The 57,671-nt window shown below is 41.7% G+C and carries 40 protein-coding genes (2 of these 40 cut by a window edge); 30 read left to right on the top strand and 10 right to left on the bottom strand.

The window, feature by feature from the left end; all coding sequences use genetic code 11:
* Positions 1-1,901, bottom strand: the 5' portion of a protein-coding gene (locus tag B9A58_RS05565) for a hybrid sensor histidine kinase/response regulator transcription factor (RefSeq protein WP_084371420.1). It extends 2,440 nt beyond the left edge of the window; only the first 1,901 of its 4,341 coding nucleotides appear in the window; it begins with the start codon at positions 1,899-1,901; its stop codon lies off the left edge, out of view.
* Between the two features lie 307 nt (positions 1,902-2,208).
* Between B9A58_RS05565 and B9A58_RS05560 the strand changes: the two genes are divergently transcribed.
* The 10 genes from B9A58_RS05560 to B9A58_RS05520 all read left to right on the top strand — a co-directional run bounded on the left by B9A58_RS05560 (position 2,209) and on the right by B9A58_RS05520 (position 23,902).
* A complete protein-coding gene (locus tag B9A58_RS05560; RefSeq protein WP_084371419.1) occupies positions 2,209-3,183 on the top strand; it encodes a PKD domain-containing protein in 975 nt (324 codons plus the stop codon).
* Between the two features lie 79 nt (positions 3,184-3,262).
* The gene (locus B9A58_RS05555; protein WP_176214680.1) at positions 3,263-6,229 is read left to right on the top strand and encodes a SusC/RagA family TonB-linked outer membrane protein; all 2,967 of its coding nucleotides are present in this window, start codon (positions 3,263-3,265) and stop codon (positions 6,227-6,229) included.
* A gap of 16 nt (positions 6,230-6,245) precedes the next feature.
* Entirely contained in the window at positions 6,246-7,853 is a 1,608-nt protein-coding gene (locus tag B9A58_RS05550; RefSeq protein ID WP_084371417.1) for a RagB/SusD family nutrient uptake outer membrane protein, read from the top strand.
* A gap of 236 nt (positions 7,854-8,089) precedes the next feature.
* Complete coding sequence (locus B9A58_RS05545; RefSeq protein WP_084371416.1) at positions 8,090-9,310, top strand: glycoside hydrolase family 99 protein; 1,221 nt, start codon at positions 8,090-8,092, stop codon at positions 9,308-9,310.
* Positions 9,310-11,406: a glycoside hydrolase family 97 protein gene (locus tag B9A58_RS05540; protein WP_221407816.1), complete on the top strand. Its 2,097-nt coding sequence runs from the start codon at positions 9,310-9,312 to the stop codon at positions 11,404-11,406. Before B9A58_RS05545 ends, B9A58_RS05540 begins: the two co-directional genes overlap by 1 nt.
* Before the next feature lie 207 nt (positions 11,407-11,613).
* Positions 11,614-19,233, top strand: a complete 7,620-nt coding sequence (locus B9A58_RS05535; RefSeq protein WP_176214679.1) for an Ig-like domain-containing protein — start codon at positions 11,614-11,616, stop codon at positions 19,231-19,233.
* 223 nt (positions 19,234-19,456) lie between these two features.
* A complete protein-coding gene (locus B9A58_RS05530) occupies positions 19,457-21,328 on the top strand; it encodes a carbamoyltransferase family protein (RefSeq protein WP_084371414.1) in 1,872 nt (623 codons plus the stop codon).
* Between the two features lie 7 nt (positions 21,329-21,335).
* A complete protein-coding gene (locus B9A58_RS05525; RefSeq protein WP_084371413.1) occupies positions 21,336-23,378 on the top strand; it encodes a GDSL-type esterase/lipase family protein in 2,043 nt (680 codons plus the stop codon).
* An 11-nt stretch (positions 23,379-23,389) separates the two neighbouring features.
* Positions 23,390-23,539, top strand: a complete 150-nt coding sequence (locus B9A58_RS20320; RefSeq protein WP_176214678.1) for a DUF5989 family protein — start codon at positions 23,390-23,392, stop codon at positions 23,537-23,539.
* A gap of 6 nt (positions 23,540-23,545) precedes the next feature.
* Positions 23,546-23,902 carry an SxtJ family membrane protein gene (locus B9A58_RS05520; RefSeq protein WP_084371412.1) on the top strand — a complete coding sequence of 119 codons (357 nt, stop codon included), beginning with the start codon at positions 23,546-23,548 and terminating at the stop codon, positions 23,900-23,902.
* 402 nt (positions 23,903-24,304) lie between these two features.
* Here B9A58_RS05520 and B9A58_RS05515 read toward each other — a convergent pair whose 3' ends face one another.
* Positions 24,305-26,248 carry a tetratricopeptide repeat protein gene (locus B9A58_RS05515; protein WP_084371411.1) on the bottom strand — a complete coding sequence of 648 codons (1,944 nt, stop codon included), beginning with the start codon at positions 26,246-26,248 and terminating at the stop codon, positions 24,305-24,307.
* Positions 26,249-26,472: 224 nt separating this feature from the next.
* Here B9A58_RS05515 and B9A58_RS05510 point away from each other — a divergent pair, with 224 nt between their 5' ends.
* Positions 26,473-26,838 (top strand): DUF2200 domain-containing protein, encoded by a 366-nt coding sequence (locus tag B9A58_RS05510; RefSeq protein WP_084371410.1) that lies wholly within the window; start codon positions 26,473-26,475, stop codon positions 26,836-26,838.
* 25 nt (positions 26,839-26,863) lie between these two features.
* Here B9A58_RS05510 and B9A58_RS05505 read toward each other — a convergent pair whose 3' ends face one another.
* From B9A58_RS05505 to B9A58_RS05495, 3 genes are all read right to left on the bottom strand, one after another.
* Positions 26,864-30,229: a choice-of-anchor tandem repeat GloVer-containing protein gene (locus B9A58_RS05505; protein ID WP_176214677.1), complete on the bottom strand. Its 3,366-nt coding sequence runs from the start codon at positions 30,227-30,229 to the stop codon at positions 26,864-26,866.
* Positions 30,230-30,530: 301 nt separating this feature from the next.
* Positions 30,531-31,271, bottom strand: a complete 741-nt coding sequence (locus tag B9A58_RS05500; RefSeq protein WP_084371408.1) for a LytR/AlgR family response regulator transcription factor — start codon at positions 31,269-31,271, stop codon at positions 30,531-30,533.
* The gene (locus B9A58_RS05495; RefSeq protein WP_221407815.1) at positions 31,252-32,352 is read right to left on the bottom strand and encodes a sensor histidine kinase; all 1,101 of its coding nucleotides are present in this window, start codon (positions 32,350-32,352) and stop codon (positions 31,252-31,254) included. The genes B9A58_RS05500 and B9A58_RS05495 overlap by 20 nt, the downstream gene beginning before the upstream one ends.
* A 91-nt stretch (positions 32,353-32,443) precedes the next feature.
* Here B9A58_RS05495 and B9A58_RS05490 point away from each other — a divergent pair, with 91 nt between their 5' ends.
* The 3 genes from B9A58_RS05490 (at position 32,444) to B9A58_RS05480 (ending at position 34,949) form a co-directional block, all read left to right on the top strand.
* The gene (locus B9A58_RS05490; protein WP_245826994.1) at positions 32,444-32,842 is read left to right on the top strand and encodes a DUF1761 domain-containing protein; all 399 of its coding nucleotides are present in this window, start codon (positions 32,444-32,446) and stop codon (positions 32,840-32,842) included.
* A complete protein-coding gene (locus tag B9A58_RS05485) occupies positions 32,833-33,801 on the top strand; it encodes an alpha/beta hydrolase fold domain-containing protein (protein ID WP_084371405.1) in 969 nt (322 codons plus the stop codon). The genes B9A58_RS05490 and B9A58_RS05485 overlap by 10 nt, the downstream gene beginning before the upstream one ends.
* A 398-nt stretch (positions 33,802-34,199) precedes the next feature.
* Positions 34,200-34,949 carry a GIN domain-containing protein gene (locus B9A58_RS05480; RefSeq protein ID WP_084371404.1) on the top strand — a complete coding sequence of 250 codons (750 nt, stop codon included), beginning with the start codon at positions 34,200-34,202 and terminating at the stop codon, positions 34,947-34,949.
* A 215-nt stretch (positions 34,950-35,164) separates the two neighbouring features.
* Here the strand turns inward: B9A58_RS05480 and B9A58_RS05475 are convergent, their stop codons facing one another.
* Positions 35,165-35,380: a hypothetical protein gene (locus B9A58_RS05475; RefSeq protein WP_084371403.1), complete on the bottom strand. Its 216-nt coding sequence runs from the start codon at positions 35,378-35,380 to the stop codon at positions 35,165-35,167.
* A 97-nt stretch (positions 35,381-35,477) separates the two neighbouring features.
* Between B9A58_RS05475 and B9A58_RS05470 the strand changes: the two genes are divergently transcribed.
* Positions 35,478-36,029 carry an REP-associated tyrosine transposase gene (locus B9A58_RS05470; protein ID WP_084371402.1) on the top strand — a complete coding sequence of 184 codons (552 nt, stop codon included), beginning with the start codon at positions 35,478-35,480 and terminating at the stop codon, positions 36,027-36,029.
* Positions 36,030-36,170: 141 nt separating this feature from the next.
* Here B9A58_RS05470 and B9A58_RS05465 read toward each other — a convergent pair whose 3' ends face one another.
* Together B9A58_RS05465 and B9A58_RS05460 are read right to left on the bottom strand one after the other, a co-directional pair.
* Positions 36,171-36,926: an HNH endonuclease signature motif containing protein gene (locus B9A58_RS05465; protein ID WP_084371401.1), complete on the bottom strand. Its 756-nt coding sequence runs from the start codon at positions 36,924-36,926 to the stop codon at positions 36,171-36,173.
* A gap of 130 nt (positions 36,927-37,056) precedes the next feature.
* Positions 37,057-37,791, bottom strand: a complete 735-nt coding sequence (locus B9A58_RS05460) for a DUF4145 domain-containing protein (RefSeq protein WP_084371400.1) — start codon at positions 37,789-37,791, stop codon at positions 37,057-37,059.
* Positions 37,792-38,428: 637 nt separating this feature from the next.
* Between B9A58_RS05460 and B9A58_RS05455 the strand changes: the two genes are divergently transcribed.
* The 14 genes from B9A58_RS05455 to ftsZ all read left to right on the top strand — a co-directional run bounded on the left by B9A58_RS05455 (position 38,429) and on the right by ftsZ (position 55,030).
* Positions 38,429-39,070 (top strand): hypothetical protein, encoded by a 642-nt coding sequence (locus B9A58_RS05455; RefSeq protein WP_084371399.1) that lies wholly within the window; start codon positions 38,429-38,431, stop codon positions 39,068-39,070.
* A 602-nt stretch (positions 39,071-39,672) separates the two neighbouring features.
* Positions 39,673-40,116: a division/cell wall cluster transcriptional repressor MraZ gene (mraZ, locus tag B9A58_RS05450; protein ID WP_084371398.1), complete on the top strand. Its 444-nt coding sequence runs from the start codon at positions 39,673-39,675 to the stop codon at positions 40,114-40,116.
* Positions 40,113-41,021 carry a 16S rRNA (cytosine(1402)-N(4))-methyltransferase RsmH gene (rsmH, locus tag B9A58_RS05445; protein ID WP_084371397.1) on the top strand — a complete coding sequence of 303 codons (909 nt, stop codon included), beginning with the start codon at positions 40,113-40,115 and terminating at the stop codon, positions 41,019-41,021. Before mraZ ends, rsmH begins: the two co-directional genes overlap by 4 nt.
* A gap of 2 nt (positions 41,022-41,023) precedes the next feature.
* Complete coding sequence (locus tag B9A58_RS05440; protein WP_084371396.1) at positions 41,024-41,395, top strand: FtsL-like putative cell division protein; 372 nt, start codon at positions 41,024-41,026, stop codon at positions 41,393-41,395.
* The gene (locus B9A58_RS05435) at positions 41,392-43,488 is read left to right on the top strand and encodes a penicillin-binding protein (protein ID WP_084371395.1); all 2,097 of its coding nucleotides are present in this window, start codon (positions 41,392-41,394) and stop codon (positions 43,486-43,488) included. Before B9A58_RS05440 ends, B9A58_RS05435 begins: the two co-directional genes overlap by 4 nt.
* Positions 43,485-44,951, top strand: a complete 1,467-nt coding sequence (locus B9A58_RS05430; RefSeq protein WP_084371394.1) for a UDP-N-acetylmuramoyl-L-alanyl-D-glutamate--2,6-diaminopimelate ligase — start codon at positions 43,485-43,487, stop codon at positions 44,949-44,951. Before B9A58_RS05435 ends, B9A58_RS05430 begins: the two co-directional genes overlap by 4 nt.
* A gap of 3 nt (positions 44,952-44,954) precedes the next feature.
* Positions 44,955-46,169: a phospho-N-acetylmuramoyl-pentapeptide-transferase gene (gene mraY, locus B9A58_RS05425; RefSeq protein ID WP_084371393.1), complete on the top strand. Its 1,215-nt coding sequence runs from the start codon at positions 44,955-44,957 to the stop codon at positions 46,167-46,169.
* Complete coding sequence (murD, locus tag B9A58_RS05420; RefSeq protein ID WP_245826993.1) at positions 46,170-47,546, top strand: UDP-N-acetylmuramoyl-L-alanine--D-glutamate ligase; 1,377 nt, start codon at positions 46,170-46,172, stop codon at positions 47,544-47,546. It abuts the gene before it with no gap.
* Positions 47,543-48,706 (top strand): FtsW/RodA/SpoVE family cell cycle protein, encoded by a 1,164-nt coding sequence (locus B9A58_RS05415; protein WP_084371391.1) that lies wholly within the window; start codon positions 47,543-47,545, stop codon positions 48,704-48,706. The genes murD and B9A58_RS05415 overlap by 4 nt, the downstream gene beginning before the upstream one ends.
* Entirely contained in the window at positions 48,707-49,816 is a 1,110-nt protein-coding gene (gene murG, locus B9A58_RS05410; RefSeq protein WP_084371390.1) for an undecaprenyldiphospho-muramoylpentapeptide beta-N-acetylglucosaminyltransferase, read from the top strand.
* Entirely contained in the window at positions 49,813-51,195 is a 1,383-nt protein-coding gene (gene murC, locus B9A58_RS05405; protein ID WP_084371389.1) for a UDP-N-acetylmuramate--L-alanine ligase, read from the top strand. Before murG ends, murC begins: the two co-directional genes overlap by 4 nt.
* Complete coding sequence (locus B9A58_RS05400) at positions 51,192-51,956, top strand: cell division protein FtsQ/DivIB (RefSeq protein WP_084371388.1); 765 nt, start codon at positions 51,192-51,194, stop codon at positions 51,954-51,956. The genes murC and B9A58_RS05400 overlap by 4 nt, the downstream gene beginning before the upstream one ends.
* Positions 51,957-51,964: 8 nt before the next feature.
* Positions 51,965-53,275: a cell division protein FtsA gene (gene ftsA / locus B9A58_RS05395; protein WP_084372021.1), complete on the top strand. Its 1,311-nt coding sequence runs from the start codon at positions 51,965-51,967 to the stop codon at positions 53,273-53,275.
* Between the two features lie 210 nt (positions 53,276-53,485).
* Positions 53,486-55,030: a cell division protein FtsZ gene (gene ftsZ / locus B9A58_RS05390; protein WP_084371387.1), complete on the top strand. Its 1,545-nt coding sequence runs from the start codon at positions 53,486-53,488 to the stop codon at positions 55,028-55,030.
* 54 nt (positions 55,031-55,084) lie between these two features.
* Here ftsZ and B9A58_RS05385 read toward each other — a convergent pair whose 3' ends face one another.
* Both B9A58_RS05385 and B9A58_RS05380 read right to left on the bottom strand, forming a co-directional pair.
* Positions 55,085-55,606, bottom strand: coding sequence for an NADPH-dependent FMN reductase (locus B9A58_RS05385; RefSeq protein WP_084371386.1), 522 nt, complete (start codon positions 55,604-55,606; stop codon positions 55,085-55,087).
* Positions 55,607-56,158: 552 nt separating this feature from the next.
* Positions 56,159-56,902, bottom strand: a complete 744-nt coding sequence (locus B9A58_RS05380) for a hypothetical protein (RefSeq protein ID WP_084371385.1) — start codon at positions 56,900-56,902, stop codon at positions 56,159-56,161.
* Positions 56,903-57,288: 386 nt separating this feature from the next.
* On the opposite strand from B9A58_RS05380, the gene B9A58_RS05375 reads away from it, so the two are divergent.
* On the top strand, positions 57,289-57,671 hold the 5' portion of the coding sequence (locus tag B9A58_RS05375; protein WP_221407814.1) for a hypothetical protein. It continues 145 nt past the right edge of the window; 383 of the gene's 528 nt are visible here — the first part of the coding sequence; the start codon lies at positions 57,289-57,291; the stop codon falls past the right edge of the window.

The raw sequence follows: 57,671 nt of genomic DNA, 5'->3' as shown, positions 1-57,671 counted from the left end.
TGTTGCACTGCTGCTTCCATTTTGACCAATCCGCCCATTGTACTTACCCATAAGTTTCTGAATTGATCCTCCAGTATTCCGGTTATACTATTATTAGGGAGTCCACTAGTTTTGTTAAACTCTTTGTATTTGATGGACTTCAGGTCAAAAAAGAATAACCCCTCACGTGTACCTACCCAAATATTACCACGGCTGTCTTCCAATGAGGCAATGGGCGTATTTAAGATCATCCCGAAGGATTTGTCCAGTCGGGAAAAGGTAGAAGTCTCGGAGTCAAACACATCCAAAGTTTTTCCATTCTGAATATAGAATTTGCCATTCGCCCCTTCAAAAATATGAGAAATGAAATTATCAGTAAGACTGGCTGCATTACCTGGCACATGCTTGAAATTATTAAATGTACGTGTGATAGGATTGTATTGACTAATGCCTCCATTCATAGTACCCGCCCAGACTATTCCATTTTTTGCAATACAAATGGAGCTGACGTCTGAGTCGCTTATGCTGTTGGGGTCTTCAGGATCGGGAATAAAATGCTGGAATCGATTGGCCCCTTTGGGTAAATAATCTAATCCACCATCAAATGTGCCCACCCATAAGTTTTGTTCATCATCAAATTCTAAGGCCAATACAGCATTGCTCATTAGGCTTCCTTCGTCCAGATTATCATGTGTGAGTTGCTCAACTTGTTTGGTTTTGGGATTGACTATGTTGATCCCACCGCCATCGGTACCTACATAGATCAAGCCATCTGATGCCTCTGCAATGGACAAAATGCTATTGTTGTTCAATTCATCCTGATCCTGTTTGAAATGCGCAAAAGGTTTGTTCCATCTACTGAAAAAATTCAAACCACCTCCATAGGATCCAATCCAGGTTATCCCGGATTCGGCATCAGAGTAGATGGAATGTATCGAGTTACTGTTAATCCCATTTAACTCCCCCACACGTGGAAGATAAACTGCCAGACTGTGGTCAACAATATTAAGTACATTGAGCCCCCCACCTTCTGTACCAATGAATAGATGTCCATCTCGATCTCCAGTCATGCAGAGTACACTGTTGTGGCTAAGTTTGGTGTGGTTTAGGGTTTCCTCTTCAATCCGCGTAAATGTTTCCTGCTCAGGATGAAAAAGATTGACACTTCCACCCCAGGTTCCTACCCAGATGTTTGAAGCAGCATCCTGATAAATGGAAGTGACATAAGGATGACTAAGGCTGGAGCGATCGCTAGGGTTATGAGAGAAACCAACAAAACGTCCGGTTTCGGCATCGATTTTATAAAGGCCACTGTCAGTACCTACCCATATATTGTCATCCCGATCTTCGTATATGCAGGCTACAATACCACGAATAAATTTCGGCCTGTCCTTGACAAGCATATAATATGGATTGAAATGGTCATTTTCATAATCGTATAGGTCGAGACCTCGGGCAGTGCCTACCCATAATCTTCCTTTCGAATCTTGAGTGATGGCATGTATGCGATCATCACTGATACTGTTGAGCTTTTTTGGGGCATTTCTGTAGGAGACGAAGGTTTCCGTCAGTGGATCGTAACGATTGAGTCCACCGCTATAGGTGCCAATCCACATGTTGCCCTGCTGATCTGATTCTATCGCCTGAATAAAATTGTCACTAATTGTATTGGGGGAGTTTTTGATATTCTTAAATACCTTGAATTCATTCCCGTCATAACGATTGAGCCCGTTGACCGTCCCAACCCATAGATAACCCTGATTATCTTTCTCTATGCATTTGGCCCAGCCATGACTTAGACCTTCTGATACGCCGATATGCGAAAACCTACTGATCTGAGCTTCTGTATTCAAGTAGCATAAGAACAATAAGAGTGTTGGCCATGCAATGCCAACCTTCGAGCGGGAGCCAATTTTTCTCATGTATGTTGCCGGTTACTTGCCTATTTGGTTGGTTAGGTAATAGGACTAAACTTCAATAAACATACAAAAAGTAAGTGTCATATTAAAATTTGAGCTATCAAGGCGCAAACAAATACCTGTCTTTAAAGGCCTATTTTGATGTGTACTGACAGGATTGTCCCAAAATTCCACTTATTGATCACGTATTTCCACCTCTTCAGCTTTCGCAAATCATAACATTGTTTCAGCATTTCGGTCGGGTGATTAACTCACTCCCGTCACCGATCGAATACCAAAACAAAAATTATATAACTAAACATCTATTATTATGAATTTAAAACAATTACCAGGTTATGCAGTGGCGCTAATGCTTTTAGCCTTTACTGTAGTGAGTTGTAGTGACGATGACAATGGCGACGGAACGGAAACTCCCGAACCCATCATTGCGTCATTCAGTTATGCCATTGAGGATTATGACGTTGCCTTTACCAATGAAACGCTTAACGCAGATGATTACAGTTGGGATTTTGGTGATGGCGAGTCTTCATCTGAAGAGAGCCCTTCTCACACCTATGCTGAAGCCGGTGAATACACCGTAGTACTGACGGCCAGTAATTCAGTAGAAGATAAAACAGCCGAAGAAACGATTGTTATAGAAGAAGTTGGTCAGGATCCTATGACCCTCTTAACTGGTGGAAGCAGCAAGACTTGGGTTTTGGCTCCACAAAAAAATGCCGTAAGCTTCGGCAACCCAGCTGGGGTATGGTATGATGGTCTTTCACTTGAAGATACTGCCGTTGAGCTTTGGTGGGGCAATCTCGCTGATCAGGTAGAGGGTAGGTCCTGTCTGTTCGATAACGAATTCACATTTACTTCCGAGGGAGCATTTACTAGAGAGACCAATGGATCGCTTTGGAAGGAATGGAAGGTCTTCGACGAAGTCAGTGGCGAGGGCTGTACTGCCGATGGAGAAGATTTGATTACAAGAATGGAAAATGATGTAACTGCTTGGAGAGACGGTAGTTTTACTTTTGAGCTAGAGACATGGTCTGGTGAGGATACTATCTTTACCTACACTCTCGCTACTGCAGGAGCTGGAGGTTATATCGGTCATTATACTTCAGGGGTTGAGTTCTCTGATTATGACGTGCATGACGAACATAACTATGGCATCCTTTCTATTGCTGAAGATAAAGTAGAACTTATCTCTTGGGGATGGGGCGGTGATGCAATCGATAATGAGATTGATCCAAATACATCTGATAGATGGTACAAAGTGGTACTTGTTCCAAAATCTGAGTAAGGTACTTTCCACACTTACCCACCAAGGGTAAGTGTGGATTTCCGAAAAAAACTATTTGACTTTTTAAACAAGCATGTACATGAGAGACAAGTTTACGCTAAATGAACTTCTCCTAGTGGCTCTTCTGATGTTGGTTTTTTTTAGTGCTCAGGCACAAGAAAAAAGCGTATCGGGACAAGTAACAGGTGAACAAGGTGAAACACTCCCCGGAGTAAGTATCCTGGTAGAAGGGACTACATCTGGCACAGTAACTGATTTTGAAGGAAAGTATTCCCTGTCCCTAATAGAAGGACAAAATATATTGGTTTTCAGTTCGCTGGGTTATAAATCTCAAACCATAGAAATAGGCAGTCGCACAGTGATCAACTTAGCTATGGAAGAAGATATCGAGCAATTGGAAGAAATTGTAGTTATAGGCTATGGCACTCAGCAAAAAAAGGATATTACGGGAGCCATGACTGCCTTAGGAGAGGAAAGTTTCAATAAGGGCGTGGTGTCCAATCCACTAGAAATGATCCAAGGACGAGCTACTGGAGTGCAAATCACACAATCGAGCGGAGCGCCAGGAGCTGCTATATCTGTGAAAATCAGAGGTAATGGTTCGATCAGAAGTAGCAATGATCCATTATATGTAGTGGATGGAGTGCCCCTTTCTGGAGCGGATGTGTCTCCTGCGGGCACTACAGCTGGGGACTTAGGCGGAACCCAGGCCAAAAATCCGCTGAACTTTTTAAACCCAAATGATATTGAAAGCATTGACATTTTGAAGGATGCTTCGGCCACAGCGATTTACGGATCACGTGGAGCAAACGGTGTAGTTATGATTACTACTAAAAGAGGAAAAGCAGGAAGTGCATCAATTAATTATTCTGGGTACGCCAGCCTTTCACAAGTAAGAAAGAAAATAGACGTTCTTTCTGCAAAAGATTGGAGAAGTGCAAGGACACAATTGGCCGCTCAGACAGGCAATTTGAGTTATTTGGAGCACGACTATGGGGCGAGCACAGACTGGCAGGATCAGATATTCAGACCAGCCATTTCTCAAAATCACGGAGTCTCCATATCAGGGGGATCACAAGCCGGCAACTATCGAGCATCTGTTGGGTACATGGATCAGCAAGGGATCATTGAGTCTTCATCTATGAAGAGGATTTCGGCCAGAATCAACTTGAATCAAACATTAATTGAGGATCGATTAAATGTAGGTTTAAATCTGACTGTCTCAAACATAAAGGATCGCAATGCACCCATTGGAGATGGCGGTGGGTTTGGTGGAGATGTGATTTACAACGCCCTGACTGCTAATCCGACATGGCCCGTAAAAAATAACGACGGCTCCTACTATCAGTTTTCTGACACCGAGAGAAACCCTACGGCTATGATTGACCTCATCAATGATCGAACCAAAACCGATCGCGTATTGGGAAACATCACTACCGATTTCAAAATTATTGAAGGGCTTAATTTCCATGTCAATCTGGGAGTAGATAAAACTACCTCAGATCGAGCGATCAACTTTGACAAGGAACTGCTTTTTATGTTGAAAGGCTATGGAGAGATTAGACACAATGAGTCTATCAACTACCTAATGGAAGACTATCTTCAATATGATAAAATAATAGGCGATCATCAATTTTCCATCATGGGTGGTTATTCCTATCAGTATTTCGAAACTTCCTGGCATAGCATGGTGGCACAGGGTTTTGTTACTTCTGCTACCCTTCCCACAGATAATATTGGTTCTACTGACGGTAGTATCATACCAAGTGTGTATTCTGGTGGAACTTTGAGCGAGTTACAATCTTTTTATGGACGAGCGAACTACAACTATAAAGACAAATATTTGGCAACTGCTTCAATTAGGATGGACGGTTCATCAAGATTTGGTCCAGATAATCGCTATGGGTATTTTCCATCAGCAGCGTTGGGTTGGAGAATGTCAGAAGAAGGTTTTTTGGCTGGCAATGGAGTAATTAATAATCTGAAGTTAAGAGTTGGTTATGGAGAAACGGGTAACCAAGAGATTCCTGATTATATCTATGATTTGATCTATGAGAAAGATAATACGACTGGAGGGGTTATAATCAAACAAGTCAAGAACGGAGAGATTCAGTGGGAGTCCACTAGACAGATCAATGTGGGACTAGATTTTGGCCTTTGGGGAGATAGGATTTCAGGGACACTAGATTATTTCAATAGAAAAACAACAGATCTGCTATACTACACGCCTCTGCCAGATCCTACTATTGTACCATTTGGTTGGCAAAACATTGACGCGGTACTGATCAACAAAGGAATAGAAGCTTCGGTCTCTGTCAATTGGTTGAAAAGCTCAGCATGGGATTGGTCCACCACGGTCAATTTTACCATGATCGACAATATAATGGAAGATTTTACGGCTGACAATATTTTAACCGGGCAGCTCAATGGACCTGGATTAACTGCAACACCAGTTCAGGTACTCGAAAACGGCTACCCTTCTCAAACTTTTAAATTGAGAGAGTTTTTAGGCTATGACAGTGAAGGGATTTCCATCTACGCCAACGATGGAGAATTGGCTTATGTAGGTAACCCGTATTCAGATTTTGACTTTAGCATCAACAATGCGGTAAAGTACAAGGCTTTTGATTTTAGCATTTTTATTGATGCCAAAAAAGGAAACTTGGTTTACAACAATACCGCCAATGCCTTGTTCAATAAATCTTCGCTGGGTCAGGCCAAAAACATCACTTATGATGAGCTGAATGCACCAAGGAGTCTGAGCGATGCAGGTACGCCGTCTACTAAATATTTGGAAGACGCCTCTTTCATTCGGTTATCCAATGTCACCTTCGGATGGAATATCCCTAACGAGAAAATTACCTGGATGAATAGCCCGAGAGTATATGTGACAGGACAAAATCTATTTGTAATCACAGACTACAGCGGATACGACCCTGAGGTTAATACCAATAAGGCACTGGAAGGTATTCCTTCGGCAGGTATAGACTACACCTCCTATCCACGACCAACGACTTTGTTGATTGGGTTTAGTGTTAATTTTTAATTAGACGCCTACAACTATGATAAGAACAAATAAAAATATAGCGACAGTTTTGGCTATGGTAGCGCTGTTTTCATGTACCGATTTAGAACCTAAAATTATAAATTTTACTAAAGGGAATGAATACCTGGCTGAATCCGCTGAGGCACTAAGAGAAGACCCTACTTTAACAACTGGTTTTATAGAACCGATTTATACACCATTGTATCAATGGAATGGTGAGCGAAATATATATGCGTTAACTGAATCTTCAACTGATGAAATGGTGACTCCCACCAGAGGGACCGATTGGTACGATAACGGCATCTGGATTGCGATGCACCAGCATACCTGGACCGCAGAAAATTCTATCGTTGCCAATGGATGGAACGATATTTCTCAGGGGGTAGCAAGATGCTATGAGGTATTTACCAATTTGGTCAATATGTCGGCAGACGATATCAATTTCCGAGAAGACCTGAAGCCCTATTTGGCGGAGGTCAGGACGATGCGAGCCTACTATATGTGGCAATACATAGATATGTTTGGTGTTCTTCCATTTTTGAATGATCAGCTTTTTCCAGATGTGATGAATCGTGTAGATGGCACAAATTATATTATCAATGAATTGGAAGAATCTATTCCGGATATGTTTGGCAAAGAAGATGGTGTAGAGGTGGGCAAAGCGGTGAAACAAACAGCTCAGGCTTTGTTGGCCAAGGTATATCTGAATCGCGCCATTTATGAAGGTCGGTCGGTTACAGATGCTGATATGGATCAAGTAATTGCCAATTGCGATGCAGTAATCAACTCAGGTCAATATAGCCTTGGTGCCGACTATTTCGATCTCTTCGAAAACAACAACGACAATAGCTCGGAAACCATCTTGGCGCTACTCAATAGTGGAGAAGTGGGTAGAGGGTTCGATTCACAGGCGCATACATTTATGAGCTTACATTACAATCAATCAGTAAACAATGGCCAACCATGGAATGGTATGTGCGTACCGCCAGAGTTCTTCTATGCCTGGGATACGGATGGGAATAACAGCAACGGTATTCAGACCACAGATACTCGATTCCAAGATGATCGTTATCTGGACGCAACGGGATTGCATTTGGGATTCTTGTATGGACAGCAGGTGGACAGCGATGGCGTAGACCTAGAAGATAGAATTGGCAATCCGCTGATTTTCAATCCTGATTTGGATGACATAACTAAGGCAAAAGAAGCGGATGGGGTGAGAGTAGTGAAATGGGCACCCGATCAGGACGCAGCTATTCCCCAGTGGATGGACAACGATGTGGCGCTGCTGCGATATGCCGATGTGATACTGATGAAAGCTGAAGCCCTTTGGCGTAAAGGAAGCGATGGTGCAGCCCTGACTTTAATCAATCAGGTGAAAACCCAAAGAGGGGCGAATAATATCAGCTCTATCAGCTCGGATGGAAGTGAAATTTTGGCCGAAAGAGGTTACGAATTGTACTGGGAAGGCCATAGACGTACCGACTTAATTCGGTTTGGCAAGTTCACCAGTGGTACTTGGTGGGCCAAAGAAGCAAGTGGAGATTTTAGAAATGTTTATCCTATTCCTGTCACTGCATTGTCAGCCAATGATAAACTGGAACAAAACCCAGGTTACAATTAGGAGAGATTTAATAAAAATGTTCAACCGAATGTCGGGCAAATTTAAGCCAGACGCTTGGGTTGGTATGAATAGAAATATAGAGTTTGATTGATGTGCTCAGGTACATATTAAAGAAGTAATAGTCGTGGGGGCTATTACACCAGAGTGTCTAGCATTTTTGACAATTATGTCTCTGCCTGATCATCAGATTAACATTCAAAAATCTGATACTCTGGCTTTAAAAAAATTATATAAAAATGAATCATATTTTACAATTAGGGCTCACGTTATTGATACTATCATCCTGCAAAGAAGATAACAGTCCCGAACTGGTGTTGCCGTCTGGTGGTATAGAAGAGTTGTCTGCCAAGTCTGTTTCCAAGAGTAACAAGATGCCCGTTTATTTGCACTACATGCCCTGGTTTGAAGCACCTGGAGATTTTTCTGAAGGTTGGGGCATCCATTGGAAGATGTCTACTAAAGACCCCAATGTGATAGGCGATGACGATAAAAGGCAGATTGCATCACACTATTATCCGCTGATTGGACCCTACGACTCGCGAGACCCAGATGTGATCAATTATCACATGCTTTTGATGAAATATGCAGGAGTAGATGGAGTATTGATTAATTGGTATGGGGTTGAGGGAACGAACAGCGATATTCATTCTTTACTCGAAAGCTCAAATGCCATTATAGATCACACTGAATCCACCGGAATGGAGTTTGCAGTGGTCATGGAAGATCGATTTGCCGAAAGCAAAGAAGACACCAAGATCAATGTGACCTATCTCAATTCAAACTATTACAACCATAAACAATACATCGAATTTGATAATCGACCATTGACACTACTTTTTGGTCCGATTACATTTCAAGCTTCTACTACTTGGACTGAGATTTTAGGGGCGTCCTCAGCCAATGAATTGTTTCTACCACTATGGTATAATACAGGCAAGGTGGGTGAGGAAAATGCCGCAGGAGAGTATGCATGGGTGTACCGAGATGGCGTGAGCGGTTTGACCAATTTTTATAATTCTACTACTGCATTAGAGATCAGGGGCGGGGGTGCCTATCCCGGTTTCAACGATTATTATGTAGAAGGTGGCTGGGGAGATCAGATTGGCTGGGAATTAGAAGTTTCTGCTCAAACGCTGGAAGAAACACTGGATTTGGCAACACAAAACAGTGATAAACTGGATTTTTTGCAACTGATCACCTGGAACGATTTCGGGGAGGGCACTTGCATAGAACCGACATTGGAATTTGAGTTTCAGTTCTTAGAAAAAATACAAAAATATACAGGAGTAGCCTACGGCGTAGAAGAGTTGCAACTCATCTATGACTGGTATTTGCTTAGCAAAAACCCCGCTTACAGTTCGGATAAAGAGGCTCTCGACGATTTAAAACAAGCATTTTACTATTTGGTTGCCTTAAAAGTAGATGAGGCAGAAAAACTTATATCGAATTACAAGTAATGAATATCATAGGAATAAAAACATCAGGAAGCACGAAACTACTCTTACTTGTAGGTTTGATTATTGGATTTACGGCTTGTGACAATCAAGAACAGGCTATGAATCATCAGGAAATTGTGCGTTCACCTGACGGACAACTCGAACTGCTGTTTTCATTGGAAAACGGTGTGCCTCATTACGCACTGAATTTAGCTGAACAAAAAATCGTAAGCCCGTCTAGACTTGGTTTTGAGTTTCAGAAAATGAAACCTCTGGCAGATCATTTACAGATTAGAGAGATCAAGAGATCATCTGTAGATGACGAATGGGAAACAGTGTGGGGAGAAAGAAGGGTGGTGAGAAATGCCTATACGCAACTTGAAGTTTCGTTAGTCGAAGAGGAGGGAGATAAGAGATATTTCACACTTTTTTTTAGGGTATTTGATGATGGTTTGGGCTTTCGATATGCCATACCTGAACAGGACGCCATTGATAGTGTAAGAATTATGAATGAACTCACAGCGTTCAATTTTACAGCTGATCATTCTGTATGGTATCAACCTTGTGATACAACTGTGGATTCTTGGGAAAATGGCTATAATAGTTATGAAAGACTTTATGAAAATAAAAAACTGAATTCTGTTTCCACGCTCATACATACACCAGCTACTTTCGAGAGCACTGAGGGTTTTTATTTCAGTATTCACGAGGCCAATTTGACAAATTATGCGTCCATGGTTTTGACCCAGGGAAATCCGAACGGGCTGACTGCAGGTCTAGTCCCTTGGCCTGATGGTGTAAAAGTAAAAACCAAAGTGCCAATGGTCACTCCATGGAGAACGATTCAGGTGAGTAATCGATTGGCAGGACTGGTAGAATCCGATTTGATTCTTAACCTGAATGAACCAAACAAATTGAGCGACGTGTCTTGGATTCAGCCCATGAAATACATCGGTATTTGGTGGGAAATGCACCTGAATAAATCTACTTGGGAAGCCGGACCAAATCATGGGGCAACGACTGAAAATACGGCAAAATATATTGATTTTGCTGCTGATAATGGATTTGGAGGCGTATTGGTAGAAGGTTGGAATCCAGGTTGGGACGTCTGGACTACCAAGCCAAATTTTAGTTTCACAGAGTCATATCCAGACTTCAATCTTCCCTGGCTGGCTGCTTATGCCCAAAAAAAAGGAGTAAATATCATTGGACATCATGAAACAAGTGGTGACGCACTGGCTTATGAAAAGCAAATGTCGGATGCTTATGGTATGCTGCAGGACAACGGCATCCATTCGGTGAAAACAGGATATGTGGGCTACGTAAAGCCCGAAGGACAAAATCATCATGGCCAATGGATGATCAATCACTATCGAAGAGTTGTGGAGCTGGCAGCCCAAAACAAGGTGTGTATAGTCGCTCATGAACCGATCAAACCTACAGGCATCAGAAGGACCTATCCCAATATGCTGAGCAGGGAGGCCGTTCGGGGTATGGAGTATAATGCCTGGAGTACAGGAAATCCTCCAGAACATACCACAGTGCTGCCGTTTACGATGTTGCTCGCTGGGCCTTTGGACTATACCCCTGGTATATTCCAAACAGATTTGGATGCTTACAGAAAGGGAAATAGCACGCACAGTACGCTGGCTAATCAGCTGGCATTGTATGTGACGATCTATAGTCCGGTACAGATGGCTGCGGATCTACCTGAGCACTATATGAACAATCCTGCCTTTCAGTTTGTCCAAGACGTAGTCACCGATTGGGAGGATAGCAAGCTTTTGGATGGTAAGATTGGCGATTATGTGGCCATTGCTAGAAAAGCAAGAGGAAGTGAAGATTGGTTTGTCGGGGCAGTCACTGATGAGAATGAGAGAGAACTGAATATTAATCTGGATTTTCTGAAGGCCGGAGAGAAGTACCTGGCACAGATATATGCAGATGGAGATAATGCTCATTACGAGACTAACCCCATGACAGTAAAGATTGATAGTTTTTTGGTAGATAATACCAGTAATTTGAATATGAAACTAGCCGCTGGTGGCGGTCAGGCGGTTAGATTAAAAATCGCCAGTCCACAGCTCGCCAATGGCAAGCATGTGGCATCTTTTTGACAAGGTGCTAATAAATTTGTTGAATGAAGACGGCCAGCTTTGTTCAAGAGTGATTCTTATGTGAATGGGTTTTGTTGTGAGAGGGGATAATTTTTATAGATTTTTGTCCCCTCTTTTTTTTCAAGCCCCAATGACCAACCCCCACACTCCCCACACCTTTGATGCAGGAGCATCAAAGTATTCTTATCATTTTAACAAAACATGACTATGAAAAACGAATGTTTACAAAAATGGCGAAGGAGTGTAACCTCAATATTCGGACTAGTCAGTCTGGTATTAATGACTTACAACACTTTCGCTCAGGGTGATGGGCTCCCACGAGGAGCTTATCAAATGCCGTACACCAGGTACGAATCTGATGATACCAATCAGTCGCAAGCACAAGCTCGAACGGATTATGAATTTCTTCCGGACGTGGCAGCCGCCGAGGCATCAGGCCAACATTATTTGGCTTTGTCGTCGGACGGCGATTACGTGCAATGGACGGTGAATGAGTTCGCCGATGGGGTGACACTGAGGTTTACCATTCCTGACAATGCTAGTGGCCTAGGCAATCAAGGTGATTTGAATGTATATGTCAATGGCAGTTTGGATCAAACGATCACGCTAAACTCCTATTGGGCTTTTCATTACCTAAATAAATTCCAAGGGGCTCAAGGTGGTAATGTCCCAAATGCAGGGTTCACTGAAGTTCGAATGTATTTTGATGATATCAACTTCAAGTTGAACACACCACTTTCTCCTGGTAGTAGCATTCGACTGGAAAAGACTGGTGGAAATGGCTTCGAGTATGGGATTGATTTCATTGAAATCGAGCAAATTGAACCAGTAAAAGGTGCTCCGGCAAATTCACTTTCAGTTACAGATGCGCCATACAATGCCAATGGAAATGATACAATAGACGACCTGGCTGCATTTCATGCGTGTTTGGCCGATGCCAACGCACAGGGTAAGAATATGTATATACCCGCTGGTAAGTATTATCTCGATGGTCAATTTCGATTAAACGCCAGTAATATCACGGTGCAAGGTGCCGGTATTTGGCATACAGAGCTCTTCTTTTCTTCTGACCTGGCTTTTTCCGGAGGTGTAAAAGCCCGTGCGGATAATTTAGAATTTTCTGATGTCCATGTTACGACCAACAACAACGATCGCTTTTGTCCGGATAACGAGAGGATACCTGGATGGAACGAACCTTATAAAGGATACAAAGGTATTTTTGGAACATGGGGAAGCAACAGTGTAGTTAAAGATGTATGGGTAGAGCATTTCGAAACGGGCATGTGGTTCGCGGATTATGACTTTGCTGTTGAAGGCGCTCCACAAGATATCACTGAGTACCTGTTGATCACAAATGCCAGAATTAGAAACAATTATGCTGATGGTGTCAACTTCGCTGAAGGAAGCAACCATTGTACTGTCGAGCATACTAACATAAGAAATAGTGGTGACGATGGATTTGCCGTTTGGTCTTCAGACAACTGGGGGCACGGTATTCCTGGTACGCACAACACACTGCAATTTAGTACGGTAGAAAATGTTTGGAGAGCAGGAGGCGTTGCATTTCATGGTGCAGATGGTCATGGCGTGAATCATGTGCTTATTAGAGACGGTCGGGGTTGTGCTGGTATTCGTTTTACAGATACCTTCCCAGGGTTTAAATTCCTCCAGAATAACCAGTCCGTAATGAGTAACATTACCATCATCAATCATGGTACTACGTATGATCTGTTCAATGAAGAGATTGGTGCTATATATCTTTCAGGTGCTGTAGGGCTTTGGAATGTATACTGGGAGGATATCGATATCATCGATTCTCAAAGGCATGCGATCACATTGGAAGGGGGGCCTTACCAGAATATAGAATTCCATTCATTAAAAGTGGATGGGACAGGACTTGATCCCTATGACCATAACACAGTAGTTTTTACCGATGGAGGAACTGGTATTGCAGCAAGTGCCAGTGGACAAATAGATTTGTATAATCCCCAATGGATAAGCTGGGAAACACAAGACAGTATTATTACGACTGGAAATTTAGTTGTCAACACCTTTTTCACCGAACCCATAGGGGTAATTTCAGTCGATATGCCTGATGGGCCATTAGACATGGTTATTGGTGAAATCACCAGCCTTACACCAACGTTTGTTCCCCAGAATGCATCAAACAAAACGGTAGCTTATACCAATAGCAATCCTTCGGTTGGTACGCTGAATGAAATAACTGGAGCCTTTGAAGCAACAGGTGTGGGGCAGACGGTAATCACAGTTACTACAGATGACGGAAATCATACCGATCAAGTGACCATCAATGTATCTGCGGCAGTAAACATAGAAGCCACAGATGCTGCTGCCGCTGAAGCTGGAGATACCGGAACATTTACGATCTCAATCTCTGATGTAGCTCAGTCGATCAGTGTAGGATATACAATATCTGGCTCAGCCACTTCAGGTAGTGATTATACCAGTACACCAGCGTTATCCGGCAGTGTTACTTTAAGTCCTGGCAACCTCACTCAAGTTATCACAGTTTCGCCCATAGATGATTCTGAATTTGAAGGTGTGGAAACGCTAACATTGACTTTGCAACCTGGGTCTGGGTATCAGCTCGGCGGAACTACAGCAGCGACCATTTCCATTTCAGATAATGAAAACCCTCCTTGTCTAGGATCTGTAATTGGTCTGACAGCCAGTGCACCAGCCAATGATACCAATATCGAGGCATCTTGGAGCGAAGTGCCTGTGAGCAGTATATCCAATACCAATGTAGGAAGTGTACAAGGTGACTATTCTGGCCAATGGAGAGCCATGTACGACAATCAAGCACTTTATGTATTGGTAGAAGTGCAAGATACTGATCTGAACAATGATTCAGGGTCAGAATGGTGGAACGATGACGTGGTCAATGTTTTCATCGATGGGAATAACAGCAAAGGAAGTAGCTACGATGGTTTGAATGACTTTCAACTCGGCTTTAGATGGAATGATGCTAATGTCAACCTGGGAGGAAATTCTGTTCAGAATGCTTCAGGTATTTCATTTAATATGTTTGCTACTGCTGGGGGTTATGCTTTGAAAGCGGCTATTCCATGGTCGACCATTGGTGTATCTCCTACTTTGGGTAATCAAATCGGCTTTGACATTGCTGTTGATGATGATGATAATGGAGGTACCAGAGAAGCACAAACCTCTAGTTTCGCTACCACAGAAATGGGGTGGGCTCAGCCTGTATTGTTCGGGTCAGTATATCTGACTACCTGCGAGGCAATTATTCCTACCACTCCTATAATTACGAGCCCCCTGTCAATAACCAGAAAAGACGGTGAGGCGATCAATTATACGATTACTGCCTCTAATTTTCCAGAGAGCTTTAGTGCTACAGGCTTACCACAGGGGATCACCTTAAATACGAGTACAGGTCAATTGAATGGTACGTTGAGCGTAGTAGAAACCGTTTCAGCTTCAATTACGGCATCCAACTCAGCAGGGTCTGATACAGAGACTTTGGAAATCATTGTCAATCCAGAACCAGCTACAGGTGTCACGCTTTCAGAGGCAGCTGTCAACCTGACTATACCAAATACCCATCAGTTGACAGCAACCGTGTTGCCGACTACTGCGACCAATCAAAACGTTACTTGGTCGAGTGATGATGCAGCGGCTACAGTAGATGCCAATGGTTTAGTTACTGCAGTGTCTTCTGGTACGGCTACAATTACCGCAACAACTGTGGACGGAGGATATACGGCTACAACAGTATTCACGGTTATTGCTCCTGGTGAGCAACCTCCAGTATCAAATCCAGGAATGGGGCAGTCAATTTCACTCCCTACAAATAGCACCACCCTAGATGGGTCGGGAAGCTATGATCCTGATGGCACGATCGTTACATACCTTTGGGTACAGGTGAGTGGGCCAGGTACCGCCACATTGAGCGGTCAGAATACAAGCACGCTGGCGGCGAGCAATTTGATTGAAGGGCTGTACATTTTTGAACTGACAGTAACAGATGACAATAATATCTCGGATGCCGAAACAGTAAGTGTCAATGTAATTCCGGAGTCGGTTTTTCCTGCTGATCGTGGGTATTATGATGCGCCATATACCAGGTACGAATCGGAAAGTGGCAGTATTGGTGGAGGTGCAGCCGTAAACGGACCTACTTACGATATGGCTTTATTAGCCTCAGAGGCAACGGATAGAAAGTTCGTAAACCTTCCGTCCAATGGCAGTTATGTAGAGTGGACGGTTAGCGGCACGTCGCAGGATGGACTGACGTTGCGATACTCCATTCCTGATAATGCAAGTGGTACTTTGGCCCTTTACGTAAATGGCTCCAAGGTTCAAGACATAGCACTCAGCTCTTATTGGTCATGGCAGTACTTCGATGTTTCTCCATCTACTCAAGGGGTTCCATCTAATACAAACAATGGGCCAACTTATGAAGCACGCATGAGGTTTGATGAGTTGCACTTTCAACTATCCAATGCAGTCAATGCCGGTGATGTCATCAGGCTACAAAAGGAGACCAATGATGGCGTAGCCTATGGAGTGGATTTTATCGAACTGGAAACTGTTCCGGCACCGATATCCGCACCAACAGGGTATCTAAATATTATGGATTATGGTGCGACCCCAAATGATCAAACCAATGATGCACTAGCCATTAGGAATGCATTGGATATTGCTAACGGCGATCCTAGTATTCAGGGAATTTACATTCCGGCTGGTCGATTTATAAATGGTCAGGGAAGTGGTTCCCCTACAGGTAATCTATGGGTAGGTAATGACGGATTGGCTATACAGGGTGCCGGAATGTGGCATACAGAGTTATATTTTAGCAGTACAGGCCAGAACGGTGCAGGCTTTCTTTTTGATGCCAATAACATCCAGTTGAGTGATATATACTTAAACAGTGCCACCAACACCAGAACACCTGGCAACAAGGCCATCAATGGTAGCCTGGGTTCTAATTCAACCATTAACAATGTTTGGGCTGAGCACTTCGAAACTGGATTTTGGATAAGTTCTATGAATAATGGTGGATGGAATGTTACCGATGGTTTAGTCATTAGCAATTGCAGGATTAGAAACGTCTATGCGGATGGAGTAAATCTGGCTAAAGGAACATCTAATACAACGGTGGAACACACTAGTTTTAGAAACTGTATAGATGATGCAATGGCGACCTGGTCAGTCAACTTTCTGGAAGCAGTACCTCCTACAGCTTGTCACGGAAATGTTTTCCGGTACAGCACAGTCGAGAATAACTTGCGGGCCGCGGGTCTTGGGTTCTTTGGAGGTCACAGTCATGAAGCTCATCATTTATTGATCAAGGACAATTTTGCTGGTCCTGGTATTAGACTCAATACGCAGTTTCCGGCATTTCCATTCGGATCAAATGCATCTGAGACGATTAATATTCATGATGTTACCGTAATTGGTTGTGGAACCACGAAGAACATTTGGACTTACCGCTTCGGGGCTGTTGAGTTGGAATTGCCAACACCAACACAAGGAACGGCCTATGATTTACGATTTGTAAATTTTTCAGATATTGACATTATAGATTCTCAACATGATGCCGTATTTGTGCATTCTTATATGGCTTCGCAAAACAACAATGTCATTGATGAGATATATTTCAATAATGTGAACATCAATGGCACAGGGGTGGCCTTAGATGTCAATAACGGCCCGTTATATCCTACAGCCGAAGGCGAGTCTGGCGGCCATGGTATCTATGTGGCTAATTTCTCTAGCAACAATACTTTTGATGGGTGGATGGAACTTTCTGGTTCTACTTTCGCAAATATTGCAGGAGAGGACGTTGCCTTTTTTAATAATAATGGTGATTTCGAAGTCAGGTTTGGTGAGACTGCTGCCGTTACTGGTGTAACTGTTTCGCCGACAACATTGTCGCTTGAACCGGGTCAGACGCAGCAACTATCCGAAACTGTAGCTCCCGTCAATGCCAGCAACAAAAATGTCACTTGGGCTTCCAGCAATGCTGGAGTAGCTTCAGTAAGCGCAACAGGACTGGTTACGGCTAATGGTGATGGTAATGCTACGATTACGGTGACAACAGTTGATGGTGGGTTTACTGCTACAACCAGCGTTACGGTATCTACAGTAGTGGTACCTGTCACGGGAGTGTCAGTATCACCGACTTCGATTACGCTGGATGAAGGTGCAACACAGCAGTTGTCTGTCACTATTTCACCAGCCAATGCCAGCAATCAGAGCGTAACCTGGAGTAGCAATAATACATCTGTGGCTTCAGTGAATGCCAGTGGTTTGGTGACGGCTAATAATGCAGGCACCGCGACAATTACTGTGACTACTACGGACGGAGGGTTTACGGCCGTTTCTAACATTATCGTAGAAGAGATCGTCATACCTACTCAATCACCATACTCAGGTACACCTATTAGTTTGCCTGGCACGGTGGAAGTCGAAAACTTCGATCATGGCGGAGAAGGTGTTGCCTACCATGATACGAATACTGCCAATGATGGTGGTCAGTATAGAACGGGTGAGGGCGTTGATATAGAAGCATGTAGCGACGGTGGCTATAATGTTGGTTGGACTGGTGCCGGCGAATGGTTAGAATATACGGTGAATGTGGCTTCCGCAGGAACCTATGATTTTGAGTTCCGTGTGGCTTCCACTATGGACGCTGGTACATTTCACGTAGAAATGAATGGATCGAATGTGACAGGGACTGTGACAAGTGTCAATACTGGCGCGTGGCAAACTTGGACTAGTGTTTATGCCAATGACGTTTCATTAAATGCAGGCGAGCAGATCATGCGCATTGCACTAGATAATCCGAATCATAACCTAGACAAAGTGATCATTACTGCGGCGGGGTCTGGCACGGTCAATGTAACTGGTGTTGGCGTAAGCCCCACTTCCGTTAGTTTGGGCATAGGTAATACACAGCAATTGACAGCTACTATTTCTCCAGCCAATGCCACCAATCAGAATGTGACTTGGGGCTCAAACAACAGCTCAATAGCTACAGTAAACGGTGCTGGTTTGGTGACTGCTGTTTCTGCGGGTACGGCTACGATCACGGTTACTTCTGTAGATGGTGGGTATACTGCCAATAGCACTGTAACCGTGACTGGCGGCGGGTCTGCCTCAGGCTATCATATTAGAAATGTATGGCAAAATTCATATTTAACAGACGGTGGAGGCAACGTGACTTATGGTGCGAGTCCGTCTGGTGATAGTTATGTTTGGATTTTAGAAGATGTAGGTGGTGGAAATGTGGAAATCAAAAATGCATCCACAGGTGAGTACATGCATATTGAAAATCTGACAGGTTCTGTGCAGTGCACGTCAAGGACTTTTGGTTGGTACAGTTCACGATGGGCAATAGAAGATGCAGGTAGTGGCGAAAGCCGTATTCGTAATGCATGGCAGTCCAATAATTACATTCATGTAGAGAATTTGACTGGCAATGCACAGCACGGTACCATCTATACTGCCTGGGCTAGTGCCAAATGGGTATTGGAATCTACTGGTGGCGCAAGAATCTTGGTCGATAATCAGGATAAGATGCAATCAGAATTTGTGAATCAGGAAATTCTGATTTATCCCAACCCAGTCATTAATGGTGAGTTGAAGATTGATTTGGTTTCAGGATTAGAAAAGGTTCAGATCAGTGTTTCTGATCTGTCTGGTAAGATGATACTGAACAACCGTTTTGACGGTCAAGAAAAAGTTTTGATTTCAACCGATGGTTGGGTGAAGGGACTTTATCTGATCCGTATCGAATCTGATAGCTTACACCATACGCAAAAAATAAGTATTCAGTAATAGCTAATTTTAAATAAAAAAGGAGGGTCAGTAATGATCCTCCTTTTTTTATGCCTAAGTGCTCCAAAACACTATTCAAGGACATGCTGAATCATACATGTCTCAATTTTCCCTTTTTTTGGCCAATTATTCCACCAACCTTCAGGGTGCCAATGTTAACTTCAATTTCGCCAATCAGATCTGTTTTTGATGGGTGCAAATTTGAAATAAACGGTGAATCTAGATGGACAATTACATTCTGGGCATTTCATGTTTTTATCATGATTCGGCTGCGGCTATTCTTCGAAATGGGGAGGTTGTGGCGGCGGCGCAGGAAGAACGATTTACAAGAATTAAGCACGATGCTGCTTTTCCCCAGTGCGCTATTGGGTACTGCCTCGAAGAAGCAAAAGTAAAATTAGATGAGTTAGAAGCGGTGGTGTTTTATGACAAGCCGTTACTCAAATTCGAACGTCTTTTGGAGACCTATTATGCCTACGCCCCGCTTGGGTTGATCTCCTTTCTCAAGGCGATGCCTGTTTGGATGAAGGAAAAAATTTTCCTAAAAAGGGAAATAAAAAATGGACTCCAAAGCGTCCAGCAATATGATCGTAAAAAACTGAAATTGCTTTTTACCGAACATCATTTGTCTCACGGAGCGAGTAGCTTTTTTGTGTCACCGTACGAAGAGGCAGCTATACTCACGATCGACGGAGTAGGGGAATGGGCAACTGCCTCCATTGGTTGGGGCAAGGGCAACAAAATACAGATATTAAAAGAATTGCATTTCCCAAATTCTTTGGGGCTGTTGTACTCCGCATTTACCTATTATTTAGGGTTTAGGGTCAACTCTGGAGAATACAAGTTGATGGGATTGGCCCCATACGGTAATCCTAAAAGCAGCCAAACGCAGCAGTTCGTCGATCTGATCAAAACTGAATTGATAACCATTAAGAACGATGGCTCGATTAGTCTGAATCAAAAGTATTTCGACTATGCTATCGGTTTGAAGATGGTAAAGGAAAAAAAGTGGGAGCAACTTTTTGGCATTTCAAGAAAGTCACCCGAAGAGGTCTTTACAAGTGTCCATCTTAATTTGGCGTTTGCCATTCAGCAGGTTACCGAAGAAGTGGTGATGAAAATGGCTGAGGAGGCTCAGCGACTGACTGGCCAAAAGAACCTGTGCTTATCTGGCGGAGTGGCACTCAACTGTGTGGCGAATGGTAAGCTGGCTACAAATGGGCCATTTGAAAATATTTATATCCAGCCAGCAGCTGGAGATGCCGGAGGAGCCCTTGGCGCGGCATTAGCGGTAGAGCACATTTATTTTGGACGTAAGCGAAGCTTCAAGGCCAATAAGAAGGATGCCATGAAGGGTACCTATCTGGGGCCAGAGGCAGATCAAGCCGAGCTTGACCATTTGCTTCAGATACATCGGGCAGTTTGTCATGAGTTTGAAAGTGTTGATCAATTGACACAAGAAGTAGCATCACTGTTGGATCAGGGGTATGTTGTGGGTTGGTGCCAGGGTAGGATGGAGTTTGGCCCAAGGGCCTTGGGCAACCGAAGTATTCTTGGAGATCCAAGAAATCCTGACATGCAGAGAAAGATCAACCAAAAGATCAAATACCGAGAAAGCTTCAGGCCATTTGCCCCAGCCGTTTTGGAAGAGGATGCATGGTCTTATTTCGAGATGTCTGGGGATTCGCCCTATATGCTTCAGGTGCAGCCTGTTGCTAAACAGTTACGTCAGGCTTTGCCGGATGATTATCATAAGCTGAGTATGTGGGATCGACTCGATGTGCCTCGGTCAGAGCTCCAGTCGATCACGCATGTAGATTTGTCCGCAAGAGTTCAGACCGTAAGTAAAGAGACCAATCCAAAATTTTGGCAGCTGATTGATTCATTTAAACAACTTACTGGTTGTAGTGTGGTGATCAATACGAGCTTTAATGTAAGGGGAGAGCCTATAGTCTGCACAGCTGAAGATGCTTATCGTTGTTTTATGCGGACGGAGATGGATTATTTGGTTATCAATAATTGTCTGTTTGGAAAACAGGCACAGCCCAAATGGAAAAAACAAGATCGTTGGCAAGAAGAGTTTGTGTTGGATTAGAAGAGCAATGAAAATGACTAATGAAAATCAGAGGAAACCGACCCTATTTGTATATTATGTAATTATGGCGTTGTTGCCTGTGTTATTTTTTGTTTTTGTAGAATTAGGCCTTGTAGCTTTCAACTATGGGAATGACTATAGTCTGTTTATTAAACCGGACGGTGGCACCCCAGGCATGCTTTATCTCAATCCCCAACGGAGCTATAAGTATTTTGGTGATTTGAAAGGAACGGTTTTCTTCAAGGGTATTGGTTTTAAAGAAAAAAAGGAACCAGATAGCTTTAGAATTTTTGTGTTGGGAGGGAGTAGTGCGCAGGGTTTTCCGTATGCACAAAATGCCGCTTTCCCTAGTCACCTCAAACGCCGACTCGACTTGCTCCACCCCAACCAATCGGTCGAAGTGATCAACCTAGGCGCCAGTGCCATCAACACACATACCCTGCTAGACATGCTGCCAGAGGTTTTAGCTCAGCAGCCAGATTTGTTATTGATTTACGCTGGACACAATGAATATTACGGGGCGTTGGGACCGGCTTCTTCCCGGTCATTTGGCATTTGCCCTGCTTTTGTCAGCACCCTACTTTGGTTGAAGGAATTCAAAACATTTCAATTGATGGAGGGGTTGGTAGCCTCTATTTCGTATGGACAACCCAAGCATTCTGCTAATCTCATGGAGGACATGATAGGAGAAAGTTTCGTATATCAGGGATCGTCCGTTTATGAAGCTGGCCTATCACAGTTTCAATACAATATGAAAAAAATACTGAGTTTGATCCAGACAGCAAATGTACCAGTAATACTGGGCACCTTATCAAGTAATCTAAAGGATCACAAGCCATTCAATTCGGACGAAAAAGATGAAACAGGTCGGTCTGCCGTTCAGCATTTTGAACTGGCTCATCGATTGTTGGGCATGGGTGATTTTGCACAAGCCAGGCAACATTTCATAAAAGCCAAGGAATTGGACGGATTGCGTTTTAGAGCCCCTGAAAAAATCAATGAAACCATTCGCCAACTGACGAAGGAATTTGATGTACCATTAGTGGAAGTAGACGATTGGTTCAACAATATTTCTGAAGAACAGATAGTTGGCAACAACCTCATGTGCGATCATCTTCATCCTAACCTTCGAGGATATTTTGAACTCAGCAAAGCTTACTATACCATGATCGAAAAGCATGGACTTTTGCCTTCAGTGGGCATTGACATGGCTATCGGACTGTCTGATAGTCTACTGCTTGCCACTATGCCATTTACCAAACTAGATTCAGTTCAAGCCGACTTGACACTTGTGAATCTTTTGGGCAACTATCCTTATGTACCTAAAGGGATGCCAAATCCATTGTTGCACACCATAAGACAGGATGATTTTGTAGATCAAATGGGGGCCGTGAAAAATGTAGATTCTGCTCGTGTCATTATTGCGGGCAGGTATCTTCTGGATCATGATTTGATTGCTTTTCGCCGGGAGATGGACGTGTTTTCGAGTTATTTTCCATCCAAAGAAAAGCCCTATCTCAGTATGATTTCTTATTTGGAGGAAAAAGGGATGGTTGCACAATCCATTCCATTATTAATTGATCAGCTGAGTGCTCAGCCCGAAACAGCCTCAAAAAATAAGATGCTTGGCTTATTGCAAGCCAAAAATCAAACGTTTAGATCTTCCATTACCTATTTTTCAAAAGCGATCAACCAACGTTCAGAAGAAACGAGCCTTTACATCCAAAGAGGGATTGCTTATGCGATGACGGATAATTTCCCCAAAGCCGTCCAAGATTTTGAAATTGCGTTGCGACTAGAACCAGACAACTTGGAGGCACATCATCAGCGCGGAGTTGCTCGGTTCGAGCTCAAGGACTATGCAGGAACTATAGAGGATTTTAACGAAATAATTGCATCAGGAGAAAGTGTTCGACCACTCCCTTATTTTATCAGAGGTTATGCTTTTTATGGTTTGGGAAATCAGGAATCGGCTTGTGCTGATTGGAAGATGGCGGCGAGCTATGGCCATTTGGATGCGAAGAAATTGAGTAGGAAATTTTGTAATTAAACCTTAGTAACATGGAATTTATTATCGACTTGTGGAAGTTTTTATTGGAACGAAAGGCATGGTGGTTAGCACCAATCATTTTTGTTTTGCTGCTACTTGGTTTCGTCATTGTAATAGGTGGAGGTTCCGCAATCGCGCCATTTATTTACTCCATTTTCTGACTGATTATGAAAATTAAAAAGGACTTTGAGACGCTTTTGGTGATCTCGTCTGGTTTGGCATTGCTTTACTTCTGGCTGGATATCGTCTATCTGTGGTATATATCAATTAGCATCTTGGTATTAGGGGTAATATCTCCCTGGTTGGGCAGGCATATTGTACGCGTGTGGAAGGGCTTGTCAATGATACTGGGTGCTATCAATACTCACATATTGCTTGCGATTGTTTTCTATCTGATACTCACCCCAGTGGCTTTGCTTAGACGAATCCTTTCAAAGAGGCCTGAATTGGATCAAACGCGTTCTTCTTTTTTCCTGACCAGACAACATACCTATGAACCTCACGATTTTGAGCACCCGTGGTAGCTGTTTGAACCTATTTAGCACTAGAAGAATTCAGATGATTCAGACTTGTTTTTGATTCCAATAACGTGATGATTAAGCTAGTCTCGCCAAACGGACGAAGAGGCATAAGAAATCAAATTAAAAGACTATTCATTGATATCAACGGGTCTTATTTGAAGACAACCAAAATAGTCCTGAATAGACAGAGCAGCAATATCAGGTTCAAGTAAATAATGCGAATCAGTATTGATCAACTCCATGCTGATTTTTGTTTTATGAAATTGACAGCAATTCTCTGAAGTCGGTTTTCTACTAGTACATGGTAAAGAGGCGCCCTACTTTTGTGGTGACTGACCTGGCAATATAGCTAGTGGCCGGGCAGGTGCTCGGTTTTAGTGGTTTGGCCGCTTCTTCTTTTCAAAATCATGAAATGTAATTGTTCTCAGGGATCAAATCTGTCCTAAAATTCATTCTAAACGAAAATCTGGAGCCCTTACCAAGCTCACTCTTGAGTTTGATTTCGCTCTCAAAAAGCTTGAGAATATGCTTGGCGATGGATAAACCAAGACCCGTTCCACTGTATTTCCTAGTGGTGTCTGAGTCGGCTTGGATAAAATTGTCAAAAATGATTTGCTGTTTGTCTGGTGCTATACCAATGCCCGTATCTTCTATGACGAACTTAAGCCTAATCTTTTTCCGACTTTTTTTGACGGATTTGATAGTTAACGTGACTGTTCCCTTATCGGTAAATTTGATGCTGTTGCTCAGTAAATTGTTCAATACTTGAGACAGCCTTCCAGGGTCACCTATCAGCTGATTTGGAATGTCTGAGCTTATGTTCAATTTCAGTTCAATTCCTTTTTTTATGGCTTCTTTTCCAAATCCTTCACTCATACTTTTTACGAGTAAGTTTAAATCAAAAGGGGTTGATTCCAGTTTCAATTTACCTGATTCAAGTTTGTTTAAGTCAAGAATGTCATTGAGTAGCGTGAGTAGGTTTTCTGCTGAAAATTTGAGCATGTTCAGATTGTCAATCTGGTGAGGCTTTGGATTGTCCTCTAGGAGCAAATGTATGGCGCCAATCACTACGTTCATGGGTGTTCTGATTTCGTGACTCATTACAGAAAGAAAATCAGCTTTGGCTTTGGCAGCTGCTAGAGCGTTCTTTTTCTCATTTTCTATAATCCCATTTTTTCGCTCTATTTCAATGTTTTTGTCCTTCAAGGCTTCCATGGTTTTTGCTTTGGCGAGATAGGCCCAATATAAAAGCAGGAGAAGTATGGCTATAACCAAAAGAACGCTAATGGCAATATTTCTCAAAACTGTCTGATAGAGGTTTTCTTTGTTCAATAGCTGTATTTCTTGTTGTTGTCTTTCAAAGTCGTATTTCGATTCTATTTCTTTGATATTGCTGGTCATCTCATTTTTTCGGATGACTAGCTGCAAGGCAGTATATTTTTCGTGATAATTCAGTGCCACTTCATACTTGTTGAGTGATTTGTACAAGTTGGTTAAATTTAAAAGACATTCGAGCGTCACATTTTGGGTTCCTAATTCCTGACTCAAATCAAGAGCCTTCAACAAGTACTTTTCTGCTGGATTCAAGTTTTGCTCAAGCAAATGAGTTTTGCCAATTATTATGGATGTTTCTGACATCCCTTTTTTGTTTTCTTCAGATTCGAAAAATAGGAAAGCTTTTTGAGCGTGCTTCATGGCCAATTGTGGTTGATTTGTATACATGTACAATTCACCCAATCCCCAATGCGTATAAGCGAGCCCCTGTTCATCATTGAGTGCATTCAGCATTTCTAGCGCTGAGGTATAATGGAGAAGTGATTGATCATAGTTTTGCATTTGAAGCTGCAAGGCGGCTACTTGGATCATTGAATAGGAGATTCCAAGAGAATCTCCAAGCTCCTTTTCTATTTGAAGTGATTTTTTATGATAGGCAAGCGATTTGGCTGTATCAGTCAGACTTTGATAAACCATGCCACAGTTGTTGTAAACTCTGGCCAATCCCGGCTTGTAGCGAAGGATTTGATATAGATCTAGAGCCATTAGAAAATAGGTGACGGCTACTTCATGATTGCCCTCTATGTCGTAAGAAATGGCCAGATTGTTAAGTGCGTCTGCTTTACCACGCTTATGGTCTATCTCTTCGGCCAGCTGAATGGCGAGTTTGCAATATTGCCGAGCGGAGTCCAGATGAATGAAGGCATATTCAAACCCTAGCTTAGCAAAAAGGTTTACGCGACTGGTATCTGAAGTAGTATTTTGAAGCTTATATTTTAGGGAATCTGTTTGCTCAGCGTGACCATACCCATAGCACATTATGGCAATCAGGATATGCACCAATAGTTTCTTCATTAGCCAATAGGAAAAGTTGAGCACAAGCAAATTCCAAAAGATTTTTTAGTCGAAAAAATAAAAACGTCATTATTCTGAGAAGTACTGTGAATTGTACTAATGTGTCCTCTTCCTGTGCAATTCCAGACGATTGTGTTTTCTCGTTTCTCGATTTTTGAGTACTATTTAATGTCAACAAACCTTGTTAAATTTAGTTTTCGGCAAAACAGTAGTCTATTCAAGAAATGACAAAACACAGAATCTATACCATGAGCTTTGCAGGTGTGTATCCACACTATGTAGCCAAAGCAGAGAAAAAGGGCAGAACCAAAGCAGAGGTAGACGAGATCATCCATTGGCTGACAGGCTATGGCCAAAGGGGATTAGATAACGTTATAGAAAAGAAAACTGACTTCGAGCATTTCTTTGCTGAAGCCCCAAAGCTCAACCCAAACCGAAAACTAATCAAAGGCGTAGTTTGCGGCATCAGGGTGGAAGATATAGAAGAACCACTCATGCAAGAAGTTCGCTACCTGGACAAACTCATTGATGAATTGGCCAGAGGTAAGAAGATGGAGAAGATTTTGAGGGAGGATAACCTGCTGATATAGTTGTACTCGCAATACTTTGAGGATTCTATCTAACTATGAAACGCGCTACCCAGGGCATTATATCCGTATCAACTATTAAATAATAAACCCCTGATGATACTGATGAAATATCGAAATGATTATCCTTATATCTACTGAAATCTTGTCTTATTTTTCCTTCCTGATCTACCAATCGAATCCCTCGGATTGGTATTTGGATGCCCTCTAACACTACATAATCATCAGCTGGATTGGGGTAAATTTTCAAACGGGTATTGGCTAGCTGAGTGGCATTTAAAACAAATTCAATGGTTAAAGTGCCGTTGACCAGGGTCAATTCATAGTTCTGTGCTATGCCCCCTGAGAGTACGATCGGGTAGGTGCCATCCTGGCTTGTTGAGGTGGCTGTGGTAGATATGGTAGGTGGAGTGATATCATTCTCGGTATCACCATTGACAAACCCAGCGTAACTTATTGTGAGCTCGGGTATTTCAGTATGCTCGGGGATGGTGAGGTCGTCGGCGCTAACCATCAGATCTGCCTTTGTAATGATGAGCTGACCTTCTTCGTAAGAAAAACTGTAATTGTTGTCTTCACCTCCAGAAGCAACAAATTCATAGGTGCCAACACTGGTTTCCAAAGTGATGTTTGTTTCTACTGTGGGCCTGGTATTCAGTACTGCTTCATTTTCATCGTTTGCGAAACCGTCATAGACCCAAGTGAAATCTGGGTTGAGTTCGCCGTACACTTTTGTTTTGTTGTCGGGGGTCACAGTCAATACAGCTTTTGCTACAATCACTTCATCATCCGTAGACCCGGCATTATAGTACTTACTCTCTGCCTGACTTGCTGACAGGGTAGTAGTACCTGCCCCTAATACAGTTGCTGATTCTCCTGATACAGATATGGCCTCTTGATTTGAACTTGAGAAGGCAATCGTGTTAGATGAGTTAGACGTTGCTGAAAGGGTAAACGGCGCATCGCCGTAGGTCTTATTGCTAGCCGAGAATTCAATATTTTGATCTCCTTTTTCAACTATGTATTCGAAAGACAACTGGGGTATTCCTTGTGTATTATGTTTTTCAGTAAATGCATCAGTAGATGGATCATATTCAAACAAGACACCCGACCCAAAAGGATCACTGCCTGTAATGCCATATAGTTTTCCATTAAATACATTTATTAATCCAATGGGATCTTGCCCACCTACATCGTTCATATTAAATTTCAAGCTTAGGGCTGTTTCTGGATCAGTGTCATTTGGATCAAATTCAAAGAAAGTACCATCATTGCCATCTCCTCCATATTCAGCTAATCCGTACAGCTTTCCATTGCTAGCCTCTACCAAGCCAAATGGACCTGCCCCGATAGTGAAATCAAAACCATTATTTTCATTAAAGGATTCGGTCACTGGATCATATTCGAATATACTTCCAAAACTGATTGCCTCTGAGTCACTGGTGGTTCCATATATTTTACCATTTGAGGCTTGAATCAAACCTTCCATTGGAAATATGCCACTAGTAGTCCCGTCGAAATCTATTTTTTTATCATAAGTATCTGTAGCTAAATTGTACTCATAAAACACCCCCAGGCCATTTTCACCAAAGGTGCCAAAGTCGGCACCACCAGTACCTCCATAATAAGTAGTACCATATATTATGTTTTCGTCAAGTAAAATATCTGTGGGTGTATGACCGCTAGCAATCGTTTCAAAGTGAATGAGAACTGCATACGACTCATTGGTGAGGTCATACGCAAACAAAACACCTACATCATTTTCTCCACCTTCTGCTATTCCATACAATGTATTATTGGCCTCGTTTATGATTATTTTTTGTGGAGAGTTACCGTTGGTGCCATCGTAAGCTACTATTGTGTTGAGTTCGTCGTTGATTGGATCATATTCGAATAGCGTACCTGCTTCACCAGTGATTCCATATCGAGTCATTCCATAGAGATTGCCATTTGGCGCAAGGATGAGCTGGCTTCTGGGTTCTCCTCCGTTTTCATCAGTGATAAAATCTATTTTTTTTGTGTAGGTATTTGATACAGGGTTAAACTCAAAAAGTACACCTGTATTTTCTAATCCCCCTTGTCTTGCTGTACCATATAATCGACCATTGCTAGCTTCAACGAATTCACCTTCGATTTCTTGACCATCAGGCGCAGCGAAAAAATCAATTTTCTTATCAAATGTATCATTGATCAGGTCATACTCAAACAAAGTGCCACGACCAGCTGCTCCTCCACTGGATGAAAGTCCATACAGTTTGTCATTAGAAGCTTGAAGCAAACTTCCCACTGGCTGCCTACCAGTGGTAAATTCCTCAAAGTCCAACCTATGGGTGTAACCACCCGATGGATCGAATGTAAATAGTACACCGTCACCGTTTGCTCCTCCAATACGGGTGGTACCGTGTAGAAGATTATCTGAAGTTTCGATTAGTTTTCCATAAGGCCCTGCTCCACTTTCATCATCATAAAAGTCAAATATTTTTTCAAATGAATCATCAGAAGGATCTAATTTGAAAATAGTCCCGTGATCGTTTGTGCCTCCGGTTGAGGTCATGCCATAGATCATTCCGTCTGAGGCTCGCATAAGCCCCCCTTTGGGCCTACTGCCATTGGCGGTACCTGTAAAGTCTAGTATTTTCGTGTACTCTTCGCTAGGAGTGGCCAAGAGGTCATACTTAAAAAGTACGCCGAGATCGCTGGTACCGCCGATGTCTGTCATGCCATAAAGCACATCATCAATGCCAAATAGGTCACCTACGGGTCGGGCACCATAGCTGGTGCCATCGAAGTTTACCAGTACAGTATACTCTTCACCTTCAGTGGCATCTGGATCAAATTCAAACAGTACGCCTTCTCCGTTAGCCCCGCCAGTTCCACCAAACTGAGTCATTCCATAGAGCTTACCATTGGTAGCCTCAAAAAGGCTGCCTTCTGGGTTCCAGCCCTCATCGTTGGCATCATCAAAGTCAAAAAGTTTGGTGTAAATATCATTAACGGCATCATAGCTGAAGATTACGCCATCGAAAGCTGTACCCCCATCTGAAACCAAGCCATAGATCAGACCATTGGACCCTAAAATCATGCCCCCAAATGGATCTCTGCCTAAATTGCTTCCGTCAAATTCAATTTTAACATCATATTCATCATTTGCAGGATCATATTCAAAGAGCACTCCATGAAAACTAGAGTTTCCACCATCATGGGTCATTCCATAAAGCTTGCCGTTTGACGCCTGCACAAGTTGCTGATTGCCTGGACTCGCACCTTTGTATCGAATTAAGGAATGCAGTACTTCTAGATTATTTCCGTTACCATCAGTTTTATATATTAGACCTATGTCGCTATCCCCTCCTGAGGATGTTGCTCCCCAGAGTTCAATAGTTTGTGATTTCAATTGAAGGATGCTAAAGAACATATAGCAAAACACAGCGAGTGCTTTTGTTGTTTGGCGGCAATACATAATACAGGATGTGATGGTGGATTATATATAATTTACAGAAATAGTATAATAATTCAAAAGAAACTGGATGAAGGTTGTGCCGAAGTCGGCTGTTAGACCAATAGAGATGACTGTTGAATAGAAGTTTGAAAATGATTGGAACAGTTCACAGGTGAGTGTTAGGTGCTAAAATTGAAGCGTTTCGAATATGTTAATAACTAACACGAATTGTAGGTTTTTTGTGCAGAGCCAAGTTTCAGCCAATCCAGTTGCGAAATTTGGGAGCTGTTTCCTTGCTTACAAAAACATCTTCCTTACTATCGGGCTTCAGTTGCACTTTTATTTTTCCATTTTCAGATCTGAATTTTTCAATGGCCGAGAGAGAACTCAGGTATTTCCGATTAAGTCTAAAAAAAGAGTTAGAGTCGAGCATGCTCTCCAATTCAGAAATGGTTTTATCCACAATCAACTGTCTCTCTTTAAAATCCTTAGCAAAAACGATCTTATGCTCAGTAAAGAAGTAGGCAATATCATTTACGTCTAATGCCACAAATTCAGCCCCCTTCTTTCCCAAAACACGATTGGTAACTGGAGATTTTATATGATTTAAGATCTTTAGCAAATTTCCTTGAACAAAGTGATCGTGCAATGACTTTACCTTTTCTAGCGAGCGTCGCAATCTATCTTCCGTAATAGGTTTTAGCAGATAATCAATAGAATTGAATTCAAATGAGGTCAATAGATACTTATCGAAAGCAGTTGTGAATATTATCGGAAACTTAATAGGATGTCTTTTGAAAATTTCAAAAGAATGATCATCCGAAAGCTGAATATCTACAAAGCCAAGGTCGGGTTCTGGGTTATTTTGAAGCCAGTGCAAGGTCTCTTCTACGCTACCTAACTTCCCAATAATTTCAATAGAACCGCCTATGGCTATAAGCATTTCTTCTAGCTTAGCCCTTGCCGGTAATTCATCTTCAATTAGTATGACTTTCATGAGTTGCTAATGGACTTAACGGTAAGTTTACTATAAATTTATCACTAGTCTGAGTGGTTTCAATATGGCTATCCGTCACCAACATAAATCTTTCGTCGAGATTCTTTAATCCTATTTTTGTGGAGTCCTGAATATTTCCCTTTTTCTGGATCGTGTTGCTGATTATTAATCTGTTTTCCCGTATATCAATCACAATTAATAGTGGTTTTTTTTCGCTGATTTCATTATGCTTTACCGCGTTTTCGAAAGCAACAAACACGGAAGTGGGAGGGACAAGGAATTTTTTTGTATCTAAATCAGAGTATCCCTTTCTTACAATCAGTGCATTCCCAAATCTCAAATGTAATAATGATAAATATCGTTCTGTAAAGGCCAATTCATCCTCCAATAATATCAAAGCGTAATCCTTCTGCATGAGTATATATCGATAGATATCCGCCAAGTTTTCAGTGAATATCAATGCTTTATCTGAATCAGATTTCACAAGATAAGAAAGAGTATTTAGTGAATTGAACATAAAATGTGGATCTACCTGGTTTTTCAGTGCTACAAGCTCCGCCTCAGCTTTGGCTCGTTGCAATTGCTCGTTCTTCACTGTCTCACTTTCTTTTTCCTTTACTAAAAAGACCGTCTCATATACATGGGTAACGAACAGCACACAAATCACATTGATAAGTACCACCATCTCAACAGCATTCCAATCCGTTTTGGCAAACCCAGCCAATAGGTACCAAGTGCATAACCATGCCACTGTAAGTGGTGCAGTATAGAAAATGTTATTAATCAATAGGAGTACCAGCTTTTCCATGGGTTTGTCAAACCAGGTGAAGCGCTGACGAGTTCTGAATAACAAGTAGCGATTGCCTTGCCATATCAGATAGGCTAGCAAGACAAAATACAGATACCCCATCCAATAAGTGAAACTAGTCAATGAGAGATTCCCAAATAATCCGGCTACATTGGGAATCAAAATACCAAAAAAAGGAATGCCAATCAGCCTAAGCTTCCAATCGTTTAGATGCACATCATTTTGAGTATGTTTTTTTTCCGATTCAATCCCAGATACTTCCGTTTCGGTCATTTTCATCCTCTTTGGTTCGCATAAAGTTTGCAAATTCACCACATAGTTACGTCATATAATACAACTTAATTATTAACGAAAATTTATCGATATGGACACTTTAAATTATTGGGCAATTTTAGCAGCAGCACTTTCTACCTTCTTGATTGGTGGGATTTGGTATTCACCTATCGCTTTTGGGAAAGCATGGATGAAAGAGAATAGTTTTTCAGAAGATGACTTGAAAAAAGGAAATATGTCAAAAATTTTCGGGCTTTCATTTATTCTAGGATTGGTAGCAGCAATCAATTTAGCCATGTTCTTGGGGCCTGATACTGACTTATCCACAGGAGCTTTTTATGGCTTTCTGGCAGGGGCAGGATGGGTAGCCACCTTTCTGGGCACTCATTATTTATTTGAAAGGAGATCATTCAAGCTATTTCTTATTAATGCAGGATATAGTGTAGTGGCGCTTACCCTAATGGGACTCATCATTGGTGGGTGGAGATAATCACGATCAATGAATGGGTGCGAAAAGTAGAAGTTTCAACATCAATGCGAGTAGAATCAAATGGAATTGATTCTAATTCAACCACAACACAAAAGATTATGAGATTCGTAATGATCCTAATTTTGGTACTACTGTTTGGTGAAAATTCGTTTTCACAACAAACCAAAAGTTTAGACACAGCCAATGTTAAGTATCATAGGGATATTTTCTATACTGAAGCAAAAGATTCTCTACAAAGCCTAGATGTTTACTGGAACAGTGAGTCAAAAAATGCCAAGGTTTTGTTATTTGTTCATGGAGGTGGTTGGCTAAGTGGTGACAAAAGGCAATATGGAGAAATGGCTACTCATTTAGCAGCCCAGGGGTTAACGGCCGTGGTAGTAAACTATAGATTGTCGCCATTAGTAAAATTTCCTGCTCATACAGAAGATGTGGCCTCCGCTATTAATTGGACGAACCAATTTATCAGGAACTATAATGGTGATAGAAATAAAATCTATTTAATGGGCCATTCTGCAGGTGGTCATCTAGTTTCTTTAATTGCTTTGGATGGCAGGTATCTGAAAAAGCACAAATTAAAGGCTAAAAGTATACAAGGGGTTCTAACAATAAGCGCTGCATTTGAAATAAAACCTCAGGAAGGTGGAGCTACAAAAAAATATCTTGGGATGGTGTTTGGAGATGACGAAAATGTTTGGAATCAAGCGTCATGTACATCTTATGTTGAAAGCAAGTCAATAGGAAAAGTAATTCCTCGCTTTTTGATCTCATGGGGGAAGCATGAAAACTCACTTATTACAAAAGAGAGCCTAAATATGATGAAGGAATTTGAGGACAATGGAATTAAAGTGCAGACTCATATTTTTGACACAAAGGATCATTATGCCTTTGTGAATGAATTAAAGAATGAAAGAAGTCCTTTTTTTGGGAAAGTAACTCAGTTTATGGATCACTTGTGACGGATTTATCGAATTGTTGATTTAGCCCAAAATAGTCACTTAGGAATGTTGATTATTTGATGGATTTTAGAAATTGAATGTTAAAAATGTTGGTCCTTGGTCACCATGTTGATTGTGGCTATATACTAATCAGCCATGAAATTTTATTTTTTATCACTGATTTTTTGCTATTGATTGCCTGTAGTCAATCGGATAAACTTAGAATAATTTTTAACCACACGGTCGAATCTAAGCCTACAGACTTGTTCATGATTCAAGCCTTCGTTACTGCTCGGCTCGGTCTCACCTTACTGACATTACACCACGTAGTTCAGCGATGGAAGAACTCATATATTGTATAATATATAGATTAAATTGACGTTAGCTAAGACAGTTATTAACATCAACCAGTATCATTTATGAAAAACACCATCGTATTATTCGCAATAATTGTCGTTTCCAGTGGCGTACCCTTGTTTGCTCAGCAGGCAGTAGAGAGAGCATTAGGAGATTTTAAATCCGTGTCTGTAGACTATGGCATCCAGGCAGAGCTGCTCAAGGGCACCTCCAATAAAGTAGTGCTGACCGTCAGCGGAACCAAAGAAGATAAAGTCACCTCAGAGATCGAAGCAGGGCAGTTGCTTTTGACATTCAAGAACACCAATAAGCTGGACGGAGTATCCGTCAGCGCCAAAATCTATACAACCAGTGCTATGGAAGGGATTGACGTCAGAAATGGGGCCACCCTCAGCGTAAAAGATGCACCAGCGGCCAGCGATTTGAAAATAGTCGTGACCACAGGTAGTAAGCTGGACATGACGGCTAAAACCCGATCTGCAGTCGTGTCTATTGGTAGGTCGGCAAAAGCCCAATTGGCCATTGAGGCCAATGAACTGGACGCAACCATAGCTGGAAATGGTAAATTGGATATCACGGGCAAAGTAGAGGAGCTTAAAGTAAATGCCAACACCTCAGGCGTGTACAAGGGTTTTGGTTTGCAGTGCAAGACCCTGACAGCTCAGGCACATGGTAACGGTCGCGCCGAGGTTTCAGTTTCCGAATCGCTAGTAGCCAATGTAGTGAGTGGCGGAAAAGTGATTTATATGGGAAATCCGACCTTGAAAGTGAATGCAACAAGCTCTGGCACCGTCGAAAAAGCAGAGAACTGAGAGTCTTATACGTAGTGGGGCGGGAGTACGCCTTTTCTTATTATGGGGGTTAGACAATCTACGATGAGATGGACTATTGAAGTAGTTGACTCATTTACAAAGTAGAATTATTAAGCTTTTTTGAGGGGGTAAAATAGGTATTGGTTTTAGTTTAGAAATGATTTGATTAAATTGTATTAGCACATTTTGATAAAAGTCTTAAGAATACCAAGTCCTTAAATATTAGAATGTACTAACCCCTTTGAAATGAAATTTTCTACTAAAACCTTATTGACATGTTGTTTTCTAAGCCCACCGCTGGTGCGAGCTTGTAGCTTGTACCCATTCCTCTTACAGTCAAACATAATCAATATTCCAAAATCTTTTCTTCCTGCATAATCAGCAGCACTGCTATATTTCCAATATTTTGGTTCTAATACAAATCCAGCCATGTTCTTTTAAGTCTTCAGAAGGGAGACTTGAAGGTAAGAAATGAAAACCAGTGTCTGCGACACGAACCAGGAAGCAAGATCTCCATATATTTGAGATATGTCTGCTTATAAATTCAATGATCCTCTTGGCATGTACTTCGTGACTTTCACAGTTGTGGAGTGGGTGGATGTGTTCACCAGAGATGATTATCGGCTGATCGTGGTTGATAGTTTGAAACATTGCCAGACTGAGAAAGGGCTAATCATTCATGCTTGGGTATTAATGTCTAATCACCTTCATTTGATCATATCAAGAAAGGAAGATGGAGAATCATTATCAGATATTGTAAGAGATTTTAAAAAATTTACATCGTCAAAAATCATCAAATCAATTAAAGAAAATACAGGGGAAAGTAGGAAGAATTGGATGTTGTGGATTTTTGAGTCAGCAGGAAGAAAAAACAGTAATAATAAAAGTTATCAATTTTGGAGACAGGACAATCACGCAGAGCAATTGGTTTCTAATAAATTTATGGATCAGAAACTGGATTATATTCACAACAATCCAGTAGAAGCTAGATTAACCGATGAGCCAGAGCACTATCTTTACTCTAGCGCAAAATGCTATGCTGGCCAAAAGGGCTCATTGGAGATTTCGATAATCGCATAAGAAGAGCCGTGTCAGAGACACTAGATATCTTCAGGTTTTAAGTGATCCTTCAGAACACTTAAAACAACGGTGACTGCGTATCCCGGTCTCGCTATGCTAAGACTTAAAAGAGCGGGGGATGTTAGTATTTCGTCATTTCTGCTAACTCAGTAAGACAATTGCGTATGTCGGATCTTCAGAGTTACAGTTCAGATAGATTACTGGAATTTCGAAGTTCAGTTCGTTGGAATTGAAGGTGAAACGCAATGCCTTCCTCGTGGTTATTGGGCTAGCATTACCTTGAAATTTGTTAATGACTTCTAGTTCAATCTTACAGAAGTCATTGGCAGGAATGACAATTTGATTTTCAAACTTTGCAGTTGAATTTTCATCAGGTCTTGGGAGTTCTATAGGATATCTTCCAATTGATTTTAGTTCGTAAGCTCTAGGGATCCCTGATAATCCACTCGGCAGATGGTTGGCGGAAAGGCTGACCCCTTCAAGAAGTTCCGAAGAGTTACCACAATTTTTAATCGTAAAGGTTAGAATTGGATTAAAGGATTTATCATCATGAAGATCATCAAGCCAAAAAGCAGTTTTTAGATTCGAGTCTTTAGTCCAAGAACAGATTTTGGAAGGTTCAACTGATATAAGTTTTAGTTTGGCGTTCAAAACTTGATATTTCAGTTGTTCGATATAGATTCGGTCTAAGTCGCCTTTAGTAATTTTTGAGTGACATGTTGGACAGATCAAGAGAAGATTCGAAATGTTGTTGTTTGAAGGATTTTCGTCAATGTGGTGAATCTGAAAATGTTCCACATCGCTAGAGTCGCAAATGGGGCATTTGGATTCAATTTCCTTCTGTAGAATTGATCGTTTCTTAAGTAATTGTGGTATGCTTTTTCTTTGCTTTGCCATCTTGCAAGATGAATGCTATGCTAACGCCAAGCTAAAATTCGTAGGCTTGGCCTTTGTTAAATTCTTTAATTTTATTTGATTCAAATACCCTTTGCAAATAGCTAATAAGCCTATGGGTTTTTAGATGTATTCATTTGTTCTTTCTGAGCCTTTGAAATCGTAATTGAGATGCCTTTTCTGGTATTTCATAGAGATTGTCAAATACATTTTCTATTATCTCAAGAGCCAGACGTAAATCATCTTTATTTGGTGTTGAAAGTTCATGGACTGCCGTATTGCCTAGAAAACGATGTTCGTGTAATATGTCTGCGTTTGCTTTGGTTATTTTACCTTTCTCGTGAAGTCCGTTGATTTTGGCTTGTAGATTTGTTTTGCGGACTTTCTTAATTGTTCCGTCCTTCTTTGTTTGTTCCACTTCGCCATCAGGTATCCCATTTTCTTGACAAAGACCTTCTACTAATGCTCTTACACCAGCACCACATAGAGTTAGACTATCCGAGTTGTAGCTTTCAATCGTTTCTTTGTAAATTCTTCTTAAGTTATGAGGAACATTGAAGAAACTTTGTGCAGTTAAGGATTCCTTTGTTCGCTTAGGATAGAGAAGTTCATTCGAGTAATAATCACCATCTTCTGGATCATAATCTTCGGAATTGGCATGGTCTGATCTGAAGGATACTGTTTCGCATCCAAGACACTGAATGATTTCGTAATCGTTATTCCACTGATAGAAGTCACCATAATCCATTGGTTCTTTTCCGTATTCGTTAACAGAAGTTAAAACCTTGTGCTTAGTTGTCACCTTGCAAGTTTGGCATAGGACGGAGTAATTTTTATCAAAGGACTTGTTCAGTTCAAATTTTCTCATGATTGGCTAATTGCGGTGATTACATCAATCTGATATGGTCTAAAGTGCATTTTATTTGCACTACATTCATACCAGTAGAGTTGATTATAAAATGTTTTTCTTATCTCAAAATGTGCGGGAAGTCAGGCGCTGCGACACCTGACCCTACTTTAAGATTATACATAATTTTATTCTGATCAAATGTTTAAGGGGAATTCACCCGACTTTTCCTGATTATGTACTATTCTGCTGGGTGAATCCTTATATTTTCTGCAACCACTCCATCTCACACGGAAGCTATTTCTGTGCAGTCCGCAAGAACCCCTCGGAGGTCTGCACAAACTCCTTGATGGGCTGCAAGAAGTGCTCGGGCCCTTGCACAAAGCCCTCGGAAGTCTGCACAAGCAGCGCTGAGGTCTGCAAGAAGGTCTCAGAGTTCTGCAACAGTCACTCTGAATCCTGCAAGAAGCCCCAGGAAGCGTGCAAGCACTGCTCGGAGCTTTGCACCAACCGCTCGGAAGGCTGCATAGCCCGTTAGGCTTATAAAAAGATTCGTTAATAACAGGCAATTATTTATTCAATGCTTTGATATCATGGGTTGATCCCTTATTTTCATCCCCCAGCAGCATTTTGGCTAACCTTTAATAACGTAAAAATTATGACGCGTGAACAAATCAACCGACTGGAGATGGCACAAGCCACCAACGCTTATCTGGATGCTAATGCTGCTGTATGGAGTGCCATCCCGATCATCAGCAATTACAAAACAACCCTGATACAGGCGATCCAGGGCATCCAGGAGGCCTCCCTCAAGCAGGAGTCTTCGCAGGTTTTCATCAGTGCTTCCCTGCGCGAGCTCAAGCAGCAGATCGCACAGAAGATGGATATCCTGGACGACATACTGGAGGCCTATGCCGCAGATACCGAGAATGCCGAACTCTTGTCCAAGTCATCCAACTCTGCTTCGGATTATTTCCGCCTGGCCAACGAGGACTTTGAGATCAAAACCAAAAACGTGATCGACTTGTTGGATGGTCATGTGGCTGAGATGGCTGACTATGGCATGTCTGCCGATCAGATCGAAGAGGTGAAGACGTCTTTTGCGATCTTTCAGGACAAGCGAGGTGTACCGCGCTCGTACCAGATCCAGTCCCGAATGGCGACCGAGGATTTGGCAGCCCTGTTCGATGAGGTAAACAAAACCCTGGCCCGACTCGACAATGTGCTGAAGCGGTTCAAACGTTCGAATCCGGCTTTCTACGTAGGCTACGACGCTGCCCGACACATCGTTAAGAATTGATAACGTAGGCGGTTTCTGAAATAAAATAAGGTGTCATTTCGACGTTAGGAGAAATCTTAACAAATGGATTATCAATCTCAAGCTTAATGAGATTTCTCCCATCTGGTCGAAATGACAAGTTTTTGAAACCGCCTCTTTTTTTGATCCGAATCTCCGCTAGCACGCATTTATAATTCGTGTTTTCTAATTCTCTACGGACTCCTTGTCTTAGTAGGAGTCCTGCCTGTCGGCAGACAGGTGTCTCCAACAAACCTCAAGTGGTAGTCATTAGCTGCAGCTGTCTTGTTGGTCATGCCATAGGCATCCCTTTGGGGCAAGACCAACAAGGGCGGAAAACCAGAAGATCAGCACTTCTACCACAGCGCCCCACGATTTTACACTTTTTAGAAATTAGCTGAGATTTCAGAGCAAAATCACTCGAATTCAAGAAAAACGTCACGTGCCCCGGTTTTTAGCTGGGGCTTTTTTATGCCCTTTATTTGGTGGTTTTGCCCACAAATTCACAAATTTTTCCATCTTGTGGTAAAAAGTGGAGGAAAGTGGTGAATAATTCCAAAACTTCATTAAGTTTGTAGTGGTGGTTTATATTTTTCTATAACTCTATGGCTTTTTTTACAAGCGAATATGAGTGTAAGTTAGATGCTAAGGGTAGATTGGTTTTACCTGCAAAGATTAAAGCCAATCTGCCCGAAGTGTCTGGCAACGAGCTCGTTGTGATGAAGGGATTTGATCCCAACTTGGTCTTGTACACCATGCTGGAGTACAAGAAAATACACAATAAGTTCGCGTCATTGAGTGATTTTGATGCCGCCCAGAGAAAATTGAAAAGAAACTTTTTTCGTAGTGTAGCTCCTGTCGAATTGGACAGTGCTGGGCGTTTTCTGATCCCAAAAGGCTGGATAGACCATGCCAAACTGGAAAAGAACGTGATGGTAGTAGGAGCAGGCAATACGATAGAGATATGGAGTCCGACCTTGTATGAAGAATACTTGATAGAGGACAATGAGGAGTATTCGGATTTGGCCAAGAAATTTTTAGATGAATGAGTGAATATCACAACCCCGTAATGCTGAAAGAATGTATGGACGGGTTGGCGATCAAAGCGGACGGCATCTATGTGGACATCACTTTTGGTGGTGGTGGTCATTCCAAAGAAATTCTAAAGCACTTAAGCGAGAAAGGGAAGTTGTACGCATTTGATCAGGACGATGAGGCCCGATTGAATGCTGAAGCTATAGACAATCGTTCTTTCACATTTATTCAAACCAATTTCAGAAACCTGAAAAAATTCTTACGCCTGCATGGCGTAAAGAAGGTCGACGGCATCTTGGGAGATTTAGGTGTTTCATCTCATCAGATCAACACCGCAGAGAGAGGATTCTCCACAAGATTCGACGGCCCACTAGACATGCGCATGAATCAGAAGCAAGGCGTGTCTGCTGCTGAAATTCTAAACACTTACGACGAACGTGAGTTGCACAGAATTTTAGGTCAGTATGGTGAAGTCAGAAACGCTAAGACGCTGGCAGCAGCGTTATGTTCAGAAAGGCATTTAGCACCTTTCGAAACTATTGAGCAATTGTTGGGTGTGTTGAGAAAATTTGCCCCGCGACGAAAAGAGAATAGATACTTCGCTCAGGTTTTTCAAGGTATTCGAATAGAAGTAAATGAAGAAATGAAAGCCCTAGAAGAAATGCTAGAGCAAAGTGCAGAGGTATTAAATGAAAAAGGAAGGCTGGTGATTATGTCCTACCACTCGTTGGAAGACAGACCAGTTAAAAACTTCATAAACAAAGGAAAATTTCATGGTGAGCTGGAAAAGGATCTGTATGGCAATGTGAGTAAGCCACTTCAAACCATCACCAGAAAACCAGTAACAGCAAGCGATGACGAAATAAATGAAAACAACAGGGCACGCAGTGCAAAATTGAGAATAGCAGAAAAAATCTGACCATGGCATCTAACACCTACAAACAATCTCAGGGCGCCGGCGGAAGTCGGAGAAGCTTTTTTTCTCTTCTTGAAAACCTCATTAACGTCGAAAAATTCTTCGACAAAGGACTTCCTGTGCAGTTTCTCATGCCATTTCTTTTTAGTACAGTACTTTGTATCGTCTACATTGGCAACCTACACTACGCCGAAAAAAATATCAGAAAGGCCACTAAACTTAGAGTGGCTGTAGAGGATCTAAGAGCAGATTACACCACGCTCAAGGCGGACTATATGTACACCAGCAAGCAATCTGAAGTGGCTAAAAAGGCCAAGACCCTAGGGTTGAAAGAAAGTATCGAGCCGCCGTTCAAAATTATAGAAAATCAGGAATGAGCTTTAAATCCACCATATTGCTCAGAGTACGTGTAGCCTATTTGGTAGCGCTACTTTTTTCGTTTGCCATTATTTATAAGATTGTAGAAATCCAGAATCTGGATGGTGGTAAGTGGAAGAAAAAGGCCGAAAACATTGGCCTTCAATATAGAAATGTAAAAGCCACGCGTGGCAATATCTACTCTGACAATGGAAGTTTATTAGCCACCTCTTTGCCATTTTATAAAGTGGCCATAGATCCTTCACTACCGAGCGATCGGGTATTCAATAATGGAATTAATGAATTGTCCGAACGGCTCGCCAGACAGTTTCGAGACTATTCAGCCACGGATTACAAACGCCGAATTATAGATGCCCGGCAGTCGGGTAGGCGCTATCTCGCACTCAATAGGCAAGAGATCAATTACCAAACCAAAAAGCAGATGTCCCAATGGCCCATCTTCGAAGAAGGGCGAATGCGTGGCGGAGTAATATTTGAAAAGGTGGACAAAAGGTTTCGACCTTTTTCTTATTTAGGCTATCGTACCATCGGAACCATCAATGAAGACGACAGAGGAGTTGTTGGATTGGAATATAGTTTCAACAAAGATTTGATGGGTCGTAATGGCAAAGCCCTTTATCAAAAAATATCTGGCGGCACCTGGAAGCCCGTTTATGACGGGACAGAAGTGAAACCTCAAAACGGTTTAGATATTGTGACTACGATCAATGTAGACCTGCAAGATGTGGCCGAGTCAGCTTTACTCAAAGCTTTAACCCATAATGATGCGGATTACGGCTGCGTGGTGGTGATGGAAGTGGCTACTGGTGAAATCAAAGCCATTTCTAATTTGAGCAAGAGAAACGGAGGGGGTTATTATGAAAATTACAATTATGCAGTAGGTAGCCAAGGGTCTAGAGAGCCAGGGTCTACTTTCAAATTGGCTAGTATGATTGCACTTTTCGAAGAGGCAAGCGTAGGACTCAACGATTCAGTGCAAACTGGTGATGGTACCATGAAGTTTTACGATCAGGTGATGAAAGATCACAAGCCAGGAGGATATGGTACGCTCACCGTGCAGCAGGTTTTTGAAAAGTCTTCCAACATTGGTACCGCTAAGTTGATCGAAGATGAATTTGGTGATAAGCCACAAACTTTTATAGACTATTTGACAAGCATGGGATTGACTAAACCACTGGGTTTTCAATTGATTGGTGAGGGAAGACCATACATCAAAAGTCCAGCAGATTCGACCTGGAGTGGGGTTTCATTACCTTGGATGTCGCATGGCTATGAATTGACCATGACGCCCTTGCACACCTTGGCTCTTTACAATGCAGTCGCTAATAATGGAAGAATGATCCAGCCAATTTTGGTAAAAGGTGTGATGTCTGCAGATAAAACCATCGAGACATTTGAAACCAGAGTGATCAACAAAAAAATCTGTTCTCAAATTACACTCAACAAAGTGAGAGAAATGCTCGAAGGAGTGGTGGAAAGGGGTACAGCACAAAATATCAATGATTCATATTACAGCATAGCTGGTAAAACGGGAACGGCCAAACATGTAAAAAATGGGAAGTACATCAATAAGTACTACACGTCGTTTGCAGGTTATTTCCCAGCTGACAAACCAAAATACAGCTGCATAGTAGTGATTGACAATCCTAAAAAATTCAGAATCTACGGAAGCGACGTATCAGCACCAGTGTTTAAAGAAATAGCCGACAAAATCTATGCATTGGATGTAGAGCTGAATGATCCGTTTGAAGGACAAGAAGTAGTAGAGGGCATTTTCCCAGTGATCAGAGCTGGTGAACACAAAGATCTTTCGCTTATCTGCAATACTATCGGAATTTCTAACCACCTGACAGAAGAATCAGATTGGGTCAAAGCCAGAATCAATAACAATTCAATTGATTGGTCAAAACTGGATACCAAGGAATCTGTGGTGCCTGATGTGAGAGGTATGACCTTGAGAGATGCTTTGTATCTCTTGGAAAATAAAAAATTGAAAGTGACCTATTCGGGTAATGGTCGGGTAACGCAGCAATCTGTAGTGCCTGGATCTAACACCAATAATGCCAACGAAATCAATCTAACGCTCGGATGAAAATGCTCTTAAAAGACATATTGTACAAAGTGAATTTGACGTCAGTCGCGGGTGACATGGGATTGGAAGTCACTGGTGTGCAATTTGATTCACGAAAGGTCGAAAAAGGCAATTTGTTTGTAGCAGTAAAAGGCACACAGGTGGATGGTCATGAATACATTGATCAAGCCATCAAACAAGGCGCAATGGCGGTTGTATGTGAGGAAATGCCATTTGAACCCGCAAAGGATGTGACTTTCGTTGCAACCAAAAATTCGAGTCATGCGCTGGGAATTATAGCTTCTAATTATCACGGCAATCCGTCAGCAAAATTGAAGCTAGTGGGTGTGACAGGTACCAATGGCAAAACCACCACAGTCACGCTTTTATATAAGTTATTTCGATCGCTTGGCTACCATGCAGGGATGCTTTCTACAGTAGAAAATGTGATCAATGACAAGATAATCCCTTCGAGTCATACCACACCTGATGCACTTAGTTTGAATGAATTGATGGCCAAAATGGTGAAAGAAAAATGTCAGTTTGCTTTTATGGAGGTGAGCTCGCATGCCATAGATCAAAATCGAATTGCAGGACTTTCATTTGATGGTGCAGTGTTTATGAATATCAGTCATGATCATTTAGACTATCACACGACTTTCGAAAATTACATCAACTCAAAAAAGAGACTATTTGATGAGTTGCCAGCCTCATCTTTCGCACTGGTCAATCTGGACGACAGGCGTGGACAAATCATGTTGCAAAACACTAAAGCCGCACAATACTCTTTCGGACTGAAATTCATGACTGACTATAAAGCCAAGGTAGTCACCAATAGCTATCAGGGATTGGAATTGGACATCAATGGTCAGAGTGTGTGGTTTAGATTGATTGGTAAATTCAATGCCTATAACCTTTTGGCGGCTTATGCTGTGGCCGAGCTTCTGCATGAAGATAGAGAAGAGGTACTCATGATGTTGTCTGGCCTAGAACCAGCACCAGGTCGATTCGAAGTGATCCAGGCAGGTTCAGATATTATTGCCTTGGTAGATTATGCTCATACACCAGATGCTTTGGAAAATGTGCTTCAAACCATAGATGGCTTCCGATCTGGCAACGAACAAGTGATCACAGTAGTAGGCTGTGGTGGAAATCGAGACAAAGACAAAAGACCTGTGATGGCGTCTATAGCCGTGAAATGGAGTGATAAAGTCATTTTCACTGACGACAATCCAAGAGATGAAGAGTCCAAAGATATTCTAGATGATATGATGAAAGGCGTAGGTAAATCTTTTGTAAAAAAGACATTGGTCATATCAGATAGAAAAGAAGCAATAAAAACGGCCTGCTCCATGGCTAATGATCATGACATCATTTTGGTCGCAGGAAAGGGGCACGAAGATTATCAAGAAATAAAAGGAGAAAAAATGCCTTTCGATGATCGAAAGATTTTGAAGGAAATGTTAGAACTATTTAGAAGTTAAGCGATGCTGTATTACTTATTTGAATATCTCGATCAACAATTTAATCTCGCTGGAGCAGGTGTATTTCAATACATCTCTTTCCGCGCGGGTGTTGGTATCGTGCTATCGCTTCTTATTACCATTTTCTTTGGCAAGCGATTCATTGGTATGCTGCAAAAACAGCAAATGGGCGAGTCCATTCGAGATCTGGGTCTTGAAGGGCAAATGGAAAAGAAGGGCACGCCTACCATGGGAGGTATCATCATTATCAGTGCTATCGTGATCCCAACTTTGTTAGTGGCCAAATTGGACAACATTTATGTTATACTATTGTTGGTGACTACTGTATGGATGGGAATCATTGGTTTTTTAGATGACTATCTCAAAATAAAAAAGAAGAATAAAGAAGGCCTTTCCGGCAAATTCAAAATCATTGGCCAAGTAGTGATTGGGCTGATTGTAGGTGTGACCATGGTGGTTCATCAAGATATTGTCGTTCGAGATTTCAATAAATCAGATCAGGCTATTGAAACGGCTGTGGTAGAGTCTCAGGACTTCGAAGATGTAAAAAGTACCATTACTACCATTCCTTTTGTCAAAAACAATGAGTTCAATTACAAGTGGTTGCTGCCAGATTTCTTGGAAGACTACACGAATGTGTTGTACATCATAGCGGTTATTTTCATTGTGACCTCAGTTTCAAATGGTGCCAATATTACAGATGGATTGGACGGTCTGGCGGCAGGTACTTCTGCCATTATAGGTATTACATTGGCAATACTTGCCTATGTCTCTGGTAACCTCATTTTCGCCGAGTATCTCAACATAATGTATATCCCTGGTTCGGGTGAGTTGGTAATTTTCTGTACTGCTTTTGTAGGCGCCTGTATTGGCTTCCTTTGGTACAATTCTTACCCAGCTCAAGTGTTCATGGGAGATACAGGTAGCCTTTCTATTGGCGGGGTGATAGCCGTATTGGCCTTAGTTGTAAGAAAAGAATTATTGATTCCCGTTTTGTGCGGAATCTTCGTGATTGAAAACTTATCTGTCATTATTCAGGTGAGTTATTTCAAATACACCAAAAAGAAATATGGAGAAGGCAGAAGAGTATTCCTGATGTCTCCTTTACATCATCACTATCAGAAAAAGGGCGTGCATGAAACCAAGATTGTAACTCGATTCTGGACGACAGGTATTCTATTGGCCATTCTTACACTTGTGACTTTGAAACTGAGATAATTGAAAGCGAATAAAAACCATAGCGTAGCAATTTTAGGGAGCGGCGAGAGCGGCATGGGAGCCCTACGTCTGGCTGCCAAACATGGTTTGAAAATATTCCTTTCTGATTCGAAAACCATCCCCGTGCATAAGCAAAGACTCATTGAGTCTATGGGAGCGAGTTTTGAAGAGGGCACTCATACGCTCGATCGGTTAATTAATTATGATGAAATCATCAAGAGTCCTGGAATCCCAGAAACTGCAGCAGTCATAGTTGAGCTCAAAAAGGCAGGAAAGTCCATCATTTCAGAAATCGAATTTGCCAGTAGATATACAGACGCAAAGATCATTGGAATTACAGGATCTAATGGCAAGACTAGTACGACACTATTGACCACCCATATCCTGAAAGAGGCTGGGTTGAAGGTAGCAAGTGCAGGTAATGTAGGCAACAGCTTTTCGGACTTATTAGTGGATCAAAGTCCAGATGTGATCGTATTGGAATTGAGCAGCTTTCAGTTGGATGGTGTGATTGATTTCAGACCTGATATTGCCATGATTCTCAATATTACACCTGACCATCTGGATAGATATAACAATGACATTGAATTATATGCAGATGCCAAATGGCGTCTGATAAAAAACATGAATAAAGGGACTCATTTCATCTTCAACCAGGATGATGAGATGATTACCAAAAGAGTAAAAAGTAGCGAGTTGTCTTGCGACAAACTCCAGATTACCACTAGATCAAAAACCAGTAACGGAGCTTATTTCCTCGAAGGTTATTTGATTTTCGATTGCGAAAAATTGATTCAAATAGTACCGATCGAGGACTTACCGCTCTTAGGACGTCACAATCAGTACAATCAGATGGCGGCCATCTTAGCTGCCATTCAATTGGAAGTGCCATTTGGTGATATTATGAAAGGTTTATCCACTTTCAAGAATGCGCCGCACCGTATGGAATTGATAGGTTATATCCAAGACATCCCATACATCAATGATTCCAAAGCAACCAATGTAGACGCAGTCTATTATGCACTAGATGCCATGACGAGACCAGTCGTTTGGATTGCTGGTGGAGTGAATAAGGGCAATGATTATGCTCAGATCAAGACTTTGGTCAAAAATAAAGTCAACACACTCATCTGCTTAGGAACTGACAATGCTCATCTCACAGAAGAATTTAGAAATGACGTGAATATTCTGATGGAGGTGAAAAGTGCAGAAGAAGCTGTTACTCGCGCCAACGAATTAGCCCAGCCTGGTGAAGTGGTACTACTGTCCCCTGCTTGCGCAAGTTTTGACTTGTTCAATAATTATGAACACAGAGGAGACTCCTTTAGAGAGGAAGTATTGAAGTTAAAAAAAGATAAGGAGGTAGTAAAGGCATGATCAAAGATTGGACACATAGAAACCTACATGGAGATCCAGTGATTTGGTTCATTGTGATCGCCCTGTCAGCGCTCAGTATTTTGGTGGTATATAGTGCGACTGGCACTTTGGCTTACAATCAGATGGAAGGCAATACTGAGCACTATCTGTTCAAGCATACCTCGCTGGTGCTTCTGAGCTGGGTGGCCATGTGGGTGGCTCATAAGATTGATTATAGATATTATGCCAAGCTTTCTAAGCTGGCTTTATATGTCTCGGTTCCGCTTTTATTCATCACCTGGAAATTTGGCGTCAATATCAATGAAGCTTCACGCTGGATTACTGTGCCTTTTATCAACCAGGCTTTCCAGCCTTCCGATTTGGCAAATTTTGCACTGATAGTGACGCTAGCTTCTATGCTGGCCAAGCGACAAGAAAATATTGATAACATCAAGGAATCCTTGATTCCAATGCTATTATGGATTGGATTGATCTGTGGTTTGATCGCCATGACCAATCTATCCAGTGCAGCCCTGATTTTTGTGACTTGCATGGTGGTGATGTTCATTGGTCGGGTACCTGTGAAGTATTTGGCCATGTTGGTGCTGGTAGGAGCTATTGCTGGCTCAGCTGCTTTAGCTATAGGTCAAAGAGCTGGAACGGCCATGAGCAGAATCGAATCATTCTTATCTGAGGACGATATCCCATTTCAGGCAGAACAGTCATTTATTGCTATTGCCAATGGAGGAACTGTTCGATTTGCTCCTGGAAAAAGCCAGCAAAAAAACTTTTTACCCCACCCTTATTCTGATTTTATCTATGCCATCATTATTGAAGAGTATGGTTTAGTGGGTGGTGTGATAGTCCTCTTTTTATATCTCGCTTTGCTTTATAGAGGGACAAGGGTGGTTGCCACGAGCGAACGAACTTATGGCGGTCTATTGTCAGCAGGATTGAGCTTTGCCTTGGTGATGCAGGCCATGGTCAATATGGCTGTAGCAGTTGGTTTAGTGCCTATTACTGGTCTGACGTTGCCTTTGGTGAGCATGGGAGGTACTTCTCAGCTTTTTGTAGGGGTGGCGATTGGCATTATCCTAAGTGTAAGCAGGGGAGAGATAGAAGAAATAGGAACATCAAGTTCGAACGAATATAGAAAAGATACAGAAGCAGCATACGCATAAATGAAAGAGCAAAGAACATATCGTTTGATGATCAGTGGTGGAGGAACAGGAGGGCATATTTACCCTGCGATTGCAATTGCTCATGCTTTTAAGGAAATCCACGATGATACAGACATCCTATTTGTAGGAGCTAAGGGACGCATGGAGATGGAAAAAGTGCCAGAAGCGGGTTATGACATTGTAGGGTTGTGGATCAGTGGCTTGCAGAGAAGTCTTTCACTGAGCAATTTGTCTTTCCCTTTCAAAGTGCTATCCAGTATATGGAAATCATTTGCATTGTTGAGAAAATTCAAACCAGATGTGGTAGTAGGTGTAGGAGGCTACGCAAGTGGGCCGTTGCTCTATGCTGCCAACAAAAAAGGAATCCCAACTTTAATTCAAGAACAAAATTCGTATCCGGGAATTACCAATAAATTATTGGCAGGGAAAGCCAACAAGATCTGTGTGGCTTACCCAGGAATGGAAAGGTTTTTCGAAAAGAAAAAAATAATTGAAACTGGGAATCCAGTTAGAACAGATATTATGAATGCTGATCAGGTAAGGTTGGAAGGCTTGTCTGATTTTGGGTTCAGAAGTGATAAAAAAACAGTCTTGATCCTGGGTGGAAGCCTAGGGGCTCGCACGATCAATAACACATTGGCAGAAGGAGTTGAAAAGCTATTGGCAGCTGATGTGCAGGTGCTATGGCAAACCGGAAAGTTCTATTTCGAGGAGATGAAAGAACGCACGGCTCACATAGATTCAGAAAAATTAAGAATAGTTCCTTTTATCAAAGAAATGGATAGAGCCTATGGAGCGGCTGATGTGGTGATTTCAAGAGCTGGAGCCTTGTCAATTTCTGAACTTTGTTTGGTTGGCAAACCAGTCTTATTCGTGCCCTCACCCAATGTATCTGAAGATCACCAAACCAAAAATGCATTGGCTTTGGTGAGCCGTGAAGCAGCCGAAATGATCCATGACGAGGATGCAGAGGAGCATTTGATAGAAGAAACTTTGAAATTGCTCAGTAATGAGCAGCAGCAAAAAGTGCTCAGCGCTAACATCAAAGAAATGGCTAAGCCAAATGCTGCGAAAGATATTGCTCACGAAATAATCACTATGATCCAATGAAGTTAGAGCATATACATAGCGTCTATTTCATAGGGATCGGAGGGATTGGAATGAGTGCACTGGCACGTTGGTTTCATGCCAATGGTTTTGCTGTGACTGGTTACGACAAGACCTCAACCGTTTTGACTGAAAAGCTGATTGATGAAGGTATTGCCATTCATTTTGAAGATAATGTCCATCTCATTCCTGAAAAGGTGAAACTGGAGAAAACGGGTGCATTAATTATTTATACGCCAGCTGTCCCCAAGGACTTAGGTGAGTATCAATTTTTTGTGGAAAACGGATATGAACTGTATAAAAGATCTCAGGTGCTGGGTCTATTGACTGAGTCGAAATATACGATTGCAGTGGCAGGTACACACGGCAAGACCACTACCTCATCTATGATTGCGCATTTGTTGAAATCTGCTGGTGTTGATTGCTCCGCCTTTGTGGGGGGGATCATGACCAACTATGATTCTAACCTTTTGATTGGGATCAATAATGATGTAATGGTAGTGGAAGCCGACGAGTTTGATCGTTCGTTTTTAACACTTCATCCGGATGTGGCCATTATCACAGCTACAGATGCAGATCACTTGGATATTTATGGTTCGAAAGACTCGCTGAAAGATTCTTTCAATGCCTTCATTAAGAATATTAAAGCCAATGGAAAGCTATTTATTGAGGAAAAGGTAGCACACGAATTGGAACTCAATCCTAATGGAAACATTGGGGTTGAAACTTATGGATTGAATGGTGGAAGCATAACGGCCGACCATTTGAATATTGCAGCAGGCAAATTCACTTTTGAGTACAAAAGTGAAAAACGAAACATCACTGGTTTCGAATTAGTAATGCCTGGTTTTCACAATGTATCTAATGCATTGGCGGCATTGGCTTCAGTAAGCGAATCAGTGGAAAGTGATGGAGCCTTGGTAAAAGGGCTGAATTCTTACCAAGGCGTGAAGCGCAGGTTCGAATATATTATCAATGCTGAGGATTTGGTCTTTATTGATGACTACGCCCACCACCCAGAAGAAATCAAAGCGCTACTTGAGTCTGTCAAGGCGCTTTATCCGAACAAAAAGATCACTGCCATTTTCCAGCCTCACTTATTCACACGTACCAGAGATTTTGTGGATGGTTTTGCAGAAAGCCTTTCGTTGGCAGACGAAGTCATTTTGTTGGACATATATCCAGCCAGGGAGCTTCCAATCCAAGGAGTGACTGCTGAGATTATTAGAGAAAAAATGACTTTAAAAAATGTGACTATGTATATCAAAGACGATGTGTTGGCCTATTTCGATAAACAGACACCAGAAGTTTTATTGACTGTAGGAGCGGGAAATATTGATACGTTGGTTTCACCCATTAAACACCTGTTGGAAAAGAAATGAAATGGCTGATTCATATATGGAAGACATTTAAAATCGGTTTGGTGCTATTCGGTTTGGCGATTATTATTGGTTTTACCAACTCTCGTCAAAATGATCGCTACATCAATGACGTACACATTTTGATTGATAATCAGTTTGAAAACTACTTCATCAATCAAGAAGATGTACTGAGTCTGATCAATGACAGAGGTAAGGATTATCTCTTGAGTAGTGATTTTGGCAGCCTCAATCTGAAGGAATTGGAGAATCGCATTGAATCTCATCAGTTTGTGAATGACGCTCAGGCATACATTGATCTGGAAGGCAATATGTCTATAGAAGTTATCCAAAATCGCCCAATTGCTAGAGTAGTGGTGTCCAATGGACCTGATTACTACATAGGTGTAGCAGGAGATATTTTGCCAGAATCAGAGCACTACACGGCACGTGTGGTATTGATGCATTTGGCGAATGACAACTGGATCAATGAGGGTAACATTAAAAACTCCCAGCAAGGATTGGAAATCTATGAATTACTCCAATTCATTAGTCAGAACGAATTCTGGAGTGCGCAAATCTCGGCTATACGAGTAGAGAAAAATCAAGAAGTGGTATTAGAACCCCAAGTGACCAAACAAGAAATCATCTTCGGCAAGCCTGAAGATATAGAAAAGAAATTTAGAAAATTAATGACCTTTTATAAGCAAATCCTGCCTTACAAAGGCTGGAACACTTATGCATCGGTCAACCTCAAATTCAAGAATCAAATCGTCTGTAAATGATAAATGGTATGGAAACAAATGAAATCATTGTAGGTCTCGACATCGGTACAACTAAGATTTGTGCGATCGTAGGCAGAAAAAACGAGTTCGGTAAACTCGAAGTGCTCGGTATGGGTAAGTCAGTGTCTGATGGGGTAATCAGAGGCATCGTGACCAATATCGACAAAACTATTAATGCGATTAAAAAAGCAGTCACTGAAGCTGAAGAGCAGGCAGGTATCGACATTCGCGTAGTGAATGTGGGTATAGCTGGTCAGCATATCAAGAGCTCCGTGCATCACGGATCGATCATCAGACATTCTTCTGATGATGAGATTACGATTGAAGATGTGAACAGACTCACTAATGACATGTACAAGATCGTGATTCCACCTGGGAGCGAGATCATTCACGTGATGCCACAGGATTATATTGTGGATTATGAAGAAGGCATCAAAGATCCGGTAGGTATGTCTGGTGTTCGTTTGGAAGCAGACTTCCACGTGATCACTGCGCAAACCAATGCGATTCAGAATATCAACAAATGTGTCCGAAGAGCTGGTTTGGAAATTGATAACCTGATTCTGGAACCATTGGCTTCTAGCTTGTCAGTATTGAGCGACGAGGAAAAGGAAGCAGGCGTATGCCTAGTGGATATTGGGGGCGGTACTACAGACATCGCGATTTTCCACGAAAACATCATCCGTCATACCTCTGTGATACCATTCGGAGGCAACATCATTACATCAGACATCAAAGATGGCTGTAATGTACTGAATCATCAGGCAGAAATATTGAAGACCAAATTTGGTCAGGCTTTGGCCGAAATGGCAAACGAAAATGAGGTAGTCTCTATTCCAGGGTTGAAAAACCGTGATCCTAAAGAAATTTCAGTGAAGAATCTGGCAAGAGTGATCGAAGCGAGAATGGAAGAAATCATTGAAATGGTGCATACCAAAATCATTACCAGCGGCTATGAAAACAGACTGGCGGGCGGCATTGTAATCACAGGTGGTGGTTCTCAGTTGGTGTCTATCAAGCAGTTGTTTGAGTATATGACTGGATTAGATGCTCGTGTAGGTTTCCCTAACGAACACCTAGGCAAAAGCAAAGTGGATGCAATCAAGAGTCCAATGTTTGCTACTTCCGTAGGACTAGTGCTTTGCGGATTCAAAGCTTTGGATGACAGAGACAACAGGTACTTCTTAGAAGATTCTGTAATCAAAGATTACGATAAAAGAAAAAAGCCAACGGGTAGCTCAGACAACATCTTGAAGAAGATTTTGGAGAAAACCAAGGGCATTTTAATAGACGATTTTGAGGACGGTTCAGCTCGATAATAACGAACCAAACTCATTATTACTTCGAGTGACGTTGTCTTTTGTCATTTCGAAGCTCTGCTGAGAAATCTAATTAAAATTTTGAGGTGACATTAAGATTTCTCCCTTTAGTCGAAATGACAATTAAAGAAGACAAAAAGAAAATAAACTAAAAAAGTAGGTAGTTGCAGTAGCAGCTATTTCAAACGAACAGATTAAACGAAACACATCATGACAGAAAGTAGTTTTAAATTTGATTTGCCTACACATCACAAATCGATCATCAAGGTGATCGGTGTAGGCGGTGGCGGTAGTAATGCCGTAAACCACATGTACAACCAAGGCATCACAGGAGTAGAATTCATAGTCTGCAACACGGATGCTCAAGCGCTAAATACCAGTCCAATTCCAAACAAACTCCAAATTGGAGTGAATTTGACGGAAGGTCTGGGTGCTGGTGCTAATCCCGAGCAAGGGAAGAATGCAGCATTAGAAAACAAAGAAGAAATTAGAAACATGCTCAGTGAGGATACCAAAATGGTGTTTGTGACTGCCGGTATGGGTGGCGGTACGGGTACGGGTGCAGCTCCAGTCATCGCTCAAGTGGCTAAGGAGTTAGGCATTCTGACTGTAGGTATCGTGACTGTTCCTTTCAAATTTGAAGGAAAGAAAAAAATGAGACAGGCCATGGAAGGCGTAGATGCACTTAAGGCCAATTGCGATACTGTACTGATGATATTGAATGATAAACTGACCGAGGCTTTTGGTAGTTTGTCTGTCAATCAGGCATTCGCTCAAGCGGATAACGTGCTAACTACTGCTGCCAAAGGCATTGCGGAAATCATTACAGTTCCTGGCTATGTCAACGTGGATTTTGAAGACGTTAAAACCGTAATGAAGGATTCAGGTGGTGCAGTTATGGGATCTGCTGAGACTTCTGGAGAAAGCAGAGCAAGAAGAGCGGCTGAAGAGGCAATCAATTCTCCATTGTTGAACAATCAGAATATAGAAGGAGCAGACAAGATTTTGCTTTCCATCATTTCTGGTGATCAGGCAGAACTCCAAATGGATGAATTAACCGAAATCACTGACTTCATGCAGGAACTAGCTGGTGACGATGCTGAAGTGATCTTTGGTCACGGTGTGGATCCTGAACTGGGCGATAGTATAAGAGTAACGATCATTGCGACGGGTTTTGAGGCCGAGTCTAGCGATGAAGAGCATATTAAGATTACACCAAAGGCTGAGAATCAGGAGCCTTCTAGAACGGTATTTGATCTGGAAAAGGATACGCAAACTAGCCTTTTTACCAGCGAACCTCAAGAGGTGAAAGAAGATACCTTCGAGGAAGATTTTCAATTGAAAATGAGATCCTTTTCTTTTGAGAAACCTGAAAGATCACCAGAGTCTGAGCCTAAAGCGGTTGAAGAAGAAGATCCATTCGAACTCGAAATGAGACAATTATTTGAGGAGTCAAAAAACGTGTCTTATGACGAGCCTTTGGAAGAGCTAGATGGCATGGCTCACCCGCCATCCAAGAAAATCCTATTGATGGAACAGTCAGAGGAAAGACGCCGTCGATTGGATGGCATCAACAATGACGATGGAGTAGATGCCAATAGTTACAAAGAGAAATTCGATGTGCCTGCTTATCAGCGTAAAAAAGTGAATTTGAAAAATGTACCGGCCTCTTCGGAGAGTTTGGTGTCCAAGTACAATCTGAACGATGATAATCAATTGGGCAACAATAAATTTTTACATGATAGACCGGATTAAAGGAGATATGAGTAGTTAGTATTTAGATCTTATCTAAATACTAAAGTCTATCTACTAAAATCTTAATAGTTTATCCACTTGCTCTTCGAGCAGACTGTGGTACAATTCTGAAAGATTATTTTCTGTCAAATTTTCTTCTATGCGGGATAGTTTGGGCTTTTGAGCGAGCACATGCGTCCCGCAATAGTTGAAAATATCTGTTAGGTGGCTCAGGGCCAATCCAGCGCCCTGTACCCCTGACGATATACCCACCAAGGCTGCCTTCTTGTCACGGAAGGTATTGGGGAATGCCAGCCCATCAATAAAAGCTTTCAGTACACCTGGAAATGAACCATTGTACTCAGGCACGATAAACACCATCTTTTCGGCCCTGAGCATCTTCTCTCTGAAGGTATTGAACAATTTGTTTTTGCCAGATTGATCATATAAAGCTGTAGCTATGAAATCCTCAGGCAATTCATCCAAGTAGATCATCTCTGTTTCTATCTTTTTATCTTCTAGGATTCCCTGATAGATGTGTGCCAGCTTTTTAGAGACTGAATTCTTGCGGTTGGTGCTGCTGATGATGGTGATCATAGAAACTGTTTTAATCAACGGATGTTACCGTCGCGAAGATAAGAAAAGTAAATAGGATGATCTGCCTGATTGGAAATAGAAGAATCCGCTGTTTGTTAAATTGAGGTTCTGAATTGTTGGCTCCTCAAGAAAGTACTAAAAGTTGATTTTTCATCCCTTTTTAAATGGAGCGAGATATTTCTTATAATATGTTCGTGTCTTTAAAACTAAAACTTATTGAAATGAACCTAATCGGTAAAGGAATTGTTTTGATGGTTGCATTAATTTCTACAGCATTGACCTCTTACTCTTTACTCTGCTGCTGCTACTGAGGACTCCCGCGGTCGCATTTCCTAATGCGACTGAAATCTTCTGAGGCATTTCAAATCCCGCGAAAGTACAATCGCAATGCAATTGCGATCGAGCAGATTAGGTACTCAATGTGCCACAAATCACGAGTACTCATTTGTATCCATTAGATACCTTCTAGGTACCTTCAAAAAAATAAGGTCTGAGTTTATGCCTCAGACCTTACTTACATAGTTTTTGATATACTAACTGTAGATTATTTGCTTAAGCATTTTTGTAAGCCTTCTTGTTTTTCTTTTGAAACTCTTCAATCAATACATTTAGAGCATCTTGGTAGACTTGCAATACTTTAGCGCTAACATCTTCTGGGCTTTCGCCGTTACCCACTTCCACGTTTCCTACAGAAGTTTTAGTAGACCCTACTACGATATCAGTTTTTTCTTTGATCTCAAATTCCTGAACTACTTTACCTTTGCTATCGGCAATAGCCAACCGAATCACTGTGGTTGGTTTTATTTTACCTCCCACTTGCACGCCCATTGCACCTACTCCCATGCCACCTTTGTACATGTCTACTTGATAGCTCATGTAGAAGTCCTCTCCTGGTGCATTTTTTAAAACCTTTTTGAATTTGAATAAATGAGGGTAATGGCCGAAATAGCTGATTTTACCTTGAAGCTTTTCCTTAGGTTCTATGGTAATCTTAAGTTGCTCACTAAAGGCTTGATAAGTCAAGTTTTCTATTTCTGTGTATACAGTATTTCTCAGCTGGTCTGATTTTTCATTTCCAGTAGTAGGAAATTCTGCTATAGTTTCTCCTAGTGCGCCACCTACGTCTGAACCCATATCATTGGCAATATTTTCTAAAGTAGCATTAGGAGCTACCGTAGCATAAATCTCTGATGATAAACTAATGTCAAAGTAGTTTAATGTCACTGACTCATTTACTTGAGCAAAGCTCGCCTGTACTACTAAAAACACGAGTAGTGTTAGATTGATTTTAATCATTATGATTTTTTAGTTTGATGATAAATAAATGGCAAGGATAACATAAAAATGTATATGAAAACCATAATTCAAAAATTATAATTAGTTCATCTTGGTAGATAGAATACTGTAGTATAATTTCGCTGTTTTTAAAACTAAAAATCCTGCCCGGTCGCATTTCCTAATGCGACTGAAATCTTCTGAGGTATTTCAAATGCCATGAAAGTACAATGGCAATAGAGCGGAAGAACCCCGATTCAGGTTGTGAATTGTTGGCCCCTCATGAAAGTATAAAAAGTTAATTTTTTATCCCTTTTTAGAGGGAGCGAGATGTTTTTTATAATATGTTCGCGTCTTTAAAATTAAAACTTATTGAAATGAACCTAATTGGTAAAAGAATTTTTTTGATGGCTGCTGTAATTTCTACTGCATTGATGTCTTGCTCTGATGATGATGCTGAGGATTCAGTAGACGATTTGTTTGAGGTCGCTAGCTTGGTGGTATACAATGATGTGTCTTATGATTTGGATCATGGCTATTTTGAACTGCTAGGAGAAAATGTAGGGCTAGACAGTTATGATGTAGAAGTGTATTTGACTGCTTCATCAGTCACATTGAGTGCTTCGTCTGGTGAGTTTAGTGGAGATGGTACTTTCTTGTATTTGGATTTCAATTCTCAAGATGAGAATGAATTGTCATCAGGAACTTATACCTTTTTGGAAAAAGGTGAAGAGAGAGACCCATTTACTTTTGCAGGAGGGTACATTCTTACAAACTACGATGAAGAAAT

The organism is Reichenbachiella faecimaris (genome assembly GCF_900176375.1).
Lineage (GTDB): Bacteria > Bacteroidota > Bacteroidia > Cytophagales > Cyclobacteriaceae > Reichenbachiella > Reichenbachiella faecimaris.
Note: the sequence above shows the minus strand (reverse complement) of the source record. Positions and strands in the feature narration are given on the sequence as shown.

What these genes read in the sequence shown, in the direction of transcription:
- B9A58_RS05560 (WP_084371419.1), top strand. Translation starts at nt 2,209, where the DNA reads ATGAATTTAAAACAATTACCAGGTTATGCAGTGGCGCTAATGCTTTTA.
- B9A58_RS05555 (WP_176214680.1), top strand. Translation starts at nt 3,263, where the DNA reads ATGAGAGACAAGTTTACGCTAAATGAACTTCTCCTAGTGGCTCTTCTG.
- B9A58_RS05550 (WP_084371417.1), top strand. Translation starts at nt 6,246, where the DNA reads ATGATAAGAACAAATAAAAATATAGCGACAGTTTTGGCTATGGTAGCG.
- B9A58_RS05545 (WP_084371416.1), top strand. Translation starts at nt 8,090, where the DNA reads ATGAATCATATTTTACAATTAGGGCTCACGTTATTGATACTATCATCC.
- B9A58_RS05540 (WP_221407816.1), top strand. Translation starts at nt 9,310, where the DNA reads ATGAATATCATAGGAATAAAAACATCAGGAAGCACGAAACTACTCTTA.
- B9A58_RS05535 (WP_176214679.1), top strand. Translation starts at nt 11,614, where the DNA reads ATGAAAAACGAATGTTTACAAAAATGGCGAAGGAGTGTAACCTCAATA.
- B9A58_RS05530 (WP_084371414.1), top strand. Translation starts at nt 19,457, where the DNA reads ATGGACAATTACATTCTGGGCATTTCATGTTTTTATCATGATTCGGCT.
- B9A58_RS05525 (WP_084371413.1), top strand. Translation starts at nt 21,336, where the DNA reads ATGAAAATGACTAATGAAAATCAGAGGAAACCGACCCTATTTGTATAT.
- B9A58_RS20320 (WP_176214678.1), top strand. Translation starts at nt 23,390, where the DNA reads ATGGAATTTATTATCGACTTGTGGAAGTTTTTATTGGAACGAAAGGCA.
- B9A58_RS05520 (WP_084371412.1), top strand. Translation starts at nt 23,546, where the DNA reads ATGAAAATTAAAAAGGACTTTGAGACGCTTTTGGTGATCTCGTCTGGT.
- B9A58_RS05515 (WP_084371411.1), bottom strand. Translation starts at nt 26,248, where the DNA reads ATGAAGAAACTATTGGTGCATATCCTGATTGCCATAATGTGCTATGGG.
- B9A58_RS05510 (WP_084371410.1), top strand. Translation starts at nt 26,473, where the DNA reads ATGACAAAACACAGAATCTATACCATGAGCTTTGCAGGTGTGTATCCA.
- B9A58_RS05500 (WP_084371408.1), bottom strand. Translation starts at nt 31,271, where the DNA reads ATGAAAGTCATACTAATTGAAGATGAATTACCGGCAAGGGCTAAGCTA.
- B9A58_RS05495 (WP_221407815.1), bottom strand. Translation starts at nt 32,352, where the DNA reads ATGACCGAAACGGAAGTATCTGGGATTGAATCGGAAAAAAAACATACT.
- B9A58_RS05490 (WP_245826994.1), top strand. Translation starts at nt 32,444, where the DNA reads ATGGACACTTTAAATTATTGGGCAATTTTAGCAGCAGCACTTTCTACC.
- B9A58_RS05480 (WP_084371404.1), top strand. Translation starts at nt 34,200, where the DNA reads ATGAAAAACACCATCGTATTATTCGCAATAATTGTCGTTTCCAGTGGC.
- B9A58_RS05475 (WP_084371403.1), bottom strand. Translation starts at nt 35,380, where the DNA reads ATGGCTGGATTTGTATTAGAACCAAAATATTGGAAATATAGCAGTGCT.
- B9A58_RS05470 (WP_084371402.1), top strand. Translation starts at nt 35,478, where the DNA reads ATGTCTGCTTATAAATTCAATGATCCTCTTGGCATGTACTTCGTGACT.
- B9A58_RS05465 (WP_084371401.1), bottom strand. Translation starts at nt 36,926, where the DNA reads ATGGCAAAGCAAAGAAAAAGCATACCACAATTACTTAAGAAACGATCA.
- B9A58_RS05460 (WP_084371400.1), bottom strand. Translation starts at nt 37,791, where the DNA reads ATGAGAAAATTTGAACTGAACAAGTCCTTTGATAAAAATTACTCCGTC.
- B9A58_RS05455 (WP_084371399.1), top strand. Translation starts at nt 38,429, where the DNA reads ATGACGCGTGAACAAATCAACCGACTGGAGATGGCACAAGCCACCAAC.
- mraZ (WP_084371398.1), top strand. Translation starts at nt 39,673, where the DNA reads ATGGCTTTTTTTACAAGCGAATATGAGTGTAAGTTAGATGCTAAGGGT.
- rsmH (WP_084371397.1), top strand. Translation starts at nt 40,113, where the DNA reads ATGAGTGAATATCACAACCCCGTAATGCTGAAAGAATGTATGGACGGG.
- B9A58_RS05440 (WP_084371396.1), top strand. Translation starts at nt 41,024, where the DNA reads ATGGCATCTAACACCTACAAACAATCTCAGGGCGCCGGCGGAAGTCGG.
- B9A58_RS05435 (WP_084371395.1), top strand. Translation starts at nt 41,392, where the DNA reads ATGAGCTTTAAATCCACCATATTGCTCAGAGTACGTGTAGCCTATTTG.
- B9A58_RS05430 (WP_084371394.1), top strand. Translation starts at nt 43,485, where the DNA reads ATGAAAATGCTCTTAAAAGACATATTGTACAAAGTGAATTTGACGTCA.
- mraY (WP_084371393.1), top strand. Translation starts at nt 44,955, where the DNA reads ATGCTGTATTACTTATTTGAATATCTCGATCAACAATTTAATCTCGCT.
- B9A58_RS05415 (WP_084371391.1), top strand. Translation starts at nt 47,543, where the DNA reads ATGATCAAAGATTGGACACATAGAAACCTACATGGAGATCCAGTGATT.
- murG (WP_084371390.1), top strand. Translation starts at nt 48,707, where the DNA reads ATGAAAGAGCAAAGAACATATCGTTTGATGATCAGTGGTGGAGGAACA.
- murC (WP_084371389.1), top strand. Translation starts at nt 49,813, where the DNA reads ATGAAGTTAGAGCATATACATAGCGTCTATTTCATAGGGATCGGAGGG.
- B9A58_RS05400 (WP_084371388.1), top strand. Translation starts at nt 51,192, where the DNA reads ATGAAATGGCTGATTCATATATGGAAGACATTTAAAATCGGTTTGGTG.
- ftsA (WP_084372021.1), top strand. Translation starts at nt 51,965, where the DNA reads ATGGAAACAAATGAAATCATTGTAGGTCTCGACATCGGTACAACTAAG.
- ftsZ (WP_084371387.1), top strand. Translation starts at nt 53,486, where the DNA reads ATGACAGAAAGTAGTTTTAAATTTGATTTGCCTACACATCACAAATCG.
- B9A58_RS05385 (WP_084371386.1), bottom strand. Translation starts at nt 55,606, where the DNA reads ATGATCACCATCATCAGCAGCACCAACCGCAAGAATTCAGTCTCTAAA.
- B9A58_RS05380 (WP_084371385.1), bottom strand. Translation starts at nt 56,902, where the DNA reads ATGATTAAAATCAATCTAACACTACTCGTGTTTTTAGTAGTACAGGCG.